At 71.3% G+C, this 55259-nt stretch carries 64 protein-coding genes and 1 riboswitch (1 of these 65 only partly in view); of the genes, 7 read left to right on the top strand and 57 right to left on the bottom strand.

Features of this window, described 5'->3' with window-relative positions; all coding sequences use genetic code 11:
* The 4 genes from ACIBR0_RS00785 to ACIBR0_RS00770 form a co-directional block, all read right to left on the bottom strand.
* Positions 1-549 carry the 5' portion of a GTP-binding protein gene (locus tag ACIBR0_RS00785; protein ID WP_396711870.1) on the bottom strand. It extends 75 nt beyond the left edge of the window, so the window shows 549 of its 624 coding nt (coding positions 1-549); the start codon lies at positions 547-549; the stop codon falls past the left edge of the window.
* Positions 530-895, bottom strand: coding sequence for a DUF742 domain-containing protein (locus ACIBR0_RS00780; RefSeq protein ID WP_396711868.1), 366 nt, complete (start codon positions 893-895; stop codon positions 530-532). The genes ACIBR0_RS00785 and ACIBR0_RS00780 overlap by 20 nt, the downstream gene beginning before the upstream one ends.
* Before the next feature lie 85 nt (positions 896-980).
* Positions 981-1388 (bottom strand): roadblock/LC7 domain-containing protein, encoded by a 408-nt coding sequence (locus ACIBR0_RS00775; RefSeq protein WP_396711866.1) that lies wholly within the window; start codon positions 1386-1388, stop codon positions 981-983.
* A complete protein-coding gene (locus ACIBR0_RS00770; RefSeq protein ID WP_396711865.1) occupies positions 1385-4552 on the bottom strand; it encodes a nitrate- and nitrite sensing domain-containing protein in 3168 nt (1055 codons plus the stop codon). The genes ACIBR0_RS00775 and ACIBR0_RS00770 overlap by 4 nt, the downstream gene beginning before the upstream one ends.
* A gap of 446 nt (positions 4553-4998) precedes the next feature.
* Here ACIBR0_RS00770 and ACIBR0_RS00765 point away from each other — a divergent pair, with 446 nt between their 5' ends.
* Positions 4999-6183, top strand: a complete 1185-nt coding sequence (locus ACIBR0_RS00765; RefSeq protein WP_396711863.1) for an ABC transporter substrate-binding protein — start codon at positions 4999-5001, stop codon at positions 6181-6183.
* 55 nt (positions 6184-6238) lie between these two features.
* Here ACIBR0_RS00765 and ACIBR0_RS00760 read toward each other — a convergent pair whose 3' ends face one another.
* Positions 6239-7099 carry an ABC transporter permease gene (locus tag ACIBR0_RS00760; RefSeq protein WP_396711862.1) on the bottom strand — a complete coding sequence of 287 codons (861 nt, stop codon included), beginning with the start codon at positions 7097-7099 and terminating at the stop codon, positions 6239-6241.
* Positions 7100-7203: 104 nt separating this feature from the next.
* On the bottom strand, positions 7204-8235 hold the full coding sequence (locus tag ACIBR0_RS00755; RefSeq protein ID WP_396711860.1) for an ABC transporter substrate-binding protein: 1032 nt from the start codon (positions 8233-8235) through the stop codon (positions 7204-7206).
* A gap of 267 nt (positions 8236-8502) precedes the next feature.
* On the opposite strand from ACIBR0_RS00755, the gene ACIBR0_RS00750 reads away from it, so the two are divergent.
* The 4 genes from ACIBR0_RS00750 to ACIBR0_RS00735 all read left to right on the top strand — a co-directional run bounded on the left by ACIBR0_RS00750 (position 8503) and on the right by ACIBR0_RS00735 (position 12963).
* Positions 8503-9288 carry an ABC transporter ATP-binding protein gene (locus ACIBR0_RS00750; protein ID WP_396711858.1) on the top strand — a complete coding sequence of 262 codons (786 nt, stop codon included), beginning with the start codon at positions 8503-8505 and terminating at the stop codon, positions 9286-9288.
* A gap of 2 nt (positions 9289-9290) precedes the next feature.
* Positions 9291-10241, top strand: coding sequence for an LLM class F420-dependent oxidoreductase (locus ACIBR0_RS00745; RefSeq protein WP_396712431.1), 951 nt, complete (start codon positions 9291-9293; stop codon positions 10239-10241).
* On the top strand, positions 10238-10540 hold the full coding sequence (locus ACIBR0_RS00740) for a cupin (RefSeq protein WP_357039629.1): 303 nt from the start codon (positions 10238-10240) through the stop codon (positions 10538-10540). Before ACIBR0_RS00745 ends, ACIBR0_RS00740 begins: the two co-directional genes overlap by 4 nt.
* A gap of 77 nt (positions 10541-10617) precedes the next feature.
* Positions 10618-12963: a hypothetical protein gene (locus ACIBR0_RS00735; protein ID WP_396711855.1), complete on the top strand. Its 2346-nt coding sequence runs from the start codon at positions 10618-10620 to the stop codon at positions 12961-12963.
* A 169-nt stretch (positions 12964-13132) separates the two neighbouring features.
* On the opposite strand, the gene thiC is transcribed toward ACIBR0_RS00735, so the two are convergent.
* From thiC to thiE, 7 genes are all read right to left on the bottom strand, one after another.
* Positions 13133-14725, bottom strand: coding sequence for a phosphomethylpyrimidine synthase ThiC (gene thiC, locus ACIBR0_RS00730; RefSeq protein ID WP_396711853.1), 1593 nt, complete (start codon positions 14723-14725; stop codon positions 13133-13135).
* A gap of 17 nt (positions 14726-14742) precedes the next feature.
* Positions 14743-15531 carry a bifunctional hydroxymethylpyrimidine kinase/phosphomethylpyrimidine kinase gene (thiD, locus tag ACIBR0_RS00725; RefSeq protein WP_396711851.1) on the bottom strand — a complete coding sequence of 263 codons (789 nt, stop codon included), beginning with the start codon at positions 15529-15531 and terminating at the stop codon, positions 14743-14745.
* A complete protein-coding gene (locus ACIBR0_RS00720) occupies positions 15528-16211 on the bottom strand; it encodes a thiamine phosphate synthase (RefSeq protein WP_396711849.1) in 684 nt (227 codons plus the stop codon). The genes thiD and ACIBR0_RS00720 overlap by 4 nt, the downstream gene beginning before the upstream one ends.
* Positions 16208-16987, bottom strand: coding sequence for a thiazole synthase (locus ACIBR0_RS00715; RefSeq protein WP_357038347.1), 780 nt, complete (start codon positions 16985-16987; stop codon positions 16208-16210). Before ACIBR0_RS00715 ends, ACIBR0_RS00720 begins: the two co-directional genes overlap by 4 nt.
* Positions 16984-17184, bottom strand: coding sequence for a sulfur carrier protein ThiS (gene thiS, locus ACIBR0_RS00710; RefSeq protein WP_357038343.1), 201 nt, complete (start codon positions 17182-17184; stop codon positions 16984-16986). The genes ACIBR0_RS00715 and thiS overlap by 4 nt, the downstream gene beginning before the upstream one ends.
* Positions 17175-18314 carry a glycine oxidase ThiO gene (gene thiO, locus ACIBR0_RS00705; protein ID WP_396711847.1) on the bottom strand — a complete coding sequence of 380 codons (1140 nt, stop codon included), beginning with the start codon at positions 18312-18314 and terminating at the stop codon, positions 17175-17177. The genes thiS and thiO overlap by 10 nt, the downstream gene beginning before the upstream one ends.
* Positions 18308-18934, bottom strand: coding sequence for a thiamine phosphate synthase (gene thiE, locus ACIBR0_RS00700; RefSeq protein WP_396711845.1), 627 nt, complete (start codon positions 18932-18934; stop codon positions 18308-18310). Before thiE ends, thiO begins: the two co-directional genes overlap by 7 nt.
* Positions 18929-19037, bottom strand: a riboswitch (TPP riboswitch). (Overlaps the previous gene by 6 nt.)
* A gap of 123 nt (positions 19038-19160) precedes the next feature.
* Between thiE and ACIBR0_RS00695 the strand changes: the two genes are divergently transcribed.
* Positions 19161-20069: a DUF559 domain-containing protein gene (locus tag ACIBR0_RS00695; protein WP_396711843.1), complete on the top strand. Its 909-nt coding sequence runs from the start codon at positions 19161-19163 to the stop codon at positions 20067-20069.
* A 398-nt stretch (positions 20070-20467) separates the two neighbouring features.
* Here the strand turns inward: ACIBR0_RS00695 and ACIBR0_RS00690 are convergent, their stop codons facing one another.
* Genes ACIBR0_RS00690 through ACIBR0_RS00675 form a run of 4 tightly spaced genes read right to left on the bottom strand, consistent with a single transcriptional unit; the run spans position 20468 to position 24589 of the window.
* Complete coding sequence (locus ACIBR0_RS00690) at positions 20468-21436, bottom strand: aldo/keto reductase (RefSeq protein ID WP_396711842.1); 969 nt, start codon at positions 21434-21436, stop codon at positions 20468-20470.
* Between the two features lie 29 nt (positions 21437-21465).
* Complete coding sequence (locus ACIBR0_RS00685; RefSeq protein ID WP_396711840.1) at positions 21466-22266, bottom strand: nucleotidyltransferase domain-containing protein; 801 nt, start codon at positions 22264-22266, stop codon at positions 21466-21468.
* Positions 22263-23942, bottom strand: coding sequence for an ABC-F family ATP-binding cassette domain-containing protein (locus tag ACIBR0_RS00680; protein ID WP_396711838.1), 1680 nt, complete (start codon positions 23940-23942; stop codon positions 22263-22265). Before ACIBR0_RS00680 ends, ACIBR0_RS00685 begins: the two co-directional genes overlap by 4 nt.
* 41 nt (positions 23943-23983) lie before the next feature.
* Positions 23984-24589 (bottom strand): class I SAM-dependent methyltransferase, encoded by a 606-nt coding sequence (locus ACIBR0_RS00675; protein WP_396711836.1) that lies wholly within the window; start codon positions 24587-24589, stop codon positions 23984-23986.
* A gap of 130 nt (positions 24590-24719) precedes the next feature.
* On the opposite strand from ACIBR0_RS00675, the gene ACIBR0_RS00670 reads away from it, so the two are divergent.
* Positions 24720-25751, top strand: coding sequence for a hypothetical protein (locus ACIBR0_RS00670; RefSeq protein ID WP_396711834.1), 1032 nt, complete (start codon positions 24720-24722; stop codon positions 25749-25751).
* Between the two features lie 57 nt (positions 25752-25808).
* Here ACIBR0_RS00670 and truA read toward each other — a convergent pair whose 3' ends face one another.
* The 40 genes from truA to ACIBR0_RS00470 form a co-directional block, all read right to left on the bottom strand.
* Positions 25809-26639, bottom strand: coding sequence for a tRNA pseudouridine(38-40) synthase TruA (gene truA, locus ACIBR0_RS00665; RefSeq protein ID WP_396711832.1), 831 nt, complete (start codon positions 26637-26639; stop codon positions 25809-25811).
* Positions 26640-26704: 65 nt separating this feature from the next.
* On the bottom strand, positions 26705-27268 hold the full coding sequence (gene rplQ / locus ACIBR0_RS00660; RefSeq protein WP_396711830.1) for a 50S ribosomal protein L17: 564 nt from the start codon (positions 27266-27268) through the stop codon (positions 26705-26707).
* Positions 27269-27300: 32 nt separating this feature from the next.
* Positions 27301-28323 (bottom strand): DNA-directed RNA polymerase subunit alpha, encoded by a 1023-nt coding sequence (locus ACIBR0_RS00655; protein ID WP_357030266.1) that lies wholly within the window; start codon positions 28321-28323, stop codon positions 27301-27303.
* A gap of 98 nt (positions 28324-28421) precedes the next feature.
* Positions 28422-29048 (bottom strand): 30S ribosomal protein S4, encoded by a 627-nt coding sequence (rpsD, locus tag ACIBR0_RS00650; protein ID WP_334569332.1) that lies wholly within the window; start codon positions 29046-29048, stop codon positions 28422-28424.
* 14 nt (positions 29049-29062) lie between these two features.
* Positions 29063-29470: a 30S ribosomal protein S11 gene (gene rpsK, locus ACIBR0_RS00645; protein WP_014440747.1), complete on the bottom strand. Its 408-nt coding sequence runs from the start codon at positions 29468-29470 to the stop codon at positions 29063-29065.
* 18 nt (positions 29471-29488) lie between these two features.
* Positions 29489-29869, bottom strand: coding sequence for a 30S ribosomal protein S13 (rpsM, locus tag ACIBR0_RS00640; RefSeq protein WP_396711826.1), 381 nt, complete (start codon positions 29867-29869; stop codon positions 29489-29491).
* A 262-nt stretch (positions 29870-30131) separates the two neighbouring features.
* Positions 30132-30245 (bottom strand): 50S ribosomal protein L36, encoded by a 114-nt coding sequence (rpmJ, locus tag ACIBR0_RS00635; RefSeq protein ID WP_012184307.1) that lies wholly within the window; start codon positions 30243-30245, stop codon positions 30132-30134.
* A 93-nt stretch (positions 30246-30338) separates the two neighbouring features.
* Positions 30339-30560 (bottom strand): translation initiation factor IF-1, encoded by a 222-nt coding sequence (infA, locus tag ACIBR0_RS00630; protein WP_007073013.1) that lies wholly within the window; start codon positions 30558-30560, stop codon positions 30339-30341.
* 261 nt (positions 30561-30821) lie between these two features.
* Entirely contained in the window at positions 30822-31412 is a 591-nt protein-coding gene (locus tag ACIBR0_RS00625) for a DUF1707 domain-containing protein (RefSeq protein ID WP_396711824.1), read from the bottom strand.
* A 99-nt stretch (positions 31413-31511) separates the two neighbouring features.
* The gene (gene map / locus ACIBR0_RS00620) at positions 31512-32363 is read right to left on the bottom strand and encodes a type I methionyl aminopeptidase (RefSeq protein ID WP_396711822.1); all 852 of its coding nucleotides are present in this window, start codon (positions 32361-32363) and stop codon (positions 31512-31514) included.
* A gap of 93 nt (positions 32364-32456) precedes the next feature.
* Positions 32457-33110, bottom strand: coding sequence for an adenylate kinase (locus ACIBR0_RS00615; RefSeq protein ID WP_396711821.1), 654 nt, complete (start codon positions 33108-33110; stop codon positions 32457-32459).
* A complete protein-coding gene (gene secY / locus ACIBR0_RS00610; protein ID WP_357030275.1) occupies positions 33111-34439 on the bottom strand; it encodes a preprotein translocase subunit SecY in 1329 nt (442 codons plus the stop codon).
* Between the two features lie 552 nt (positions 34440-34991).
* Positions 34992-35435 carry a 50S ribosomal protein L15 gene (gene rplO / locus ACIBR0_RS00605; protein WP_357030277.1) on the bottom strand — a complete coding sequence of 148 codons (444 nt, stop codon included), beginning with the start codon at positions 35433-35435 and terminating at the stop codon, positions 34992-34994.
* On the bottom strand, positions 35435-35617 hold the full coding sequence (gene rpmD / locus ACIBR0_RS00600; RefSeq protein ID WP_357030279.1) for a 50S ribosomal protein L30: 183 nt from the start codon (positions 35615-35617) through the stop codon (positions 35435-35437). Before rpmD ends, rplO begins: the two co-directional genes overlap by 1 nt.
* Positions 35617-36231, bottom strand: coding sequence for a 30S ribosomal protein S5 (rpsE, locus tag ACIBR0_RS00595; protein WP_222956323.1), 615 nt, complete (start codon positions 36229-36231; stop codon positions 35617-35619). The genes rpmD and rpsE overlap by 1 nt, the downstream gene beginning before the upstream one ends.
* Positions 36232-36264: 33 nt before the next feature.
* Entirely contained in the window at positions 36265-36642 is a 378-nt protein-coding gene (rplR, locus tag ACIBR0_RS00590; RefSeq protein WP_205801978.1) for a 50S ribosomal protein L18, read from the bottom strand.
* An 8-nt stretch (positions 36643-36650) separates the two neighbouring features.
* Positions 36651-37193 carry a 50S ribosomal protein L6 gene (gene rplF, locus ACIBR0_RS00585; protein WP_357030282.1) on the bottom strand — a complete coding sequence of 181 codons (543 nt, stop codon included), beginning with the start codon at positions 37191-37193 and terminating at the stop codon, positions 36651-36653.
* Positions 37194-37209: 16 nt separating this feature from the next.
* On the bottom strand, positions 37210-37617 hold the full coding sequence (gene rpsH / locus ACIBR0_RS00580; RefSeq protein WP_013288624.1) for a 30S ribosomal protein S8: 408 nt from the start codon (positions 37615-37617) through the stop codon (positions 37210-37212).
* A 118-nt stretch (positions 37618-37735) separates the two neighbouring features.
* The gene (locus tag ACIBR0_RS00575; protein WP_007073023.1) at positions 37736-37921 is read right to left on the bottom strand and encodes a type Z 30S ribosomal protein S14; all 186 of its coding nucleotides are present in this window, start codon (positions 37919-37921) and stop codon (positions 37736-37738) included.
* Position 37922: 1 nt separating this feature from the next.
* Positions 37923-38489, bottom strand: coding sequence for a 50S ribosomal protein L5 (gene rplE, locus ACIBR0_RS00570; protein ID WP_357030284.1), 567 nt, complete (start codon positions 38487-38489; stop codon positions 37923-37925).
* Entirely contained in the window at positions 38489-38809 is a 321-nt protein-coding gene (gene rplX / locus ACIBR0_RS00565) for a 50S ribosomal protein L24 (protein ID WP_357030286.1), read from the bottom strand. Before rplX ends, rplE begins: the two co-directional genes overlap by 1 nt.
* The gene (gene rplN / locus ACIBR0_RS00560; RefSeq protein WP_007073026.1) at positions 38806-39174 is read right to left on the bottom strand and encodes a 50S ribosomal protein L14; all 369 of its coding nucleotides are present in this window, start codon (positions 39172-39174) and stop codon (positions 38806-38808) included. The genes rplX and rplN overlap by 4 nt, the downstream gene beginning before the upstream one ends.
* A 97-nt stretch (positions 39175-39271) precedes the next feature.
* Positions 39272-39550 carry a 30S ribosomal protein S17 gene (gene rpsQ, locus ACIBR0_RS00555; protein WP_357030288.1) on the bottom strand — a complete coding sequence of 93 codons (279 nt, stop codon included), beginning with the start codon at positions 39548-39550 and terminating at the stop codon, positions 39272-39274.
* The gene (gene rpmC, locus ACIBR0_RS00550) at positions 39547-39783 is read right to left on the bottom strand and encodes a 50S ribosomal protein L29 (RefSeq protein ID WP_117665103.1); all 237 of its coding nucleotides are present in this window, start codon (positions 39781-39783) and stop codon (positions 39547-39549) included. Before rpmC ends, rpsQ begins: the two co-directional genes overlap by 4 nt.
* Positions 39783-40208 carry a 50S ribosomal protein L16 gene (rplP, locus tag ACIBR0_RS00545; RefSeq protein ID WP_007465292.1) on the bottom strand — a complete coding sequence of 142 codons (426 nt, stop codon included), beginning with the start codon at positions 40206-40208 and terminating at the stop codon, positions 39783-39785. The genes rpmC and rplP overlap by 1 nt, the downstream gene beginning before the upstream one ends.
* 3 nt (positions 40209-40211) lie before the next feature.
* Positions 40212-41078: a 30S ribosomal protein S3 gene (rpsC, locus tag ACIBR0_RS00540; protein ID WP_396711815.1), complete on the bottom strand. Its 867-nt coding sequence runs from the start codon at positions 41076-41078 to the stop codon at positions 40212-40214.
* A complete protein-coding gene (rplV, locus tag ACIBR0_RS00535; protein ID WP_120729748.1) occupies positions 41078-41536 on the bottom strand; it encodes a 50S ribosomal protein L22 in 459 nt (152 codons plus the stop codon). The genes rpsC and rplV overlap by 1 nt, the downstream gene beginning before the upstream one ends.
* Positions 41537-41576: 40 nt before the next feature.
* The gene (gene rpsS, locus ACIBR0_RS00530; protein WP_007073032.1) at positions 41577-41858 is read right to left on the bottom strand and encodes a 30S ribosomal protein S19; all 282 of its coding nucleotides are present in this window, start codon (positions 41856-41858) and stop codon (positions 41577-41579) included.
* Between the two features lie 12 nt (positions 41859-41870).
* Positions 41871-42710, bottom strand: a complete 840-nt coding sequence (gene rplB, locus ACIBR0_RS00525; protein WP_148793471.1) for a 50S ribosomal protein L2 — start codon at positions 42708-42710, stop codon at positions 41871-41873.
* A gap of 12 nt (positions 42711-42722) precedes the next feature.
* Complete coding sequence (rplW, locus tag ACIBR0_RS00520; protein WP_076466668.1) at positions 42723-43025, bottom strand: 50S ribosomal protein L23; 303 nt, start codon at positions 43023-43025, stop codon at positions 42723-42725.
* Entirely contained in the window at positions 43022-43687 is a 666-nt protein-coding gene (gene rplD, locus ACIBR0_RS00515) for a 50S ribosomal protein L4 (protein WP_357034653.1), read from the bottom strand. The genes rplW and rplD overlap by 4 nt, the downstream gene beginning before the upstream one ends.
* A complete protein-coding gene (gene rplC, locus ACIBR0_RS00510) occupies positions 43684-44349 on the bottom strand; it encodes a 50S ribosomal protein L3 (RefSeq protein ID WP_357034651.1) in 666 nt (221 codons plus the stop codon). The genes rplD and rplC overlap by 4 nt, the downstream gene beginning before the upstream one ends.
* An 11-nt stretch (positions 44350-44360) precedes the next feature.
* Complete coding sequence (gene rpsJ / locus ACIBR0_RS00505; RefSeq protein ID WP_007073037.1) at positions 44361-44669, bottom strand: 30S ribosomal protein S10; 309 nt, start codon at positions 44667-44669, stop codon at positions 44361-44363.
* 352 nt (positions 44670-45021) lie between these two features.
* Complete coding sequence (gene tuf, locus ACIBR0_RS00500) at positions 45022-46215, bottom strand: elongation factor Tu (RefSeq protein WP_396711812.1); 1194 nt, start codon at positions 46213-46215, stop codon at positions 45022-45024.
* A gap of 221 nt (positions 46216-46436) precedes the next feature.
* Positions 46437-48533 (bottom strand): elongation factor G, encoded by a 2097-nt coding sequence (gene fusA / locus ACIBR0_RS00495; RefSeq protein ID WP_396711810.1) that lies wholly within the window; start codon positions 48531-48533, stop codon positions 46437-46439.
* A gap of 74 nt (positions 48534-48607) precedes the next feature.
* Positions 48608-49078, bottom strand: coding sequence for a 30S ribosomal protein S7 (gene rpsG / locus ACIBR0_RS00490; protein WP_357034645.1), 471 nt, complete (start codon positions 49076-49078; stop codon positions 48608-48610).
* Between the two features lies 1 nt (position 49079).
* Positions 49080-49454, bottom strand: a complete 375-nt coding sequence (gene rpsL / locus ACIBR0_RS00485; protein ID WP_007465318.1) for a 30S ribosomal protein S12 — start codon at positions 49452-49454, stop codon at positions 49080-49082.
* Between the two features lie 514 nt (positions 49455-49968).
* The gene (locus ACIBR0_RS00480; protein WP_357034659.1) at positions 49969-50340 is read right to left on the bottom strand and encodes a hypothetical protein; all 372 of its coding nucleotides are present in this window, start codon (positions 50338-50340) and stop codon (positions 49969-49971) included.
* Between the two features lie 541 nt (positions 50341-50881).
* On the bottom strand, positions 50882-51253 hold the full coding sequence (locus ACIBR0_RS00475) for a hypothetical protein (RefSeq protein WP_357038516.1): 372 nt from the start codon (positions 51251-51253) through the stop codon (positions 50882-50884).
* Between the two features lie 108 nt (positions 51254-51361).
* A complete protein-coding gene (locus tag ACIBR0_RS00470) occupies positions 51362-55249 on the bottom strand; it encodes a DNA-directed RNA polymerase subunit beta' (protein WP_396711807.1) in 3888 nt (1295 codons plus the stop codon).
* Positions 55250-55259: the final 10 nt, after the last annotated feature.

Genomic DNA, 55259 nt, shown 5'->3' with positions numbered 1-55259 from the left:
CAGCACCTGCTTCACCGACTCCCGGTGCCGGGCGTCGGTCATCACCAGCGGCACGTCCGCCGGGATGGCCAGCGCCTCCCGGACCTCTTCCAGCGCGTACTCCGGCGCGCCGTCGAAGTGGTTCAGCGCCACCACGTACGGCAGGTTGCGGTTCTCGAAGTAGTCCAGCGGCGCGAACGCGTCGGTGATGCGGCGGGTGTCCACCAGGACCGCCGCGCCCACCGCACCCCGGATGATCTCGTCCCACATGAACCAGAAGCGGGTCTGGCCCGGTGTGCCGAAGAGATAGAGGATCAGGTCCTGCGCCATGGTGATACGGCCGAAGTCCATGGCGACCGTGGTGGTCTCCTTGCCCGGCACCTTGGACGGGTCGTCGATGCCGACGCCGGCCGCGGTCATCACCGCTTCGGTGGTCAGCGGGGTGATCTCCGAGATCGCGCCGACCAGGGTCGTCTTGCCCACGCCGAACCCGCCCGCGACCACGATCTTCGCGGAGACGATCCCCCGGCTCTGGCGCGCCCCGGCGGGGTCATAGCCTGCGAAGTCCACTTAGCACCCTTCCAAGGATTTCCATCCGCTCCTCGAACCCCTCGGCGGGAGCGGCAGTGTGTAGCGTCAGCAGGCCCTCGGCCACCATGTCGGCGACCAGCACCCGGGTCACGCCCAGGGGCATCCGGGTGTACGCGGCGATCTCGGCCAGCGACTGCGCCCGGCCCTCGCAGACCGTGGCGATGCGGTGCTTGTCGTGCCCGGCGAACCGCGACTCGGCAACCGCCGTCGCGCTCGCCGTCAACACCGCCTCCAGGGCGATGTCCTGCCGGGGTTCGGTACGACCGCGGGTGACCGCGTACGGCCGCACGAGCGCGCCGCGCGGATCCTCCCGGCGTCGGTCCACCCGCGATCACCTCCTCTCCCGGCCGGAACCTGTCGGCACCGGATCTGTTGTCACCGAACGACGCGGGGCCCGCGTCGCACCCCGGTTACGACCGCACCGCGTCCCGGGGCAGCGGCACCAGCGCCGCGCCGACCCGCTCGACGAGCAGGGCCATCTCGTAGCCCACCTGGCCGACGTCGCAGCTGCGCGCGGCGAGCACGGCCATCGACGAGCCGTCGCTGATCGACATGAGGAAGAGGTAGCCGCTGTCCATCTCGATGACGGTCTGGAGCACCCCACCGGCGCTGAACATCCGCGCGGCACCCTCGGTCAGGCTCACCACACCGGAGGTGATCGCCGCGAGCTGGTCCGCCCGGTCCCCGGGCAGGTCCCGGGAGGAGGCGAGCAGGAGCCCGTCGGCGGACACCGCGATCACGTGGGCGATACCCGCCACGCTGTCGGCGAAGTTGGTGAGCAGCCAACCCATGTCCTGCATGGCCGCTGGCCTGTTCATCGGCTCGTCTCCTTGGTGGTCGAGGTGCTGTTCTGGTCCGTGCCGGCCGCCCGACCGCGCTGGACGCCGCGATGGTAGGCCGACAGCAGGCCCCGTACGTCGTCCGGTGTGCGCCGGCTGCGGTCCGGGCCGCCGCGGGGTTCGATGCCGCCGGGCACGAGCTGCGCCTGCGGCACCCGCTTCGGCAGGCCGGACCGGGTCGTGCCGGCGGTGGAGGGCTCCGCCGCCTTGCTGGCACGGGTCCACCCCTCGTCGGCGGCGGTCCGCCAGGCTTCGTCGGGGTCGGTGGCGGCCGGCGCGGCCACGGGGGTGGCCGGCGGCGGCGCGGAGGCCGGGGTCGCCGGAGCCGGCGCGGCCGGCGTCGTGGTCCGGCTCACCGGTGGCGCGTACGACGGCGGTGGCGGCTGCGTGGGCGCCGGGGTGGCGGTCGTCCCCGGGGTACGGGTGGGCAGCTTCGGCCGCGTCGACGGGGCGGCCGTCGAGGGCCCGGCGGCGGGTGCGGCTGCCGGGGGCTGGTCGAAGTCCGGCCGGGCGAAGATCGCGGTGGCGTCGTTGCCGTGGGACCGGAACCACACCGCCTCCATCTCCCGGAAGATCGGTGCCTCGGCCGGCAGGCCGGAACGGGGCACGACCGGGGCGGGCGGCGCCAGTGGCGCGGTGGCGGCCAGGTTGGCGCCCAGACCGGCACCGCCAGCCCTCGGCACGCCGGCGTGGCTGCCGTTGGCACCCAGGGCGGCGGAGGAGGCGGTGGCGCCCACCGGCCCGGCGACCGGACCGACCGGCAGGACGGACGCGGCCGGCTCACCGGCCGCCCCCCGTGGCAGGGGATCGATCGTGGGATAGGCGACGGTCGGCGTACCGACGGAGATGCCGCCGCTGCCCGCGAAGGCCGGCTCGGCCGGTGCCGCCGGCACCCCGGCGGCGGCCGGCACGACGGGTTGCGCGCCGGTCAGGCCGCCGGCCTGCACGGGCGCCGTGGTGTCGCGGGCCTGCTCCGCCGCCGACCAGGGGGCCGGCGGGTCGACCCGCCAGGGGTCGCTGAGGGTCGCCGCGGCGGTACACACGCCCCCGGCGAACGGCTCGGCGTGGGACATCGGGGTCAGCGGGGTCTGCTCGACCGGCAGCGGCTGGCGCGGCCGGTTGATCGCCTGGTCGCGGCCCCGGCCGGCGGGGAGCACCACCGTGGCGGCCGGCAGGGTCACCTGCGCGACGGTGCCGCCCTCGACGTTGCGGCGCAGCTCGACGCGGATGCCGTACCGGTGGGCGAGCCGGCTGACCACGGCCAGACCCATCAGCCGGAACGCGGCGACGTCCACCGTGGGTGGCTCGGCCAGCCGCCGGTTGAGCGAGTCCATCTGCTCCTCGGTCAGGCCGAGACCACGGTCCTCGATCTGGATGAGGACGTAGTCGCGGATCCGCCGCGCGTCGGCGACCACCGTGGTGTTCGGGGGCGAGAAGCGGGTGGCGTTGTCGAGCAGTTCGGCGACGAGGCGTACCACGTCGTTGACCGCGTTCGCGCTCACCGAGATGTCGGTGTCGACGGTGCCGAACTCGATCCGGTTGTAGAGCTCCACCTCGGACTGCGCGGCCCGCAGCACGTCGACCAGCAGGGCGTCGTCACGGCGCGGCACGGCCGAGTCGGCGCCGGCGAGGACGAGGAGGTTCTCGTCGTTGCGGCGCATCCGGGTGGCCAGGTGGTCCAGCTCGAACAGCTGCGCGAGCCGCTTCGGGTCCTCCTCGCCGCGTTCGATCGCGTCCAGCTCGCCGATCATCCGGTCGACCAGGGTCTGACTGCGCCGGGCCAGGTTGAGGAACATCGCGGAGACGCTGGTCCGCAGCGCGGCCTGCTCGGCCGCGACCCGGACCGCCTCGCGGTGGACCACGTTGAACGCGCTGGCGACCTCGCCGACCTCGTCCCGGTTGTCGAGCTTGATCGGGTCCCGGACCTGCTGGACAATCGCGTCCACGCCGCCGTCGCCGACGGTGTCGATGTTCTGCAGACGGCGCACCGCGTCCGGCAGGTCGTGGTTGGCCACCGAGAGCGCGCCCTCGCGCAGCCGGTACAGCGACTCGTTGAGCGAGCGGGCCAGCACCACGGCGAGCGTGACCGCGATGAGCAGGGTGAGCAGCACCAGCAGCGACTCGACGACCGCTTGGCGGATGACGTCCGAGTAGGCCTGGTCGGCGTCGGCGAGCAGCTCGTCCTGGAGGCGGATCTCGGCCCACCGCATCAGGTCGTTGACGGCGCCGATCGCGGCGACGGCCTCCGGCGCGCTGACCGGCGCCCGCTGCCCGACGGAACGGGTGATGTCGCTGGCCACCCGGTCGGCGAGCGTGACCGCGTCACCGGAGACGGTGCTGTTGACCAGGGCCCGCTGGGCCGGGTCGGCGGCCAGGGAGAAGGCGGTCAGCGCCTCCTGCTGGCTGGTCAGGGTGGCCACGAAGGAGGAGAACTGCTCCTCGTCGAGCTGACCGGCGCTCAGGGCGGTGAAGACGACCGACTCCTCCTCGGCGACGGCCGCCTTGGCGCGGGCGAACGCGGCGACCGCCCGGCGGTCGTCCGCCAGGCCCTCCTGGCCCGGCAGCTGGGCCAGGCCGTCGCCGTACGCGACGAGGTCGGTGAGAATCACGCCGTAGCGCAGCGCCGCCTCGGCGACGGCCATCTGCCGGCGGTCCAGCACCTGCTGCCGGGTGGCGTCGAGCGTCCCCAGGTGGTCGTCGATGGTCTCGAGGCGGTCCCGCACCGCCGTCGGCGGCTCACCGATCCGGTCCCGCTCCGCCCGGTACGCCCGCACCCGCTCGTCGGTGGCGCGCACCCGCAGGTTGTACGTGTCGGCCTGCTGCCGCGGCGAGGCCAGAAACTCGGCGGCGGCCATTCGCTCGGAGTGCAGGTCCTGGGTGAGAGCCGAGACGTCGATGGAGAGTTCGGTCAGCGCCTGCGCCCGGGAGGCGTCGTACGCGCCCTCCCCGACCGACACCAGCCGGACCGTGGCCAGCGCTATCACCGCGGCCACCGGGACGACCAGGATCAGCGCCAGCTTCGAGCGGATCCGGGCGTCGCGGAGCCGGGGCAGTCGGCCTCGTCGGGGCTGGGCGGTCTGGCGGCCGTCCGGCGGGGGTGCGGTCTGGCCGCCGGCGGGCAGGGTCGTCGGTCCGGTGCTCACGACATCGCCTCCGTCGTATCTTCCACGCCTGGCCCGCCGACCCGTGCCTGGTGCAGCGGAGAGCGCCACGCGCGGCACGGCGGCGATTTCATCAGACGGGATGCCTTTTGGGAAGCCGCAGCGAGGCAGGAAACGGTCGCCGAGCGAGGAACGCGACTGGGTGTCACCTAATACCTGCAATTCGCACTGGCCGTGAACTGGGCATGTCACTCCAGAGTGGTCACACGTGTCTTTAGCGTGAGCAATTGCAAACTTTGCGTTACCCCACCATGTGGGATCGCTGTCCCGAAAAGGTCCCGGCACCCCCGCTTGACCGCAGCGCCCGCCATTGGCAAGGTTTTGCAGGCTTCGCGCACACCGTACGGCAGACCCCTTCCGTCGCTCCACTGAGGACGGACGAACCGGCGGTGACCGGGCAGCGCCGGCGCCGCACCTGGAGGACTGAGTTGAGCCCCATCCGCTCCGCGACCGCCACGGCGATCGCATCGGCCGTGCTGGCCACCATGCTCACCGGATGTCAGTTCGGCGCGGAGGAACAGGACACGAGCCCGATCGTCATCGCCGCCGACCTCGAACTCTCCGGTGCCGCGGCGCCGGTCGGCAAGGCTTACCAGAGGGCCCTCGAACTGAAGATCGACCAGCTGAACTCCTCCGGCGCACTGAACGGCCGTCGGATCGAACTGACCGTGAAGGACAACCGCTCGGACGCCAGCGAGTCGCTGCGCAACATCGGCGACTTCAGCGACGATTCCCGGGTCAGCGCCATCATCATGGGCGGCTGCAACGAATGCGCGGTCGGCGCGGTCCGCACCGTCAACGAGAAGCGGATTCCCACCATCGCGCTGGCCCCCGCCAGCGCCGTGACCACTCCCGTGGCCGACCGCCGCTACGTGTTCAAGCTCGCCCCGAACGCCGCCGACAACGCCGCGACCCTCACCCGCGAACTGCAGCGCAAGGGCGGGATACGCAAGGTCGCCGTCCTGCACAGCGACGACGACTACGGCCGCGAGGGGCTGGCCGTGCTCCGCGACGAGTTGACCAAGGCCGGGATCCGCTCGGTGCGGGCGCAGTCGGTACGCCCCACCGACACCGACGTCTCCCAGCAGGTCGCGTCGGTCACCGCGGACAAGCCCCAGGCCCTGGTGCTGTGGACCCCGCCGGAGCAGGCGATGCTCGCGGCCGCCGCCGCCGAGCAGCGGGAGTTCTCCGGCTCGCTCTTCCTCGACGCCGCCGCGGCCGGCGACCTCTTCCTCGGCGCCTCCGCCCGGGCCACCGAGCGGGCCACCCTGGTCTTCACCCAGACCATGGTGATCGACGACGTCATCGCGACCACGCCGGCCAAGGCCGCCCGACGCCAGTGGTTCCAGGACTACACCGCCAGCTACGGCGGCTACCACGGTTCGTCGTCCTTCGCCGCGGACGCCGTCCAGCTCATCGCCGACGCCGCGCTACGCGCTGGCGGCGACCCCGGCACCGTCAACCGCGACGGCATCCGGGACACGCTGGAGACGTCCCAGCTCGACGGCCTCTCCGGCCCGATCCGGATGACCCCGGACAACCATTCCGGCCTGATGCCGCAGGCACTGACCGTGCTGGTGGCCCGCAACGGCCGCTGGCGCCTCGCCGGCTGACCCACGACGCGGACGGCCCGCCGGGGTTCCACTCCGGCGGGCCGTACCCGGACGCTCACCGGCTGCTGGTGGTCTCCCGCTGCCAGGGCAGGGCCCGCCGTTCCACGACCAGCAGCGCCGCGTAGAGCAGGATGCTCACCAGGGCCACCAGCATGATCGCCGCCCACGCGGTCGCGGTGTCGCCGATGCCCGCGTACTGCTGGATGACGTAGCCGAGGCCGCCCTCGCCGGCCTGGAACTCGCCGATGACCGCGCCGATCGCGGCCAGCGGCATGGCCACCTTGAGCCCGACGAAGATCTGCGGCAGCGCCGCCGGGAACCGCACCTTGCGGAACGCCTGCCAGCGCGACGCGTTCAGCGAGCGCGCCAGCTCGGCGAGATCGGCCGGCGTGGTGGTCAGACCGGTCGCCGTGGACAGCACGATCGGGAAGAAGCACAGCAGGAACACCATGGTGAGAATGGGTTTCTGACCCCAGCCGAGCGCCACCACCAGCAGCGGCCCGAGCGTGATCTTCGGGACCGCGTTGACCGCCACCAGCAGCGGGGTGAACATCCGCTCCACCGTGCGGGAGGTCGCCAGGGCCAGGCCGAGCAGCACGCCGGCCACCGCCGAGAGGGCGAACCCGACCAGGATCTCCCGGGTGGTCAGCACGGTGTGCTCCAGCATCCGGGCCGGCTGGTCGGCGAACGCGGCCACCACGTCGCCCGGCGGCGGCAGGGCGGCCGGGTGGACCAGCTCCAGGCGGGCCACCACCCACCACGTGCCGAGCGCCACCAGCAGGCCGGCGGCGGGCAGCAGCGCGGCGGCCGCGCCACCACCCCACCGCCGGGCCCGGGCGCGACCGGCCGAGGGTCCGGCTTCCGGCGCCGACGGGGCGACCGTCACCGCCGGCTCCGGCGAGCGGACGTCGGTCATGAAGATCCTCCTGGCAACATGCGGCCCGTCGGCCGGTACGGGACGGGGGCGCGCCCCACCGGTGGGGACCGGTGGAACGCACCCCCGTGCACGGTCGGGCCTGCTCAGGCCTTCGGCGCGAGACCGAAGTCGATGATCTGGTCGGGGGTGATGTTCTGCTGGAGCGCACCCGCGCCCTGGAGGATCGCGATGCTCTTGGCCACCCGGCCGCTGTCCAGGGTGCCGAGCTGGGTGCCGGAGTTGCTGGACCGCACGTACGCGGCCATCAGCTGAAGCTCGGCGGCGGCCGCGGCCGGGACGGTGGCGTCGACGTTCTTCTTCAGGATGTCGGCCGCCTCCTGCGGGTTGGCCAGCGCGTACTCCAGGCCCTTCATCAGTGCGCCGGTGAACCGCTTGACCATTTCCGGGTTCTCCTTGGCGATCTTCGTGGAGGTGATGAGCACGTTGCCGTAGAGGTCCTGCATCACGTCGCTGTACGGCAGCAGGACGGCCTTCTTCTTGGTGACCGCCTCGATGGTGGGCTGGCCCACGACGAACTGGCCGATGCCGTCGACCGAGCCGGAGGCGAGCGTGCCCATCAGGGTCTGCGCCTCACCGTTGACCCAGGTCACCTTGGACGCGTCGATGCCGGCCATCCGGGCGTACGTCGGGAAGAGGTTGCGCACGACGGAACCGGGAGTGTCGGCGAGCTTCTTGCCCTCCAGGTCCTTCGGGGAGGCGATGTTCTTGCCCTCGACCGTGGCGATGGCGGCCATGGTGCGCTGCTGGATCGCGGCGACCGCGACGAAGTCCTTCGCCTTGCCGTTGCCGAGCTGGAGCAGACCACCGGTGAGGTCGATCGGGCCGAACTGGGCCTGACCGCCGACGACGGTCTGGATGACCGAGCCGGTGCCCTGGCCCGGCTTGATCTCGACGTCGAAGCCGGCCTCGGAGAAGTAGCCCTTCTCCTTGGCCACCCACGCGTACGAGTCACGGCCGAAGTTGCCGAACGAGGTGAGGTAGGTCACCTTCTCCAACGCCTTGCCGTCGCCGCCCTTGGGGGTGTCGGCGGAGTCCGAGCCGCTGCTGCAGCCGGCGACCAGGGCGAGGGCGGTGGCCAGGGTGGCCGCGGCGACCGTGCGGGTCAGCCTTCTCATCAGTGCACCTTGTCCTTTCCGACCGGGGGCGGCGGGCCTCCCGGCGGGGTTGTCTGGTGGCGGCGGCTCAGGGGGGAAAGCCGACACCACCGTCGTGAGGGGACTCTTCGCGGGCACAGCGTACGAGAAACCCACCTTTGCGACGCCAGGCGTACGGGGTTTCGGAACGGAAACAACTCGCGTCCACCCCGGACGGTGCGAAAGCCACACAGGACGGATACCCTTTCCCGCAGTCGCTGACCGACGACTCAGGGAGGCACGCCGGAGATGATCCGTCTGTCCGGGGTGTCCCGCACCTTCGACGGCCGCGGCGGCCGGGTGGAGGCGCTACGCGGCATCGACCTCGACGTCGCCGAGGGCGAGTTCGTCGCGGTCGTCGGCCGCTCGGGCTGCGGCAAGTCCACCCTGCTGCGCCTGGTCGCCGGGCTGCTCCCGACGACCGCCGGAGAGATCACCGTCGCCGGCACGCCGATCACCCGGCCCCGACCGGACATCGCGATGCTCTTCCAGCGACCGGCCCTGCTCCCCTGGCGCACCGTCCTCGACAACGTCCTGCTCCCGGTCGAGATCTTCGGTTGGAAGCGGAAGGCGCACCGGGACCGGGCCCGCGCCCTGCTCGACCTCGCCGGCCTGGCCGGCTTCGAGAAGCGCCTCCCGCACGAGCTGTCCGGCGGCATGCAGCAGCGGGTGTCGCTGTGCCGGTCGCTGATCGGCGAGCCCCGGGTGATGTTGATGGACGAGCCGTTCTCCGCACTCGACGCGCTCACCCGCGAGGAGCTGTCCGGGGAACTCCAGCGGGTGCACATGGAGACCTCCGCCACCGTCGTCTTCGTCACCCACTCCATCGACGAGGCGGTGCTGCTGGCCGACCGGGTGGTCGTGCTGAGCCCCCGGCCGGGACGGATCCGCAAGGTCGTCGACGTGACCATCCCCCGACCCCGCACCCTCGGCCGCAACGCGCACCTCGCCGACGTCGCCCGGGTCAGCGCCGACCTGCACGAACTGTTGATGGAACGGGACCAGCCGGTCGCCTCCGGCGCGGAGGGACGGTGACCATGCGGGTGTCGGTCTTCATCGAGCCGCACCGCGGCGCGAGCTACGACGACCAGTTGCGCTTCGCCCGCGCGGCCGAGGCGGCCGGGTACGAGGGCTTCTTCCGCGCCGACCACTACCGGGCCATGGGCGACGAGCCCGCGTTGCCCGGTCCCACCGACGCCTGGCTGACCCTTGCCGCGCTCGCCCGGGAGACCAGCCGGATCCGGCTCGGCACCCTGGTCAGCTCGGCCACCTTCCGGATGCCCGGACCGCTCGCGGTGATGGTCGCCCAGGTCGACCAGATGAGCGGCGGCCGGATCGAGTTGGGCATCGGAGCCGGCTGGTACGAGCGCGAGCACACGGCGTACGGCATCCCGTTCCCCGGTGTCGGTGAGCGCTTCGACCGGCTCGCCGAGCAACTGGAGATCGTCACCGGGCTGTGGGCCACCCCGTCGGGCGGGACGTTCAGCTACACCGGCGACCACTACCGGCTGGTGGACGCCCCCGCCCTGCCGAAGCCGGTGCAGGTGCCCGGCCCGTCGGTGATCGTCGGCGGGCGCGGCCCGAAGCGCACCCCCGAACTGGCGGCCCGGTACGCCGACGAGTTCAACATGCCGTTCAAGTCGGTCGAGGAGACCGCCGAGGCGTACGAGCGGGTACGCGAGGCGTGCGACCGGACCGGGCGGGACGCGAGCGGGCGGGCGCCGCTGGCGCTCTCCGCCGGGATCGTGGTGGCGATCGGCCGCACGGAAGCCGAGGCACGCGAGCGCGCCGCCCCGCTGCACGTCAAGAGCGCCCTGCCGCCGGAGGATCCGGTGGTCGGGTCGCCCGCGCAGCTCGTGGACCGGATCGGCGAGTTCGCCGCGATCGGCGCCTCCCGCGTCCACCTGCGCCTGATCGACCTCACCGACCTCGACCACCTGGAGCTCATCGCCGCCGAGGTGCTCCCCCACCTGGACGGAGTCCGATGACCGACGCCCAGCTCGATCTCGGCCCGGTGGGCCAGGAGATCGTGTACGAGAACGATCGGGTCCGGGTGTGGCACATCCGCCTGGCGCCGGGCGAGCGCCAGCCGCTGCACCGGCACGACCACCCCTACCTGGTGGTGGCGATCCAGGGCGCGAAGAACGTCGTGCAGACCGTCGACGGCACGCGGATCGACGCGGACGAGCCGACCGGCGGCGTGGTGTACCGGGACCCGGGCGCCGTGCACATGCTCACCAATGTCGGTGACACCACGTACCTGGCCCGGCTGGTCGAACTCAAGTAGACCCGCCGGAGGCAGGGCCGTCACGCCGCACGGCGCGCCGGTGGCGATCGGGCGCACCGGACCGTAACGTGCCGGACATGGCCTTTCGGACCTGGGGCAGACTGCTGCTCACCGCGCTCGGGGTGAGCCTGTTGGCCGGGGCCGGCCAGCTGGGCGTCGCATTCGGCTTCGGCATCGTCCGGCTCGACGGCAGCTTCACCGGCGGCAGCGTCAACCAGTGGCCGGCTCAGCTCGTCTGGGCCGGCTGGTTCGCGGCGAACGCCGCCGTCGCCGGCGCCGTGCTCACCGAGCGTCTGGCCCGCCGCGACGGGCTGCTGACCGGCACGGTGCGGCCGGTCGCGGTGGCCGCCGCCGCCGCACTCGGCGCCACCGTCGTCGCCCCGCTGTGCATGCAGCCCGCACGGGCCGCCGAGCTGATCTCGGTGGACCCGGTCTGGGCGGTCGCCATCAGCGCGATCGCCGGCGCGGTGGTGGGCGCGGGCGCCGCGACGGCCGTCCTGATGCGACCGCCGGTCGGCTGGAACATGGCGCTGGTGGCCGCCGTCGTGTGGCTGCTCGCGCTCGTCTCGGCCGCGCCGGCGCTGATCAGCACCGGCCGGCTGTCCACCGTACGACTCGGGGTCCTGGAGCCGTCCTGGCTCGACCCGGACGCGGCACAGCGGCTGTCGATGCTCGTCCTGCCGCTGGTGGCTCTGCTGGCCGGCGCGGCCACCGGCGGGCTGGCCCGCTGGCGGGGGCATCCGCCCCTGGTCAGCGGCGCGACGGGGGTGGCCGGCCCGGTGCTCCTCGCGTTCGCGTACCTGACCGCCGGTCCCGGCGACGTCGTCGACCGGTACCAGGCCACGCCGTACTACGGCGCCCTCATCGCCGTCGTGGTTGGCGCGCTCGGCTCGGCCGCCGCGGCCCTGCTGCGCTGGCCGCTCGTGCCGGCCCGGACCGCGAGCACGGCGATCGAGCCGACCGAGGTCCTCCGGGCGCTGCCCGTCGGCCCGGCCCTGCCCTCGACCGCCACGTCCACCGGCACCACGTCGGCCGACGTCCGGTCGACCGACATCACGCTCGCCGGCCGGCTGGGCGACGAGCCCGACCCGACCGGGAGCACCGCCGTCGGGGTCCGCGACGACGACTCCGGTACGCCCCTCGCGGCACCCGTCCACCCCGGCGGTTCCGGCCCGGCGACCCCGGTCCACTGGGACTGGCCGGCAGCGACGACCGCACCGCCACCGGCTACGCGCTCCGCCACCGCCCATCGGACCGCCACCAGGGGCGGGGGCGCGGGTGACCTGCCCGTCGAGGCGAGCGCCGGCGACGAAGCGGCCCCTCGACCGACGAGGCCGACCGAAGCCGTCCCGGCGGCTCCCCCGGATCGACCAACTGACGCCCCCGCCCCGACATCCGCCCCGACGCCCACCGCGACGGCCGACCACCACACGGCGGCAACAGCCGCGACGGCCGGCGACCACACGGCCGCAACAGCCGCGACCGCCGGCGACCACACGGCCGCCGGCGCGCCCCCGGTCGGCGTGCCCGACGAGGCCGCGACACCGGCCTCCCCTCCGGCCGCCGGGCCGACGGCCCGCCCACGCCGACCTCGCCGGCCCCGCCCCGCCCCGGAGTCGTCGTCGGACACCACCCCGGTTCCCGTCACCGGAGCGGTCGCCGCACCGACCGCCCCCGCCGCACCGGAGGCCCCCGCCGCACCGACCGCCGCCGCGGTGCCGGTGGACCCGCCGACACCGCTCGCACCGCCGGCACCGGCGACCCGAGCGACGCCGACGCCGATCGGCACGCCGGTCCGCACCGGTCCACCGGTCCTCACCGATCCACCGGCCCGCACCGATCCGCCGGCTCGGACGGCCGGGGACGGGACTCCGGAGCCGGCTCCCCGGCCACGGCACCGGGCCCCGCTGCCCGACCTCAACCGCGCCGCGACCTGGGACGCCTTCGCCCCGGCTCGCCGCGCCGGCCCGCAGACGACGACCGGCCCGCAGACGACCCCCGGCGCGCCGATGCCGCCCCTCGGAGCGGCGGTGCCGGCCACGGGGACGCCGGCCGCCCCCGGCACCACCACCGACAAGGCCGGCTCGCCGGGCAGCACGGCCGGACCGACCGACACCGCCGGTACCGTCCCGACCGGCACCGTCGGCGTCGGTGACGACGCCCTCGGCGGGTCCTCGCCGAGCGCCGGGACCGACCCGTCGGCCGGAAAGGGGCGCGGCCGGCGTGGGCTGTTCCGCCGCGGCAAGGCGCGGGCCGACCAGGACACGACCGCTACGGCGGAGCAGACCGAGCAGCTTCCCGCGCAGGACGAGGAGTTCGTGGACTGGGTCGCCGGGCTCAGCAAGCCCCTGCCGGACAACGAGCCGGAGCAGGAGAGCGGCCGCCGGTCCCTGCGGTCGAGCGGTCGCCACCACCGCGACTGAGTGCCGACAGGAGGCAGGCGATGCCGGGCACCGGCGCCTCCCCGCCCACGAGGAAGCACAAGCCTGGTCTGGCGTGATGTCTGTCAGACATAAAATGTCTGACAGACATCACGCGCGTGCACCCATACGCCCGCAAGTGCGTGCGACACCCGGGGTGGACCGGCACGGGTCAGGCCAGCGGCAGGTACACCCGGCCCCCACCGGCCACGAACTCGTCCGACTTGTCCTTCATTCCGCGCGCGGCGTACTCCTTCAACTCCTGGGTGATCTTCATCGAGCAGAACTTCGGCCCGCACATCGAGCAGAAGTGTGCCGTCTTCGCCGGCTCGGCCGGCAGCGTCGCGTCGTGGTACGACCGCGCGGTCTCCGGGTCGAGCGACAGGTTGAACTGGTCCTCCCAGCGGAACTCGAACCGCGCCTTGGAGAGCGCGTCGTCCCACGCCTGCGCCCCGGGGTGCCCCTTGGCCAGGTCGGCCGCGTGCGCGGCGATCTTGTACGCGATCACGCCCGCCTTCACGTCGTCACGGTCCGGCAGCCCGAGGTGCTCCTTCGGGGTGACGTAGCAGAGCATCGCGGTGCCGAACATCCCGATCATCGCGGCACCGATGGCCGAGGTGATGTGGTCGTACGCGGGAGCGATGTCCGTGGTCAGCGGGCCGAGCGTGTAGAAGGGCGCCTCGTGGCACCACTCCTGCTGGAGGTCCACGTTCTCCTTGATCTTGTGCATCGGCACGTGCCCGGGGCCCTCGATCATCACCTGGACGTCGTACTCCCAGGCGACCTTCGTGAGCTCCCCGAGCGTGCGAAGCTCGGCGAACTGCGCCTCGTCGTTGGCGTCGGCGATCGAGCCGGGCCGCAGCCCGTCCCCGAGGGAGAACGTCACGTCGTACGTCGCGAGCAGCGAACACAGCTCCCGGAAGTTCGTGTAGAGGAAGTTCTCCTCGTGGTGCGCGAGGCACCACGCCGCCATGATGGAGCCACCCCGGGAGACGATCCCCGTCACCCGGTCCACGGCCAACGGCACGTACGGCAGCAGCACCCCGGCGTGCACGGTCATGTAGTCGACGCCCTGCTCGGCCTGCTCGATCACCGTCTCCCGGAACACCTCCCAGCTCAGCTTCACCGGGTCGCCGCCGACCTTCTCCAGCGCCTGGTAGATCGGCACCGTGCCGATCGGCACCGGCGAGTTGCGCACGATCGCCTCGCGGGTCTCGTGGATCCGCTTGCCGGTGGACAGGTCCATCACCGTGTCCGCGCCCCAGCGGGTGGCCCACGTCAGCTTCTCCACCTCCTCGGCGACCGAGGAGGTGACGGCCGAGGTGCCGATGTTCGCGTTGACCTTCACGAGGAACGCCTTGCCGATAATCGCCGGCTCGCACTCCGGATGGTTGACGTTGAGCGGCAGCACGGCGCGGCCGGCCGCGATCTCGTCCCGCACGAACTCGGGCGCGACACCCTCCCGGATCGCCACGAACTCCATCTCCGGCGTGACGGTCCCGGCCCGCGCGTACGCGAGCTGGGTCGGTCGCCTCCCCTCCGCGCCCGCGAGCGGGGTGCCGGCACCACGGACGGGCGCCACGTCACCCCGCGCGGCGATCCACGGACCGCGCAGTGGCGGCAGCCCCACCTCCGGGTCGGAGCCCGGGCCGGAGGTGTCGTAGAGCCGGACCGGCGGGTTGCCCCCGGCCAGGTCCACCTCGGCGAACGGCACCCGGACGTCGGGCCGCGACCCCTCCACGTAAACCTTGCGACGTGCCTGCATGACAGCCTCCCTGTCGCTCAAGCGGACCAGCCGAAGTGGTCCAGAGGGCCGCGTCCCGCGCCCAACTCCCAGTCCCGGGCGCCGGTCAGCGCCCGGGTGACGTACTCCTTTGCGGTGGCGACGGCGGCCGGAACCGGATCGCCCAGCGCCAGCCGGACAGCGACCGCCGCCGAGAACGAGCACCCCGTGCCGTGGTTGTGCCGGGTCGGCACCCGGGGCGCGCGGAGCACCGTGGTCGTGCCGCCGCCGCGCAGCACGTCGACCGCCTCGCCGTCGGCATCCACGTCGCCGCCGGTGACCACCACGAACGCCGGCCCGCCCGCGGCGAGGGCCTCCGCGGCGGTCACCATCTCCTCGACCGTGGTCACCGGGCGTCCGGTGAGGGCCGCGGCCTCCGCACAGTTCGGCGTCGCCACCTCCGCGTACGGGAGGAGCCGCTCCACCGCCTCCACGACGCCCAGCGTGTGCCCGCTGGTGGCGACGAGCACCGGGTCGACGACGAGATGGGGCAGCCGCCCGTCCTTCGCCGCCTCGGCCACCGCGTCCGCGACGGCGGGGCTGCCCAGCATGCCGGTCTTGACCGCCCGGACGGTGAAGTCGACGAGCACGCTGTCGAGCTGGTCGGTCACCGTACGCGGAGGCAACGGCAGCACGGCGTCCACGCCCCGGGTGTTCTGCGCGGTCACGGCGGTGAGCACGCTGGTCCCGTACGCCCCGAGGGCGGCGAAGACCTTGAGGTCGGCCTGGATGCCGGCGCCCGCGCCGGAGTCCGAGCCGGCGATGGTGAGCACGGTCGTGGGTGTCACTGGTCCCCCTCGTTGGTCGCGGTGGCGGCCCGCACCGTGGCGGCGGCCGGCAACGTGGCGGCGGCCCGCAACGTGGCGGCCGCCTCGGCGGGGTCCCCGGCCCGCATGATCGCGCCGAGGACCGCCACGCCGACCGCCCCGGCCGCGACGCACTCCCGCACCTGATCGGGGGACTCGACGCCACCCAGGGCCAGGACCGGGACCGGGCTGACCCGGATCAGGTCGGCGAGTCCCGTCGGACGCAGGGGTGGGCCGTACCCGGGTTTGGTCGTCGTCGGGTAGACCGGCGAGAGGGTCGCGTAGTCCTCGGTGGTGAGCCGGGCCAGTTCCGCCTCGTCGTGGCAGGAACGGCCGACCAGGCCGAGGCGTGGCGGTGGGTACGGGCCGGCGGCGGGCAGGTGCACGGCGTCGGAGTCCAGCGGGTCCGGCCCGGCGACGACCAGCGTGCCGCCCGCCTCGGCGAGGATCGCCCGTAGGTCGGCGGCGAGGGCGGCCCGCTCGACCCGGGGCAGGTCCTTCTCGCGCAGCACCACCCACCGCACTCCCCCGGCGACAGCCGCCGCCACCACCTCGACGAGCGGCCGGCGCGCCACCCGCCGATCGGTCAACACGACGACCCCGGAGGGACGGCGGGAGGAGACGGAGCCGGGGCGCGGGTCGAGCCGGGACGACGCCGTCACAGCTCCGGCCTTCCCTGGTCCGGTGTGGACGCGAGGGCGTGGAAGCGGCGCTCGATCCGCCCGGCACCGTACGCGAGGCGGCCGGCCTCGACCGCGTACCGCATCGCGGTGGCCATCGCCACCGGGTCGGCGGCCCGGGTCACCGCACTGGCGAGCAGCACCGCGTCGCAGCCGAGTTCCATGGCGAGCGCCGCGTCGGAGGCGGTGCCGATGCCCGCGTCCAGGATCACCGGCACGTCGACGCTCTGCCGGATCAACCGGATGTGGTGCGGGTTGCTCACACCCAGCCCGGAGCCGATCGGCGCGCCGGCCGGCATGACCGCGGCGCAGCCGACGTCGGCCAGCCGGCGGGCCAGGATCGGGTCGTCGGACGTGTACGGCAGCACCGTGAAACCGTCCGCGACGAGGTCCTCGGCGGCGCGCAGCAACTCCACCCCGTCGGGCAGCAACGTCCGCTCGTCGCCGATCACCTCCAGCTTGACCCAGTCGGTGCCGAACGCCTCCCGCGCCAGGTGGGCGACCTTGACGGCCTCCCCCGCCGTGTAGCAGCCGGCCGTGTTCGGCAGCAGGCGTACGCCGCAGCGGTCCAGCAGGTCGAGCAGCCCGCCGGCGGTGCCGGGGGCGGTGTCGACGCGACGCAGGGCGAGGGTGACCAGTTCGGTGCCGGAGGCCCGGATCGCCTGCTCCAGGACGTGCAGGTTGGCGGCCCCACCGGTGCCGAGGATGAGGCGCGACGTGAACGGGACGCCGCCGAGGTCCAGGGTCACCGCGCTCACCCGCCCTGGGCGGCGCTGAGCACCTCGACGCGGTCGCCGTCGTGCAGCACGGTCGCCGGCCAGCCGGTCCGGGGCACCACCTCGCCGTTCACGGCGACCGCGAGGCCGCGCTGCTGGTCGGTGACGACACGGACCAGGTCCGCCACGGTAGAGCCGCCGGGCAGGGTCCGGCCGGCGCCGTTCACGGTCAGTTCCACGGGTGTCCCTCCTCGGTGGTGAACCGGTCCGGGGTGAACGGGGCCAGCAGCGGGTTGGCCACCCCGGTGGTGATCAGGTCGGCGATCAGGTCGGCGGTGACGGGGGTGAGCACGATGCCGTGGCGGTGGTGCCCGGTCGCGGCCACCACGTCGGGCCGCCCGGGCAGCGGGCCGATGATCGGGGCGTTGTCCGGTGTGCCGGGGCGCAGCCCGGCGACCGCCTCGACCAGGTCGTACTCGGCCAGCTCCGGTAACAGGTCCACGGCGGCGCGGAGCAGGCGCAGCACCGCCCCGACGGTGACCGTGGTGTCGGTGCGCTCCTCGACGGTCGCCCCGACCACCACCTCCCCGTCGACGCGCGGGACGAGGTAGACGTGCTCGCCGTCGGCGTACCCCCGGATGACGTGCCGGAAGCCCGGCGCGACGCCGCCGGGCGCGCGGAGCCGGAGCACCTGACCCTTCACCGGGCGGATCGGCAGCCCGGTGAGCGACGCGGCGCCGCAGCCGGCGGCGACCACGGTGACGCGAGCGTCCAGGTCGGACACCCGCTCGACGGCCGTGGCCGTGAGCGTCGCCCCGGCCCGCTCGGCGGCGGTACGCAGCGCCGGCACCAGACGGCGCGGGTCGACCTGATGGTCGGTGCCGGCGAGCGCGCCGCCGCGCACCCGGGGGGCGAGCGCCGGCTCGCGGTCCCGCAGCTCCGAGGGGCGCAGCGGCGTCACCGGCAGTCCGAGCCCCTGCTGGTACGCCCACAGCCGCCGCGCCTCCGCCAGGTCGTCGGCGGTGAGCCCGACCAGCAGGGTGCCCTCGGTGCGGTAGCCCAGGTCGGCGCCGGTCGCCTCGGTCAGCTCGGCGGCGAACGCCGGCCAGCGGGCGGCGGAGGCGGTGAGCAGGCCGGTCAGCTCGTGCTCACCGAAGTACGCCTCGGCCACCGGCGCGAGCATCCCGGCGGCCACGTGCGACGCCCCGGAGCCCGGCGCGGGATCGTGCACGACGACGCGCAGCCCTCGTGAGGCACACCGCCAGGCGATCGCCAGCCCGACCGGTCCCGCCCCCACCACCGCCACATCCGGTGCAAGGAAGGGCCCCTTCTTAACGCCTCCGGTAGAGGAAGGGCCCCCGCTTAACACGTCAGTGCACCCAGCAGCTCGGTGGTGGCGCGGGCGGGGTCGGCGGCTCCGGAGAGCGCGCCGACCACCGCCACCCCGTACGCGCCGGCGGCCCGCAGCGCGCGGACGTCCGCCGCCGTCACACCGCCGATGGCGACCACCGGCACGGTGACCGCCTCGGCGACGGCACGCACGCCGCCCACACCGATCGCCGGCGGCAGTCCGTCCTTGGTCCGGGTGGGCCGGAAAGGCCCCACCCCGAGGTAGCTCGCCCCGGCGGCGACCGCTTCGGCGGCGGCCCCCGGCTCGCGGGCGGTCGCGCCGAGCACGGCGGTCGAGCCGAGCACCCGCCGGGCCGCGCCGACCGGCAGGTCGTGGGCGCCGACGTGCCCACCGGCGGCGCCGACCGCCAGGGCCACGTGCAGGCGGTCGTTGACCAGGCAGGTCGCGTCGTGGCGGGCGCAGAGCGCCACCACCCGGCGGGCCAGGTCGTACGCCTCCCGGTCGGTGGCGTCGTCGCCGACCCGGACCTGGACGACCAGTTCGCCGCGGGCCACCGGCAGGGCGGCCCGCAGCACGGCGAGCGGGTCCCGTCCGGGTCGGGTGTCGGTGATCAGGTGCAGGCGTCCCAGGGACGACACGGCAACACTCCTCCCTGCGCCGGCATTACCCGGATCAGGTTCGACGGTCGGGGGCTCACAGCCCCCCTCTCAGCCCGGTACACCGGGCTCCCGTGGGTCACTTGCGGCTGTCACCGTACGACGGATCCTCCGATCCGCCAAGGGCGGGGGTACGGATTTCCCACCGACCGTCCGAAGCCGACGGTCGGGGCGGCGGGTGAGCGTCCCGTCACGCCATGCTGTCCGGATGCCCTCCGTCGCCCGGGTTCCGCGCCGCCTCGCGTTCCTGCCGTTCCGGGGCAGCGCCGCCGTCGCCGAGGGGCTGGTGACCTGGGCGATGCTGCGGGGATCGACGTGGCACAAGCTCTTACCCGACGTCTACGTGCACGCCGACGGCTACCGGGAGACCGACCACCGCATGTGGTGTGACGCGCTGGCGCTGGCGCTTCCCTTGGGCGGGACGATCGCCGGCCGCAGCGCCCTCTACCTGTGGGGCACCGACCTGTTGGGCCGGAACGCGCCGGTCAGTGTGCTGCTTCCAAGGTCGGTCCGGATGCGCCCACACCCGCGCCTGTCGGTCGTGCGCTCGCCCCTGCCGGAGGACGACCGTACCCGCTTCGGCGGCCTGCCGGTCACGACGCCCCTGCGGACCGCGTTCGACCTGGGCCGGCAGCCACCGTTGGTCGAGGCGGTGGTGGCCGTGGACGCGCTGTTGCGCCGGAGGGTGGTGAAGCTGCCGGCGCTGGCCGACTACGCGGTGCGGCGTGCGGGTTGGCCGGGGATGCCGCAGTTCCGGCGGGTGCTGGCGCTGGCCGAGCCGCTCAGCGAGTCCCCCATGGAGACCCGGCTGCGGCTGCTCCTGCTCGACGCCGGTCTCGGCCCGATGGTCGCCCAGCACGACGTGCTGGACACCCGGGGACGTTTCGTCGGCCGGGTCGACCTGGCCTGGCCCGCCCTGCGCGTCGCGGTCGAGTACGACGGCGACCACCACCGCGAGCGGGCCCACTTCCGCCAGGACGTCGCCCGGTTGAACGCCCTGCGGGCCGCCGGATGGCTCGTCCTCCGCTTCACCGCCGACGACGTCCTCCGACACCCCGCTCGTACCATCGCGCTCGTCACCGGCGCGCTCCGCGAGCGCCGGCTCGGCCGGCACTGACCACCACGCGCCACGTCTACGTGCTGCCCGCGCCGCCCGTCCGACGCCCGCGCGCGGCGCTGCCCGTCGGCCCGCCCCGCGCCGCCCGCGCCGCGCCGCCTGCGCCGCCCGCGCCGCGCCGCCCGCCGTGAGTGGAACACCATTGCTGTCTCCGTACCCCGATGAGGTACATGGCGTTCCACTCACCGATGCTCGACGCGCAGCGCGCGGGCCCTCAGCCCCGGCTGCGGCCGACCGGGGCGGCCGACCGGGGCGGCCGACCGGGGCGGCCGACCGGGGCGGCCGACCGGGGCGCGCCCCAACCGGGGCGGCCAACCGGGCACCGGCCACGGCAGCGCAGCCCCCAACCGCCAGCCGCCCAACGGCGGACGGCGGACGGCGGACGGCGGCACACACCCCTACCGGTCGAGCACGTCCCGGAGGGCCGTCAGGTCCTCGTCGGTGGGCTGCCAGGAACCGGCTGCCGCGTTGGCGCGTACCTGCTCGGGGTTGGTGGCGCCGGCGATCACCGACGTCACGGCCGGCTGGGCGGCCAGCCCGCCGATCGCCACCTGGAGCATCGACAGGCCCCGCTCCTTCGCGTACGCCTCGATCGCCTCGATGGTGTCCCAGTCGGCGGCGGCGAGACGGGCCGCGTACCGGCCGCCACCGGCGAGGCGGCTGCCGGCGGGCGGTGCCTGGTCCCGGCGGTACTTGCCGGTGAGCAGCCCGTTGGCCAGCGGGAAGAACGGCAGCATGCCGAGGCCGAAGCGCTCGCAGGCCGGGACGACCTCGGCCTCCACGCCCCGCTCCAGCAGCGAGTAGTGGTTCTGCGCGGAGATGAACCGGGTCCGGCCGTGGGACGACGCGGTCCAGTCGGCGTCGGCGATCTGCCAGCCGGCGAAGTTGGAGTTGCCCAGGTAGCGCACCTTGCCGGCGCGGACCAGGTCGTCCAGGGCGGCGAGGGTCTCGTCGATCGGGGTGTCCGGGTCGGGCTCGTGCATCTGGTACAGGTCGATGTGGTCGGTGCCGAGCCGGCGCAGCGACGCCTCCACCGCCCGGGCGATGTAGCGCCGGGCACCCCGGGCGCCGAAGTCCGGCCCGTTGAGGCCGTGCATGTCCATGCCGAACTTGGTGGCCACCACCACGTCGTCGCGGCGGCCCTTCAGCGCCTGACCGAGTAGCTCCTCGGAGCCGCCCTGCGGTTCGCCGTAGATGTCGGCGGTGTCGAAGAAGGTGATGCCGGCGTCGAGGGCGGCGTCGACCACCGCCCGGGTGCCGTCGAGGTCGAGCTTCCGGCCGAAGTTGTTGCAGCCGATGCCGACCACGGACACCACGAGCCCGGAGTCGCCCAGCCGGCGGTACGTCATCTCAGTCACGAGATCCACCCTATGCCCGCCGGCGGAAGCGGAACGGGTCAGCCGAGCACCTCGGCCGCGAGCGCCCGCCCGGCGGCCATCGTCGCGGCCAACTCCTGCGGGGTGCGGCCGACCGCGCCGAGCAGCGCCTGCGCGCGGTCCGCGAACTGCGGCGGTGCGCCCGGCAGCCGGCCCGCCGACGCGATCATCCTCTTCTCGTTGAGCAGCCACCGTCCGGCGCGGGCATGCAGCACCTGGACGAGCACTCCGACGACCCGGAACAGGCAACCCGCGACGTACCCGCTGTCGCCCGCCGGGACCGCCTTGGCGGCGCCCGCGAGCAGGAGGTCCACCTCCCACCCGCCGGCGGCGAGGGCGGCGGCCAACTCCGGCGGGTACGTCGACGTCTCGGCGCGCAGCGCCGTCAGCTCACCGGTCGGGTCGGCCAGGATCCGGCACCGGGCCACCTCTCCCGCGTACACGTGGGAGTAGAACCCGAGCGGGTGTCCCGGCTGCACGCCCACCTCGTACCGGCCGGCCCGGCAGTCGGCCCAGACCTGGTGCACCCGGTCGAGGTCGCGGTAGATCCAGTCGACGGCGACTCCGCCGATCCGGAGCCAGCCGCCTCCGTCCACCCACGGGCCCCAGCCGCCGGGCTCGCCGACCGTGGCGTCGGGGTCGTCGGCGACCGACGCCGCGAGCGTCCGCAGCGCCGGCAGGTCGAGCGGGCCGCGGTAGTAGAGGCCGAGGTCCCAGTCGGAGTCGGGCCGGTGCTCGCCCCGGCCACGGCTGCCACCGAGCGCCACCGCGACCACGCCGCCGACCGCGCACAGGCGCTCGGGCAGGTCGGCGGGGATCACCGCACGTCCCAGACCGGCTCGGGGGTCTCCACCACCTCACCGTCCCCGCCGAACAGGATGAAACGGTCGAAGGAGCGGGTGAACCAGCGGTCGTGGGTCACCGCGACGACCGTCCCGGCGAAGGCCGCGAGGCCCGTCTCCAGGGCCTCCGCGCTGGCCAGGTCGAGGTTGTCGGTGGGTTCGTCGAGCAACAGCAGCGTCGCCCCTGACAGCTCCAGCAGGAGTACGAGGAACCGCGCCTGCTGCCCGCCGGAGAGGGTCCCGAAGCGCTGGTCGCCCTGCCCGGCCAGCTCGTACCGGGACAGCGCCGCCATCGCCGCGTGCCGGTCCATGCCGGCGCGGTGTTCGTCGCCCCGCCAGAGGATCTCGACCAGCGTCCGGTCCATCAGCTCCGGCCGGTCGTGGGTCTGGGAGAAGTGACCGGGGCGGACGCGGGCACCGAGCCGGGCCACCCCGTCGTGCTTGACCGGGGCGAGCTTCTCGGCGCCGTCGACCGGCCCGTTGGCGGGGTCCGGGTCGGTGCCGCCCCGGGCCAACAGGCGCAGGAAGTGGGACTTTCCCGTCCCGTTGGCGCCGAGCACCGCGACCCGGTCGCCGTACCAGATCTCCAGGTTGAAGGGGTAGGTGAGGTTGTCGAGTTCGAGTTGCTCGCACATCACGGCGCGCTTGCCGGTGCGCCCGCCCGCGAGCTGCATCCGGATGTCCTGGTCCTTCGGGGGCTCGGGCGGGGGCCCGGCCTCCTCGAACTTGCGCAGCCGCGTCTGCGCGGCCTGGTAGCGCGAGGCCATCCCGGAGTTGTACGCGGCCTTCTGCTTGTACATCAGCATCAGCTCGCGCAGCTTCTGGTGCTCCTCGTCCCACCGTTTGCGCAGCTCGTCGAGGCGGTCGTGGCGAGCGACCCGGGCCGCGTGCCAACTGGCGAAGCCGCCGGGGTGCACCCAGGCGCTGCCGCCCTCGACGGCGACGACCCGGTCGGCGGTGTGCGACAGCAGTTCCCGGTCGTGCGAGACGTAGAGCACCGACTTGCCGGACTCCCGCAGCCGCGCCTCCAGCCAGCGCTTGCCGGGGACGTCGAGGAAGTTGTCCGGCTCGTCGAGGAGCAGCACCTCGTCGGGGCCGCGCAGCAGCAGTTCCAGGGCGAAGCGCTTCTGCTGGCCGCCGGAGAGGGTGCGCACGGGCCGTTCCCGCGCGGCGTCCCAGGGCAGCCCGAGCACGATCGTGGAGACGGTGTCGAAGAGCACCTCCGCGTCGTACCCGCCGGTCTCGCCCCAGGCGGCCAGCGCGTCCGCGTACGCCAGCTGGGCCTTGCCGGCGGCGGTGCTGTACTTGCCGCGCACCTCGGCCGCCCGCATGGCCGCCTCGGTCTCGGCGAGCCGACGCCCGGCGGCGCGCAGCGCCGGTGGGGCGAGCGAGAGCGCGAGGTCGGCGAGGGTGGACTCGTCGCCGATCATGCCGATGAACTGGCGCATGACGCCGAGCCCACCGGTACGCGCGATCGTGCCGGTCTTCACCGCCAGGTCACCGGCCACCATGCGCAGCAGCGTCGTCTTGCCGGCGCCGTTCGGCCCGACCAGCGCGACCTTGGCCCCCTCGCCGACCCGGAACGACACGTCGGTGAAGAGTTCCCGGCCGTCGGGCAGGATGTGCCCGACCCCTGCCACGTCCACGTATCCCACGCCGGCATCCTGCCCGAGCCGCCGCCGGGCGGCCCAGCCATTTACCGGGTGACGCGCAGCACCCGGAAGCCCTTCTGGCTGGAGTGGCGCTCGACCTGCCAGCCGGAGTCGACCAGCCAGCGGTGCAGGGAGTCGCCGCCGAGGTGCCGGGCGACGACCAGCCAGGCGACCCCGTCCGGGGCGAGTCGGGGCAGCCAGCGCGACAGCAGCTGGTGCAGCTCCTCCTTGCCGATCCGGATCGGCGGGTTGGACCAGATCTGGGCGAAGGTGACGTCCGCCGGCAGATCGTCCGGCGCGGCCACGCGCACCCGCTCGGCCGCGTCGATCCGGGCCGCGTTGGCGGCGGTCAGCTGGCGGGCCCGTTCGTTGACGTCGACCGCCCAGACCGTCGCGGACGGCGCGCACGTCGCGAGCACGCAGGTGATGGGTCCGAAGCCGCAGCCGATGTCGAGCAGGTCGCCGGTGGTGCCGGCGGACGGCAGCTCTGCCTTGCGGAGCAGGACGGCGGTGCCCGGGTCGAGCCGCGTGGCGGAGAACACCCCGCCGGAGGAGGTGAGCGTGTAGTCGCGGCCGGCGACGGTGAACTCGACCTCGCGAGGGTGGGCGGTGGTCGCGGGTTCAGCGGTGAAGTAGTGGTCGCCGGTCACCCGGCGATTCTCGCAGGCACCACGGGGGCGGCCGGCACGGGTGGTGGCGGTCAGCACGAACCGTCACCACCGTCACCACAATTTCCCCTTTTTACCAACTAAAGGGACATTGCCCCCTACTCTGGGCGGCATGGTGTATCGGTACGAGTCCGATGAGGACGCATTCCTGGAGTACCCGGACGACGCGTCCGGGCCGTCGGTGCCCAGCGCCGGTCCCCAGCCTCCGGCCGGCCCGTCGCCGTCCCGCTTCCCCACGCCGTCGCTCCCCCGGACCACGCGGACGGCGCTGCCGCCCGCCGAGCCGGCGCCGGTGTCCAGCCCGCCCCCGGAGCAGCCGCCCCGCACCCCCGTGTACGCCTCGGCCGTACCGATGGAGCCCCCCGCGCGCAGCGGCGGCGGCCGGATGTGGCAGGTGGTCGTCGGTGGTGCGGCGGTGCTGGTCCTGCTCGCCCTCTGCGGCCTCGGGGCCGCCGCACTGGTCAACGAGCGGGACACCGACCCGCGGACCACGCCGACCGAGCAGCCCGCCGCGGCGGGCTCGACCGAACCCGACCGGCAGGACCTCGACTCCCGGGACACCGACCAGGCCCCGCTGACCGCCAAGGAGGTCTTCCCCGGCCAGCAGCTCGTACCCGGCGACGGCGAGGCCCCGTACCGGGTGCTCAAGACGCACTCCGGCGGCAGCTGCGCGGTTGCCGCCACCGGGGAGGTCGCCGAGCTGCTCGTCCGGCTGGGCTGCAACCAGGTGGTCCGGGCGACCCTGCGCTCCCCGGACGGCGAGCACCTGGTCACCACGGGCCTGTTCAACCTGACGGACCGGGCCAGCGCCGAGCGCGCCCGCGACCGGATCCGCCAGATCCTCGACGATCGGCAGGGCCGTTTCCGCGGCATGGTGGCCGACGAGGAGACCGAGGCGATCGGCACGGCACCGGCCCGCGTCGGCTGGCAGGTACGCGGCCACTACCTCGCGTACGCCCTGGTGGCCCGCGTCGACGGCGAGACCATCCGGTCCGGCGACACCGCCGTCCGGGAGGTCCTCTTCGACATGATCGAGCTGCACCTCAACCAGGGCGTACTGGAGCGTCGCGCGGCAGGCGGGACGACCGTCCAGCCGACCGAGGAGGCCACCGGTTCCCAGGAGGGCGAGTCCGCCGGCGACTGAGGAGGACACATCGGGGGTGCGGGTGCGGGCCGGACGGCCCGCACCCGCGGTGTCGTCTCAGCCCTCGACGGGTACGCGCAGCCGGCGGGTCAGCTCGGCGCGGCGGGCGTACCCGGCCGGGTCGTCCGGGTAGCCGACCGCCACCAGGGTCAGCCCGTGCGCCGGCGCGACGGTCACCTCGCTGGACCGCTCCCGACGCGTGAGCAGGCTGCCCGGCCAGTCGACCGGGCGCCGGCCGTCGCCGGCCACCAGCATCGCGCCGACGAGGCTGCGCACCATCGCCTGGCAGAAGGCGTCGGCCTGCACGGTGGCGACGAGGATGCCGTCGGGGTCGCGCCGCCAGTCCAGCCGGGTCACCTCGCGCAGGGTGGTGGCGTTCTCCTTGCGCCGGCAGTACGCGGCGAAGTCGCGCTCCCCCACCAGGCCCGCCGCGGCGGCGTTGAGCGCGTCCAGGTCGAGCGCCTTCGACCAGGCGAGGGTGTCGCGCCGGCGCAGCGGCTCGGCGCCCCAGGGGGCGTCGGTCACCCGGTACTCGTAGCGGCGGAAGGTGGCCGAGAACCGGGCGTCGAAGTCGGCGGGCACGTCGGCCATCGCCCGGATCCGCACGTCGGTCGGGAGCAGCCGGGCCAGCCGGCGCAGCAGCCGCCCCTCGTGCTCCCGCCACACGGCGGCCGGCAGGTCCACATGGCACACCTGCCCGCTGGCGTGCACCCCCGCGTCGGTACGCCCGGCCACGGTCAGGCCGGTCGCGGTCCCCGCCCCGAGCACCAGGTCGAGGGTCTGGACGATCACCCCGGCGACCGTACGACGGGTGGGCTGGGCGGCCCAGCCGGAGAAGTCCGTGCCGTCGTAGGAGACGTCCAGCCGGAGCCGGGTGCGCTCGTCCACTCGTACCTCCTGACGGGTCGGGCCCGGCACCCCTGAAGGGGTGCCGGGCCCGATCGTGGCCTGGCTCAGGCCTTGTCGTTCTCGCTGGCCTCGTCGCTGTCCTCGCGGGCGGCGGCGGTGTCGCCGGAGGCCGAGACGGGCGCCTCGGCGTCCTGGTCGTCCGCCGGCTTCGACTGCGGGGCCTCGTCCTCGGGGGCGAGCGCCTCGACCTTGTCCTGCTGCGCGGCCTTGCGGGCCGCGGTCTTCTTGTTCGCCTTCGGCGCCGCGACCTGCAGCTCCTCGACCAGCTCGATGATCGCCATCGGGGCGGCGTCACCCTTGCGCGGGCCGGTCTTCACGATCCGCGTGTAGCCGCCGTTGCGGTTGGAGTACCGCGGGGCGATCTGGTCGAACAGGGCGTAGACCACGTCCTTGTCCTTGACGACGCCCAGCACCCGCCGACGTGCGGCGAGGTCGCCGCGCTTGGCCTTGGTGATGAGCTGCTCCGCGAGCGGACGCAGCCGCCGGGCCTTGGTCTCGGTGGTCTGGATCTTGCCGTGCTGGAACAGCGCGGTGGCAAGGTTGGCCAGCATCAGCCGCTCGTGCGCCGGGCTGCCGCCGAGGCGGGGACCCTTGGTGGGCGTGGGCATTCTCGGTGCTCCTCGTTAATCCTCAGCCGCGCTTACAGCTGCTCGGTCTCGCGGTAGTCGTCGCTGTCGTAGTCGGCCTCACCGAAGGCGTCCACGACGTGCGCCGGGTCGAAGTTCGGGGCCGAGTCCTTCAGCCCCAGACCCATCCCGGCGAGCTTCATCTTGACCTCGTCGATCGACTTCTGACCGAAGTTGCGGATGTCGAGGAGGTCGGCCTCGGTGCGCCCGATGAGCTCACCAACGGAGTTGATGCCCTCGCGCTTGAGGCAGTTGTAGGAGCGGACGGTCAGGTCCAGCTCCTCGATCGGCAGCGCCAGGTCGGCGGCCAGCTGGGCGTCCTGCGGGGACGGCCCGATGTCGATGCCCTCGGCGGTCTCGTCCAGCTCCCGGGCCAGCCCGAACAGCTCGACCAGCGTCGAACCGGCCGAGGCCAGCGCCGTACGCGGGCCCATCGACGCCTTGGTCTCGACGTCGATGATCAGCCGGTCGAAGTCGGTCCGCTGCTCGACACGGGTCGCCTCGACGCGGTAGGTCACCTTGAGCACCGGCGAGTAGATCGAGTCGACCGGGATCCGGCCGATCTCGGCGCCGGCCTGCTTGTTCTGCGCCGCCGTCACGTAGCCGCGACCCCGCTCGACGGTCAGCTCCATGTCGAGCCGGCCCTTGCCGTTGAGGGTGGCGAGCTTGAGGTCCGGGTTGTGCACCGAGACGCCGGCCGGCGGCTGGATGTCGCCCGCCGTCACGTCGCCCGGACCCTGCTTGCGCAGGTACATGCTGACCGGCTCGTCGTGCTCGGAGCTGACGCAGAGCTCCTTGATGTTCATGACGAGTTCGACCACGTCCTCCTTGACACCGGGGATCGTGGTGAACTCGTGCAGGACACCGTCGATCTTGATCGAGGTGACCGCCGCACCCGGGATCGACGACAGCAGCGTACGCCGCAGCGAGTTGCCCAGGGTGTAGCCGAAGCCCGGCTCCAGCGGCTCGATGGTGAACCGGGAGCGGGTCTCGTTGATCGACTCTTCGGAGAGAGACGGTCGCTGGCTGATGAGCATTTCTTCTCTTCTCTTCCGGGACGCCCGCTATATGACGCCCACGACACAAACTGTTCCGGTGGCCCGCCCCGCGAGGGGCGAGCCACCGCAACGAGCCCTTACTTGGAGTAGAGCTCGACGATCAGCTGCTCCTGGACCTGGGTGTCGATCACCTGGCGGGCCGGGAGCGAGTGCACGAGGATCTTCATCTGGCTGGGGATCGCCTCGAGCCAGGCCGGCACCGAACGCGAACCGGCCTGAGCCTGCGCCACCACGAACGGGGTGAGCTCCTTGCTCTTGCCCCGGACCTCGATGATGTCGTGCTCCTTGACGCGGTACGACGGGATGTCGACCTTCTTGCCGTTCACCGTGAAGTGACCGTGCTTGACCAGCTGGCGGGCCTGGTCGCGCGAGCTGGCGTAGCCGGCCCGGTAGACCACGTTGTCCAGCCGCGACTCGAGGATCTGCAGGAGAACCTCGCCGGTCTTGGCCTTCTTGCCCACGGCCTCTTCGTAGTAGCCGCGGAACTGCTTCTCCAGCACGCCGTAGACACGACGGGCCTTCTGCTTCTCACGGAGCTGGAGCAGGTACTCCGTCTCCTTCGTGCGGCCGCGGCCGTGCTGCCCGGGCGGGAACGGCCGGGACTCGAACGGGCACTTCGGACCATCGCACTTGCTGCCCTTGAGGAACAGCTTCATCTTCTCCCGCCGGCAACGGCGGCAGTCAGCACCGGTGTAACGAGCCATCTCTCTCTAACCTCTCAGACCCGGCGACGCTTCGGCGGACGGCACCCGTTGTGCGGCTGCGGGGTGACGTCGGAGATCTGCCCGACCTCGAGGCCCGCGGCCTGCAGCGAACGGATGGCGGTCTCCCGGCCGGAGCCGGGGCCCTTGACGAACACGTCGACCTTGCGCATGCCGTGCTCCATCGCGCGACGCGCGGCGGCCTCGGCGGCGAGCTGCGCGGCGAACGGGGTCGACTTGCGGGAGCCCTTGAAGCCAACCTGGCCGGAAGACGCCCAGGAGATGACCGCACCGGTCGGGTCCGTGATGGACACGATGGTGTTGTTGAAGGTGCTCTTGATGTGCGCCTGCCCGTGGGCGACGTTCTTGCGTTCCTTGCGCCGGACCTTCTTGACGGCGGCTCCGGCACGAGCCTTCGGTGGCATAAGTCTGTGCGCTCCTAGTTACTTCTTGCCGGGCTTCTTCTTGCCGGCGACGGTCCGCTTCGGGCCCTTGCGGGTCCGCGCGTTGGTCTTGGTCCGCTGGCCACGCACGGGCAGGCCCCGGCGGTGCCGGATGCCGGCGTAGCAGCCGATCTCGACCTTGCGGCGGATGTCAGCGGCGACCTCGCGGCGCAGGTCGCCTTCAACCTTGTAGTTGCCCTCGATGTGGGTGCGGAGCTGGACCAGCTCCTCATCCGTGAGGTCCCGAACGCGCTTGTCCGGCGAGATGCCGGTAGCGGTGAGCGTCTCCAGGGCGCGGGTGCGACCCACGCCGAAGATGTAGGTGAGCGCGATCTCCATCCGCTTTTCGCGGGGGAGGTCGACGCCAGCTAGACGTGCCATGTGCGGGCGTACTCCTCGTGATGTGTGGCGGAGGTGTGGACCCGTTCCACCCCGCTACCGACCGTCCCTGTCCTTCCGACGCCGTTGGCGCCGGCGACCGGGAGTGGTCGTTGCCCGAGCGGGCCCCGGCCTCCGACCGGGGGTCAACCACGATGGGGTACGCGCTGCGTACCGCTCGCGGCTGGAACGAGCATGTGCTGTGTTGTGTGGATCTGCGGCCCGGACCTGCCCGACCGACCGTTCGCACGGTCGGTCGCGACGTTCAGCCCTGGCGCTGCTTGTGGCGCGGGTCGGTGCAGATGACCATGACCCGGCCGTGCCGGCGAATCACCCGGCACTTGTTGCAGATCCGCTTGACGCTCGGCTTGACCTTCACGGTTGCCTTACTTCCCATCTGGCCCGGTGACGCGACGACCGCGACGACCGGACGACGAAGACGGACACGGGACTCACCCGGCCGTCGTCAGGCTTACTTGTAGCGGTAGACGATGCGCCCTCGGGTCAGGTCGTACGGCGAAAGTTCGACGACGACCCGGTCCTCCGGCAGGATACGGATGTAGTGCTGCCGCATCTTGCCGCTGATGTGAGCCAGCACCTTGTGACCGTTCGCGAGCTCCACCCGGAACATGGCGTTCGGCAGGGGCTCGATGACCCGGCCCTCGATCTCGATGGCTCCGTCTTTTTTCGGCATGTCCTCCGCTGTCCTGACGTCGGTTCCTCCGGACGGCTCACAACGTCTTACACGGATCGACTGATCAAGATCAGGTAATCCGCGCCAGCCGCGGCTCCGGCTCCCACCGAAGCGCGGGGTGGGCATGCCGGAGTGGACGCTGTGCGCCGATCTGAAAGTGTACGCCCGCCTGCGCGCCGTCGCCAAACCGACCGCCGATCCCGTCGGCGCGGGTCGGAAATCGGGCACCGGCGGACCGGCTCCCCCGGCGCTGAGCCGCCCTCAGGCCTCGCCCGCCGCCCGCTTCGCGGCCTTCCGGTCCCGTTTGCGCGCCCGCTTGGCACGCCGCCGCCGCCGGCGTCGCTCCTCCTCCACGGCCCACCGCCGCGGCTTTCCCGACGTGATACCGGCCACGCTGCGGGCCAGGAGCACCGCGCCCCACGGCCCGGCCACCCAGGCCGGCCAGAACCAGAGCGGCTCACCGGCCAGTACCGACGTCACCGCCCACACGGCCAGGACGATCCCGACAGCCTTCAGGTACGGCTCCCACACGTCACGGAGCCACCGCGCCGTGACCGCCCCGCCGGTCCCGTCCACCACCCGGCCCGGCACCGCGCCGGCGGGCACGGCGAGCGCCGAGGCGTCCGCACCGGCGGGCACCACCTCTCCCGCACGACCGCCGGGCGGCGACGGCGTCGGCAGGTCGGCCACCAGGCCGTCGAGATCGGCGTACGTCCGAGCCGCGTACGCCCGTTGGAGGCGCTCGTCGTACTCGTGCAGGGTCAGCCGGCCCTCGTCGACGGCCGTCCGGAGCCGGTCCGCAACCACCTGGCGGTCCCCGTCGGCGGCCCGCATCCCGTCCCGCGCGTCCATACGTCCAGGGTGCCATCCCCACACCACCCGCCTCAGGAGCGCGCATCCGTCCCGCCCTCCCGGATCGAGGAGGTGGGACGGGAGGCGGTAGCCGGGGCGCTAGTGGGCCGGTGAGTCGGCGGGCTGGCGGGCGGTGACCAGGTCGCCGAGGCGGGCCCGGCCACCGTCCGGGGCGGTCAGCACCCACACGCCGTCCGGCAGCAGCGCCATCGTGTGCTCCACGTGCACCGCCATCGAGCGGTCCCGGGTCACCACCGTCCAACCGTCGGCCAGCTCCGCGGTCCGTGGCGAGCCCATCGTGATCATCGGCTCGATGGCGAGCGCCATGCCCGGCACCAGCCGGGGCCCCTTGCCCGGACGGCCGTGGTTGAGCACGTGCGGGTCCTGGTGCATCTCGGTGCCGATGCCGTGGCCGCCGTAGCCGTCGACGATGCCGTAGCGCCCGCCCGCACGGATCGCCTTCTCGACCGCGTGCGAGATGTCGGTGAGGCGGCCCTTGCCGCTGGCCGCGCCCCGGGCGGCGGCGGCGATGCCGGCCCACATGCTGTCCTCGGCGACCTCGGTCATCTTCACCAGCGCCGGGTCCACGTCACCGACGCCGACGGTGATAGCGGCGTCCCCGTGCCAACCGTCGAGGATCGCGCCGCAGTCGATGGAGATGATGTCGCCGTCACGCAGCACCTGGTCGGGCGAGGGGATGGCGTGCACGATCTGCTCGTTGACCGAGGAGCAGATTGACGCGGGGAAGCCGTGGTAACCCTTGAACGACGGAACGGCCCCCGCCTCGCGGATCGTCGACTCGGCGATCGCGTCCAGGTCGGCGGTGCTGACCCCGGGTGCGACCGCCTCCCGCATCCGACGCAGCGCCTCGGCGACCACGAGACCGGCGGCGCGCATCTTCTCGATCTGGTCAGGGGTCTTCAGCTGGATGTCCAGCTGGGGACGGCGCATGGAGGGATTACCTTTCGTTCCCGAAACCGAGGAGCGGGGCACGTCGCGCGTACCCCGCTCCTCGCACTCTATCCGCCGCCGCCCGGCGGGGCGTCAGCCGCCGTACGACCGCAGGGCGTCGATGGCCCGGACCGTGACGTCCTCCACCGGCCCCGTCGCGTCGATGCCGACCAGCTTGCCCTGGGCGCCGTAGTAGTCCACCAGCGGCGCGGTCTTGTCCGCGTACTCGCGCAGGCGGGTGGCGATGGTCTCCGGCTTGTCGTCGTCGCGCTGGAAGAGCTCGGCTCCGCAGCGGTCGCAGACGCCCTCGCGGGTGGTCGCGTCGAACTCGACGTGCCAGATCTTCCCGCAGCCCCGGCAGGTGCGCCGGCCGGACAGCCGCCGGATCACCTCGTCGTCGTCGACGACCAGCTCCAGCACCAGGTCCAGGGCGGTGCCCAGGTCGGCAAGGAGCTTGTCCAGCGCGGCGGCCTGCGGCGTGGTGCGCGGGAACCCGTCGAGGAGGAAGCCGTCGCCGGCGTCCGGCTCGGCGAGCCGGTCCCGGACCATATTGATGGTGACCTCGTCGGGCACCAGCTCGCCGGCGTCCATGTAGCGCTTCGCCTCGACGCCCAGCGGGGTGCCCTGCGAGACGTTCGACCGGAAGATGTCACCGGTCGAGATCTTCGGCACCGCGAGGTGCGCGGCGATGAACTCCGCCTGTGTGCCCTTACCCGCGCCCGGCGGGCCAACCAGAACGAGTCTCATCTACCGCAGGAACCCTTCGTAGTTCCGCTGCATGAGTTGGCTCTCGATCTGCTTGGTGGTCTCCAGGCCGACGCCAACCATGATCAGCACAGCGGTGCCGCCGAACGGGAAGTTCAGGTACTGCTGCCTGTCCAGCCAGATGAAGAAGAAGTTCGGCAGGATCGAGATGAGGCCCAGGTAGAGAGCGCCCGGCAGGGTGATCCGGCTGAGGATGAAGTCGAGGTAGTCGGCGGTCGGCTTGCCGGGGCGGATGCCCGGCACGAAGCCGCCGTACTTCTTCATGTTGTCCGCGACCTCGGTCGGGTTGAACGTGATCGAGACGTAGAAGTACGTGAAGAAGATGATCAGCAGGAAGTAGACCACGATGTAGATCGGGCTGGTCGGGTCCACCAGGTTGTTCTGGATCCACGCCTGGGTCTTGCCCGGGTTGTTCTGGTCGAAGAACTGGAGCGCCAGCTGCGGCAGGTAGAGCAGCGACGAACCGAAGATGACCGGGATGACACCCGCCTGGTTGACCTTCAGCGGGATGTAGGTCGAGGTGCCGCCGTACATCCGCCGGCCGATCATCCGCTTGGCGTACTGCACCGGGATCCGGCGCTGCGCCTGCTCGATGAAGGTGACCGCGGTGATGACGACCAGGACCAGCGCGATGACGAGGAGGAACTTGCCCCAGCCGCCGGTCTGCTTGATCTGCCAGCCCTCGGCAGGGAGCCGGGCGGAGATCGAGGCGAAGATCAGGACGGACATGCCGTTGCCCACGCCGCGGTCGGTGATGAGCTCGCCGAGCCACATGACCACGCCGGTGCCGGCGGTCATCGTCATGACCAGGATCGTCAGCGTCAGCCAGTCCGGGATGCCGGTCCCCGTGGGGATGATCGGGAACTGGTCGCACTGGTTCTGGAAGAGCTGCCCGGAGCGGGCCAGCGCCACGAACGCCGACGCCTGGAGGACACCGAGCCCGAGGGTCAGGTAGCGGGTGTACTGCGTGATCTTCGCCTGGCCGGCCTGGCCCTCCTTGCGGAGCTGCTCCAACCGGGGAATGACCACGGTGAGCAGCTGCAGGATGATCGACGCGGTGATGTAGGGCATGATGCCCAGCGCGAAGACCGAGAGCTGCAGCAGGGCGCCGCCGGAGAACAGGTTCAGCAGGTTGAGGACACCCGTGGAACCGTTCTCCAGGGTGTCCAGGCACTTCTGCACGTTGCCGTAGGAGACACCCGGGCTGGGCAGCGTGGCACCGAGCCGGTAGACGGCGATGATGCCTACCGTAAACAGCAACTTCTTGCGCAGGTCAGGCGTACGGAACGCACTGATGAAGGCGGACAACAACTGGATCCTCCTGCGCGGAAGGCCCGCCCGGCTCTGCTACCAGGAACCGAGGGGCGCCATCAGACTGGCGACAGGACCAAGCCGCCGAGGTGACACCTTAACAGTCTCGTCGGCTGGCACGCCACGGGTTGCCCGCACCCCCGTCTGCCAGCGTGATTGGGGTGCGGCACGTCGACGTCCACCGTAGCCCCCGCCCACTTGCACGGCCCGACCGCACACCGCCTCCGGAGGGCCGATGTGCCAGGTGAACGCGGTCAGCGACCGGGAAGTCGCGTCCCGTCGACCAACGGCCCGCCGAGCCCGATACCACTACCCCGGCCCGCCACGCACGGAGGCGATCGCGGTCAGTGGGCGATGTCACAGCAGGGCGCCGGTCCGGTCACGCGCCGTCGTCCGAGCCACCCCGTCCACTTCGGGCGTACGCGGTCGCGGCGGCCGGCACCGTACGTCCACCGGCGCCACCCGTGCCGCCGCTCGTACGACCGCGGAGGTCGCCGAAGACGCCGACGCCCGCCCGGTGGAACCGGGCGGGCGTCGAGCGGACGTACGGCCTTACAGCTCGGTGACCGAGCCACCGGCGGCGGTGATCTTCTCCTTGGCCGACGCGCTGAAACCGTGCGCCGACACCTGGAGTGCCACCCCTCCGAGGTCGCCGGTGCCGAGCACCTTGATCGGCTGGCCCTTGCGGACCGCGCCGGCCTCGACCATCTCCAGCGGGCCGACCTGGCCGCCGTTCGGGAAGAGCTCGGCGAGCCGGTCCAGGTTGACCACCTGGAAGACGACCTTGAACTTGTTCTTGAAGCCCTTCATCTTCGGCAGGCGCATGTGGATGGGCATCTGCCCACCCTCGAACGCCGCCGAGATGTTCTTACGGGCCTTCGAGCCCTTGGTACCGCGACCGGCGGTCTTGCCCTTGGAGCCCTCACCACGACCCACGCGGGTCTTGGCGGTCTTGGCCCCCGGCGCCGGGCGCAGGTGGTGGACCTTGATCGTCATTACTCGACCTCCTCGACCTTCACGAGGTGGTTGACCGCGAAGATCATGCCGCGGATCTCCGGACGGTCCTCCTTGACCACCACGTCGTTGATCCGCTTGAGACCGAGCGAACGCAGCGAGTCACGCTGGTTCTTCTTGGTCCCGATCTCGGACCGGAGCTGGGTGACCTTCAGGCGAGCCATCAGGAAGCCACCCCCGCCCGCGACGCCAGCATGGCGGCCGGCGCGACGTCCTCCACCGGCAGGCCACGACGGGCGGCGACGGCCTCGGGGGACTCGAGCCCCTTCAGCGCCGCCACGGTGGCGTGCACGATGTTGATCGGGTTCGACGACCCGAGGCTCTTGGAGAGCACGTCGTGGATACCCGCGCACTCCAGCACGGCACGCACCGGACCACCGGCGATGACACCCGTACCGGCCGAGGCCGGCTTGAGCAGCACCACACCGGCCGCGTCCTCACCCGTCACCGGGTGCGGGATCGACTGGCCGATCCGCGGAACCTTGAAGAAGTGCTTCTTGGCCTCCTCGACACCCTTGGCGATGGCCGCGGGCACCTCCTTGGCCTTTCCGTAGCCCACGCCGACGGTGCCGTCGCCGTCGCCCACGATCACCAGGGCGGTGAAGCTGAAGCGACGACCACCCTTCACGACCTTGGCGACGCGGTTGATCGCGACGACCCGCTCGAGGTGCGGGGTCTTCTCGACGGGCGCGTTTCCGCGGCCGCCCTCACGGCGGTTGTCGCGGCGACCACCCTCGTTGCCACCGGACCCGCCGCCACGGCGCTGTTGACCTGGCATCAGCAGCCTTCCTTATCTCTCGTGACGGGGTTTCTAGAACTCGAGCCCGGCTTCGCGGGCGGCGTCGGCCAGCGCGGCGACTCGCCCCGCGTACCGGTTGCCACCGCGGTCGAAGACGACCTTGGAGACGCCGGCGGCCTTGGCCCGCTCGGCGAGCAGCGCACCGACCTTGCCGGCCAGGGCGCTCTTGTCGCCCTCGGCACCGCGCAGCGAAGCGTCCAGGGTCGACGCCGACGCCAGGGTGTGACCCTTGGTGTCGTCGACGATCTGGGCGACGATGTGCCGCAGGGAGCGGGTGACGACCAGGCGGGGACGCTCGGCGGTGCCGCTGATGTTCTTGCGGACCCGGAAGTGCCGACGCGCACGCCCGACGGCGCGCTTGGCGGCAACGCCGCGGCGGCGCTTGAGCAGCGTGGCGCTCACTTCTTACCTGCCTTTCCAGCCTTACGGCGGATGACCTCGCCCTGGTACTTCACACCCTTGCCCTTGTAGGGCTCCGGCGGGCGGATCTTCCGGATGTTGGCGGCTACCTCACCGACGAGCTGCTTGTCGATGCCGGCCACGTGGAACAGGGTCGGCTTCTCCACCGTGAAGGTGATGCCCTCCGGCGCCGGCACGAGCACCGGGTGCGAGAACCCGAGCGCGAACTCCAGGTCCTTGCCCTTGGCCGTGACGCGGTAACCGGTACCGGCGATCTCCAGGCTCTTGCGGTAGCCCTCGGTGACGCCGACGATCATGTTGGCGACCAGGGTACGGCTCAGGCCGTGCAGTTCCTTGGCCTTGCGCTCGTCGTTCGGGCGGTTGACGTTCAGCTGCCCGTCCTCGGCCCGCTCGACCTTGATCGGCTCGGCAAGGGTGTGCGACAGCTCGCCCTTGGGACCCTTGACCTTGACGGTCTGGCCCTCGATCGTGATGTCGACGCCGGCAGGCACCGGGATCGACTTACGTCCAATACGCGACATTTCTACCTGTCTCCCGTTACCAGACGAAGGCGAGGACTTCCCCGCCAACGCTCCGCTTGCGGGCCTGCCGGTCGGTGAGCAGCCCCTGGGACGTCGAAATGATCGCCACGCCCAGCCCACCGAGCACCCGCGGGAGCCCGTCCGACTTGGCGTACACCCGGAGACCGGGCTTGGACACGCGCTTGATGCCGGCCAGGCTCCGCTCGCGGTTCTGGCCGTACTTCAGCTCGACGACCAGTCGCTTGCCGACGGCGCCCTCCTCGGGCTCCTCGACCGACCAGGTGGCGATGTAACCCTCGGCCTTGAGGACCTCGGCGATGTTCGCCTTGATCTTCGAGTAGGGCATCGTCACCCGGTCGTGGTACGCCTGGTTGGCGTTACGCAGACGCGTGAGCATGTCTGCGATCGGGTCGGTCATCGTCATGAAACTCGTCAGCCTTTCTCGCCGGGGTTCCCGGGGCCTGTCGCCCCGGGCCTACGGCGAAGAGCAATACGTGATCGGTGCAAGGGGTCCCGGCCGTGCGGCCGGGACTCGGTCGCCCTTACCAGGAAGCCTTGGACACGCCCGGCAGCTCACCGCGGTGGGCCATCTCCCGGATGCACACCCGGCAGAGACCGAACTTGCGGTAGACCGCCTTGGGACGCCCGCACCGCTGGCAGCGGGTGTACGCGCGAACCGAGAACTTCGGCTTCGCGGCCGCCTTGAGGATCAGCGCCTTCTTGGCCATCTCAGTTCTCCTTGAACGGGAAGCCCAGGAGCTTGAGCAGCGCCCGGCCCTCGTCGTCGGTCGTGGCGGTCGTGACCACCGTGATGTCCATGCCCCGCTGGCGATCGATCTTGTCCTGGTCGATCTCGTGGAACACCGACTGCTCGGTCAGACCGAACGTGTAGTTGCCGTGCCCGTCGAGCTTGCGCCCGTCCAGACCGCGGAAGTCGCGGATACGCGGCAGGGCGATGGACAGCAGCCGGTCCAGGAACTCCCACATCCGGTCGCCGCGAAGGGTGACCTTCGCGCCGATCGGCATGCCCTCGCGGAGCTTGAACTGCGCGATGGACTTGGTCGCCCGTCGCACCTGCGGCTTCTGGCCGGTGATGGTGGCAAGGTCCCGGACGGCGCCGTCGATCAGCTTGGCGTCCCGGGCGGCCTCGCCGACACCCATGTTGACGACGATCTTGACCAGCCGCGGCACCTGCATGGCGTTGCCGTACTGGTACTGCTCGCGCAGCTGGTTCACGATCTCGTTGCGGTACCGCTCCTTGAGGCGCGGCATGGTCTTTTCGGTAGCCGTGGTCATCACAGGTCCTTACCGGTGCTACGCGCGATGCGGACCTTCTGGCCGTTCTCGTCGATCCGGTAACCGACGCGGGTCGGCTTCCCGTCGGAGTCCAGGACCGCCACGTTCGAGACGTGGATCGGAGCCTCCTGGGTGACGATGCCACCGGTCTTGGCGCCACGCTGGGTGGTGCTGATGCGGGTGTGCTTCTTGACCCGGTTCACGCCCTCGACCAGGACCTTGTCCTGCCGCGGGTAGGCCGCGATGACCTTGCCCTTGGCACCCTTGTCCTTGCCGGCGATGACGACGACCGTGTCGCCCTTCTTGACCTTCACGGTCACAACACCTCCGGCGCGAGGGAAATGATCTTCATGAACCGCTTGTCCCGCAGCTCCCGACCCACCGGGCCGAAGATACGGGTACCGCGCGGGTCCCCGCCGTCCTTGATGATGACGGCGGCGTTCTCGTCGAAGCGGATGTACGACCCGTCCGGGCGCCGCTTCTCCTTGGCGGTGCGAACGACGACAGCCTTGACGACGTCGCCCTTCTTCACACCGGCACCCGGGATCGCGTCCTTGACGGTGGCCACGATGACGTCGCCGATGCTCGCGTAGCGCCGACCGGAGCCACCGAGAACCCGGATGCACAGGATCTCCCGGGCACCCGTGTTGTCGGCGACGCGCAGTCGCGACTCCTGCTGAATCACGTCTATCTCCTATGTCTGCCGGTTCTCCGGCCGCACGAGGCGGCCGGAGCCTGGCGGAACCTGCGCCCGACCGTCGCCGGGCGAGCTCGAGCCTTCGCTACTTGGCCTTTTCCTGGATCTCCACGATCCGCCAACGCTTCGTGGCGGACAGCGGCCGGGTCTCCATGATCAGGACCCGGTCGCCGATGCCGGCGGCGTTCTGCTCGTCGTGCACCTTCAGCTTGCGCGTACGGCGCATGATCTTGCCGTACAGCGCGTGCTTGACCCGGTCCTCGACCTCGACCACGACGGTCTTGTCCATCTTGTCGCTCACCACCAGGCCCTCACGGACCTTGCGGCGAGCCCGCACGGTGGCGGTGGTGTTCTCGTCGGTCATGATGCAGTCACCTCAGTCGGCGCGGCCGAGAGCCCCAGCTCGCGCTCACGCATGATCGTGTAGATCCGGGCGATCTCCCGACGGATGACCTGCAGCCGCCGGTTGTTGTCGAGCTGCCCGGTCGCGCCCTGCACGCGGAGGTTGAACAGCTCCGCCTTGGCCTCGCGCAGCTTCGTGACCAGCTCCTCCTCGGAGAGCTCACGCAGCTCGGAGGCCTTAACGCCCGCTGCCATCAGGATTCACCCACTTCGCGCGTAACAATGCGGCACTTCATCGGGAGCTTGTGGATCGCGCGACGCATCGCCTCTCGCGCGATCTGCTCGTTGGGGAAGGACATCTCGAAGAGAACCCGCCCCGGCTTCACGTTGGCGACCCACCACTCGGGCGAACCCTTACCGGAACCCATCCGGGTCTCGGCCGGCTTCTTGGTCAGCGCCTGGTCCGGGAAGATCGTGATCCAGACCTTGCCACCACGCTTGATGTGGCGGGTCATCGCGATACGCGCCGACTCGATCTGGCGGTTGGTCACGTACGCCGGCTCGAGAGCCTGGATCCCGAACTCGCCGAACACCACCCGGTTACCACCCTTGGACGCGCCACTGCGGTCCGGGTGGTGCGGCTTGCGGAAGCCCTTCGGGGGCTTGCGCGGCATCAGCATCTGTCAGCCCTCCTGCTGCTTTTCTGCCGGAGCGGCCGCGGCCGACGCGACAGCAGCACTGTCGATCGGCTCGCCACTCGGCGTCTCGGCCTGCTGCGCGATGGTGGTCGCGGCGGCCCGGCCGGCCTCGGTGCCGCCGGCGGTCGTGCCGGACGAGCCGGACCGACCACGGCGCGGCCGCTCGGGGCGGTCGCCGCGCTCACGGCGCGGGCGCGACGGAGCCTCGGCCGGGGTCTCCCGACCCGGCACCGCGTCGCCCTTGTAGATCCAGACCTTCACGCCGATCCGGCCGAAGGTGGTACGGGCCTCGAAGAAGCCGTACTCGATGTTGGCCCGCAGCGTGTGCAGCGGAACCCGGCCCTCGCGGTAGAACTCGGTCCGGCTCATCTCGGCGCCGCCGAGACGGCCCGAGACCTGGACCCGGATGCCCTTGCAGACCGGGTTCTTCATCGCGGACTGCATCGCCTTGCGCATGGCCCGGCGGAAGCTGACCCGGCTGGACAGCTGCTCGGCCACGCCCTGCGCGACGAGCTGGGCGTCCGACTCGGGGTTCTTGACCTCGATGATGTTCAGCTGGACCTGCTTGCCGGTGAGCTTCTCGAGCTCGCCCCGGATCCGGTCGGCCTCCGCACCCTTACGGCCGATGACGATGCCCGGCCGGGCGGTGTGGATGTCCACGCGGACCCGGTCGCGGGTGCGCTCGATGTCGACCTTGGAGATCCCGGCGCGCTCGAGGCCCTTGGACATCATCCGGCGGATCTTGACATCCTCGCCGATGTAGTCCTTGTAGAGCTTGTCCGCGAACCAGCGGGACTTCCAGTCGGTCGAGATGCCGAGCCGGAACCCGTGCGGGTGAACCTTCTGACCCATTACTCGGCACCCTCCGTCTTGCTCTGCGTCTCAGCCGGCTCGGCCTGCTTCGCCGGGGCCGCCTTCTTCGCCGCCGCCTTCTTCGGCGCGGCCGGAGCCACCGCCTCGACCGCGACGGTGATGTGGCACGTGCGCTTGCGGATCCGGAAAGCCCGGCCCTGCGCCCGCGGCTGGAACCGCTTCATGGTCGGGCCCTCGTCCACGAACGCCTCGCTGACGAGCAGCGCGTCAGGGTCCAGCCGCTCGTTGTTCTCCGCGTTGGCGATCGCGCTCGCGAGCACCTTGTACACCTGCTCGCTCGCAGCCTGCGGCGCGAACTGCAGCACCGTGAGCGCCTCCTTCGCGGGCAGGCCGCGGACGAGGTTGACCACCCGGCGCGCCTTCATCGGCGAGATGCGCACGTGCCGCGCAACCGCCCGCGCGCCCGGAAGCACCGGAGCGTCGCCCTTTCCTGGCATCGCTGTAACCCCTTGTTCCTCTATCCGTATGCCCGCGGCGTCAGCGCCGACGGCTCTTCCGGTCGTCCTTCTCGTGACCCTTGAACGTGCGGGTCAGCGCGAACTCGCCGAGCTTGTGCCCGACCATCGCCTCGGTCACGAACACCGGGACGTGCTTGCGTCCGTCGTGCACGGCGATCGTGTGACCCAGCATCTCCGGGATGATCGTCGAGCGCCGCGACCAGGTCTTGATGACGTTCTTCGAGCCCTTGTCGTTCTGCGTCTCCACCTTCTTGAGCAGGTGGTCGTCGACGAACGGGCCCTTCTTCAGGCTGCGAGGCATGTCTTATCTCCCTCAGCCGCGCTTACGCGTGGCGTAGCGGCGGCGGACGATCAGCCGGTCACTCGGCTGGCCCTTACGACGGGTGCGGCCCTCGGGCTTACCCTGCGGGTTGACCGGGTGGCGACCGCCGGAGGTCTTACCCTCACCACCACCGTGCGGGTGGTCGACCGGGTTCATGGCGACACCACGGACCGTCGGGCGCTTGCCCTTCCAGCGCATGCGGCCGGCCTTGCCCCAGTTGATGTTCGACTGGTCGGCGTTGCCGATCTCGCCGATGCTCGCGCGGCAGCGGACGTCGACCCGCCGGATCTCGCCGGACGGCATACGGAGGGTCGCGTACGCGCCCTCACGGCCGAGCAGCTGGATGCCGACGCCGGCCGAGCGGGCCAGCTTGGCGCCGCCGCCCGGACGCAGCTCCACGTTGTGGATCGTGGTACCGACCGGGATGTTGCGCAGCGGCAGGTTGTTACCCGGCTTGATGTCGGCGCTCGGACCCGACTCGACGGCGTCGCCCTGCTTCAGGTCCTTCGGCGCGATGATGTACCGCTTCTCGCCGTCGGCGTAGTGCAGCAGCGCGATACGCGCGGTGCGGTTCGGGTCGTACTCGATGTGGGCGACCTTCGCCGGCACGCCGTCCTTGTCGACCCGCTTGAAGTCGATCAGACGGTACTGGCGCTTGTGACCGCCACCGTGGTGCCGCGTGGTGATCCGGCCGTGGGCGTTACGCCCGCCCTTCTTCGGCAGCGGAGCCAGCAGCGACTTCTCCGGCGTGGACCGGGTGATCTCGGCGAAGTCGGCGACGCTCGAGCCACGACGGCCCGGCGTCGTCGGCTTGTACTTACGGATAGCCATTGTCTACACCCCTCAGCTGACCGGGCCGCCGAAGGCCTCGATACGGTCACCGTCAGCCAGCTTCACCATCGCCCGCTTGGTGTCCTTGCGCTTCCCGAACCCGGTACGGGTCCGCTTGCGCTTGCCCTCGCGGTTGAGCGTGTTGACCGTCAGGACGCGGACGTTGAAGATCTGCTGGATAGCGATCTTGATCTCGGTCTTGTTCGCGTCCGGGTGCACCAGGAAGGTGTACCAGTTGCGGTTCAGCTCGCTGTAGCTCTTCTCCGAGACGACCGGCGCGACGATGATGTCGCGCGGATCGGCGATCGTGCTCACTTGCCACCCTCCTCGGTGGTCTCGGCGGGAACGCCCAGGAACTCGTCCAGGGCCTCCTTGGTGAAGACCACGTCGTCGGCCACCAGCACGTCGTACGTGTTGAGCTGGCCGGCCTCGATCAGGTGCACGCGGTTGTCCCGCGCGCTGCGCAGGTTGCGCAGCGACACCCAGTTCAGCTCGTCGGTGCTGCTCAGCACGACCAGGACCCGACGGGCCCCGGTCAGCTTGGTCAGCGTCGCCAGCGCGGCCTTGGTCGACGGCTTCTCGCCCGAGACGAACGCCTCGACGACGTGCACGCGCCCGGCGCGGGCCCGGTCGGACAGGGCGCCACGGAGCGCGGCGGCCTTCATCTTCTTCGGGGTGCGCTGGCTGTAGTCGCGCGGGACCGGGCCGTGCACCACGCCACCGCCGGCGAACTGCGGCGCGCGGATCGAGCCCTGGCGGGCACGACCGGTGCCCTTCTGCTTGTACGGCTTCTTGCCGCCACCGGCGACCTCGCCGCGGGTCTTGACCTTGTGCGTGCCCTGCCGGGCCGCCGCGAGCTGGGCCACCACGACCTGGTGCATCAGCGCGACGTTGGCCTGGACGTCGAAGATGTCGCCGGGCAGCTCGACCGAGCCGCTCTTGGAGCCTTCGACGTTGAGGACGTCAACGGTGGTCACTTGGCCACACCGCCCTTCTTCACCTTGGACTTGGCCGCGGTGCGGACCAGGACCAGCGCGCCCTTCGGGCCGGGAATGGCACCGCGGACGAGCAGGAGGTTGTTCTCGGTGTCGACCGCCTGGACGGTCAGGTTCTGGACGGTGTAGCGCACGCCACCCATCCGGCCGGCCATCCGGGTGCCCTTGAAGACACGACCCGGGGTGGCGCAGGCGCCGATGGAGCCCGGCGAGCGGTGCTTGCGCTCGACACCGTGGCTGGCGCGCAGACCGTGGAAGCCGTGCCGCTTCATCGGGCCGGCGTAGCCCTTGCCCTTGGTCTTGCCCGTCACGTCGATCGAGACACCGGCCGGGAACTCCTCGACCGTGACCTCCTGGCCGAGCGAGTACTCGGCGGCGTCCGCGGTGCGCAGCTCGACGATGTGCCGGCGCGGCGCGACGTCCGCCTTCGCGTAGTGCCCGCTGATCGGCTTCTTGACCTTGCGCGGGTCGATCGTGCCGTACGCCAGCTGGACCGCGGAGTAACCGTCCTTCTCGGCGCTACGAACCTGGCTGATGACGCAGGGGCCGGCCTGAACCACGGTCACGGGAACAACCTTGTTGTTGTCCCAGACCTGGGTCATGCCGAGCTTCGCGCCCAGGATCCCCTTGACTTGCCTGTCCATTTGTCCGGTCCCTACAGCTTGATCTCGATGTCGACGCCAGCCGGCAGGTCGAGGCGCATGAGCGAGTCGACCGTCTTCGGGGTCGGGTCGATGATGTCGATCAGCCGCTTGTGCGTGCGCATCTCGAAGTGCTCGCGCGAGTCCTTGTACTTGTGCGGCGAGCGGATAACGCAGAAACGGTTGATCTCCGTGGGCAGCGGCACCGGGCCAGCGACCTGCGCCCCGGTACGCGTCACCGTCTCGACGATCTTCCGAGCCGAGGAGTCGACGACCTCGTGGTCATAGGCCTTGAGCCGGATGCGGATCTTCTGTCCCGCCATGGTGGCTTCTGTTCCTTCTCTCGATGCCGCTGTGTTGCGGGTGCCTGTACCGGCTGGCACAGGCCCTCTTCGCCGACCCCCGCGGTCGGGCGTGTCGCGCCCTGGGACCAGGCTCCGCCCCGGGACTCCGGAGCGGATCTGACCGCGCGGTGGGTCAAGGCGCCGATCGCATTACCGCGACCTGAACGCCGTGCGAGGGTGGTTGGCGGACGAGCCGCCAACCACCCCACGCCCGACTGCTCTGCCGCTCCGGAGGTTCAGCGTAAGCCGAACACGGCGCAGCGAACTGTCGTTACGCAACCTGACTAGTATGCCGCACGTCCGGCGGCGAGCCTAATCGGGGTTACCTAGCTCACTTTATGATCTTGGTGACGAACCCGGCGCCGACGGTGCGGCCACCCTCGCGGATCGCGAACTTGAGGTTCTCCTCCATGGCGATGGGCTGGATCAGCTTCACCGTCATGGTGGTGTTGTCACCCGGCATGACCATCTCGGTGCCCTCGGGGAGCGTGACAACACCGGTGACGTCCGTGGTCCGGAAGTAGAACTGCGGACGGTAGTTCTGGAAGAACGGGGTGTGCCGGCCGCCCTCCTCCTTGGAGAGGATGTAGACCGTCGCCTCGAACTCCGTGTGCGGGGTCGTGGTGCCCGGCTTGACGACCACCATGCCGCGCTCGACGTCCTCGCGCTTGATGCCACGCAGCAGCAGACCGACGTTCTCGCCCGCGCGGGCCTCGTCAAGCAGCTTGCGGAACATCTCGATACCGGTGCAGACCGTCTTGGTGGACTTCTCGCGGATACCGACGAGCTCCACCTCCTCGTTCGGCTTGAGGATGCCGCGCTCCGCGCGACCGGTGACGACCGTGCCACGACCGGTGATCGTGAAGACGTCCTCGATCGGCATCAGGAACGGCTTCTCGGTCTCGCGCTCCGGCTGCGGGATCGCGGTGTCGACCGCGGTCATCAGGTCCAGGAGCTTGCCGGTCCACTCGGGGTCACCCTCGAGGGCCTTCAGCGCCGAGACCCGCACGACCGGCAGGTCGTCACCCGGGTACTCCTGCGCCGAGAGCAGCTCGCGGACCTCGAGCTCGACGAGCTCCAGGAGCTCCTCGTCGTCGACCATGTCGCTCTTGTTGAGCGCCACGACGATGTACGGCACACCGACCTGACGGGCCAGCAGCACGTGCTCGCGGGTCTGCGGCATCGGGCCGTCGGTCGCCGCCACCACCAGGATCGCGCCGTCCATCTGCGCGGCACCGGTGATCATGTTCTTGATGTAGTCGGCGTGACCGGGGCAGTCGACGTGCGCGTAGTGCCGCGCCTCGGTCTGGTACTCGACGTGCGCGATCGAGATCGTGATGCCGCGGGCCTTCTCCTCCGGCGCCTTGTCGATCTCGTCGAACGGCGTGTACGGGTTCAGGTCCGGGAACTGGTCGTGCAGGACCTTGGTGATGGCCGCCGTCAGCGTCGTCTTACCGTGGTCGATGTGACCAATGGTGCCGATGTTGACGTGCGGCTTAGTCCGCTCGAACTTCGCCTTCGCCACTGGTGTCCTCCTGTGGACTTCTTGGTTCGTTCGCCCCGGCGCGCCGATTGGCGCTTAGGACTCTGTCGACAGCCTTTCCGGCCTGACGGCCGGAGAGCTTTGGTGGGTTCTGCGGCGATGAAGCCTACAGGCCCGGTCTCACGCAACCCGACCGTGGTGGCCGCGGGCGGGAGTTCCCTCCCGCGACCACCGACGGATCATCGGATCAGTTCAGGTGAGCGTCACTCACCGGTCGCCTTGGCGATGATCTCCTTCGCCACGCTCTGCGGAACCTCGGCGTAGGAGTCGAACTGCATGCTGTAGCTAGCCCGGCCCTGGGTCTTCGACCGCAGGTCGCCGACGTAGCCGAACATCTCCGACAACGGCACCAGAGCCTTCACGATGCGGGCGCCACTGCGCTCCTCCATCGCCTGGATGATCCCGCGGCGGGAGTTGAGGTCGCCGATGACGTCACCCATGTTCTCCTCAGGAGTGGTGACCTCAACGGCCATCATCGGCTCGAGCAGCGCGGGGTCGGCCTTGCGGGCCGCCTCCTTCATCACCATCGAGCCGGCGATCTTGAATGCCATTTCGGACGAGTCGACCTCGTGGTACTGGCCGTCCAGCAGGGTCAGCTTGACACCCACCAGCGGGAAGCCGGCGAGAATGCCGTACTGCATGGCGTCCTGCGCGCCCGCGTCCACCGACGGGATGAATTCCCGGGGGATGCGGCCACCGGTGACGGCGTTCGCGAACTCGTACGTCGGCGAGTCGTTGTCGAGCGGCAGCGGCTCCACGCTGACGATCACCCGGGCGTACTGGCCGGAACCACCGGTCTGCTTCTTGTGGGTGTACTCGATCTTCTCCACCTTGCGGCGGATCGTCTCGCGGTACGCCACCTGCGGCTTACCGATGTTCGCCTCGACGTTGAACTCGCGGCGCATCCGGTCGACCAGGATGTCCAGGTGCAGCTCGCCCATGCCGGAGATGACCGTCTGACCGGTCTCCTCGTCCAGCTTGACGCGGAAGGTCGGGTCCTCCTCGGCCAGCCGCTGGATGGCGGTGCTGAGCTTCTCCTGGTCGGCCTTGGTCTTCGGCTCGATGGCGACCTCGATGACCGGCTCCGGGAAGGTCATCGACTCCAGGATGACCGGGTTGGCCGGGTCGCACAGCGTGTCACCGGTGGTGGTCTGCTTGAGACCCTGCACCGCGATGATGTCGCCAGCCTGGGCCGAGCCGCGCTCTTCCCGCTTGTTGGCGTGCATCTGGTAGATCTTGCCGATGCGCTCCTTGCGGTCCTTGGTGGAGTTGACCACCTGGGTGCCGGTCTCGACCACGCCGGAGTAGACCCGGACGTAGGTGAGCTTGCCGAGGTGCTTGTCGGTCTGGATCTTGAAGGCCAGGCCGGAGAAGGGCTCCGACTTCGCCGGCTTCCGCTGCAGCGGCGTCTCGCCGTCGGTCGCGGTGCCCTCGATCGCCGGAACGTCCAGCGGCGACGGCAGGAAGTCGACGACGGCGTCGAGCATGGGCTGCACGCCCTTGTTCTTGAACGCCGAGCCGCAGAGCACCGGGTTAGCCTTGCTGGCGATGGTGGCCCGCCGGATGGCGGCCTTGATCTCCTCGGCGGAGATCTCCTCGCCCTCCAGGTACTTCTCCATCACCGAGTCGTCGACGTCGGCGAGGGTCTCCATCAGCTTCTCGCGCCACTCGGCGGCGGAGTCGGCCAGGTCGGCCGGGATCTCCTCGATGGCGTAGTCCTCACCCTTCTGGGTCTCCCCACGCCAGGTGAGCGCGCGCATGCCGATGAGGTCGACGACACCGATGTGGTCACCCTCGAGCCCGATCGGGATCTGGAGAACCAGCGGCGTGGCGTTGAGCCGGTCGATCATCATCTGCACGCAGCGGAAGAAGTCCGCGCCGGTGCGGTCGAGCTTGTTGACGAAGCACATGCGGGGGACGTGGTACTTGTCGGCCTGCCGCCAGACGTTCTCCGTCTGCGGCTCCACGCCGGCCACACCGTCGTAGACCGCGACCGCACCATCCAGCACCCGCAGCGACCGCTCGACCTCGACCGTGAAGTCGACGTGACCGGGCGTGTCGATGATCTGGATCGTGTGGCCCTTCCACTCACACTTGGTGGCAGCGGAGGTGATGGTGATACCACGCTCCTGCTCCTGCTCCATCCAGTCCATGACGGCAGCGCCCTCGTGGACCTCACCGATCTTGTACGTGATACCGGTGTAGAACAGGATCCGCTCGGTGGTCGTGGTCTTACCGGCATCGATGTGCGCCATGATGCCGATGTTGCGTACGTTGGCGAGCGCGTCTGCGGCGGCCACTTCAATCCCTACTTATCGTCGTCTCGACACAACTGGTGGCGGTTCCGGCGCCCGTGGGCGCCGGAACCAGGGTGTTACCAGCGGTAGTGCGCGAAGGCCTTGTTGGACTCGGCCATCTTGTGCGTGTCCTCGCGCCGCTTGACGGCGGCACCCAGACCGTTGCTCGCGTCCAGCAGCTCGTTCATCAGGCGCTCGACCATGGTCTTCTCACGACGCGCCTTGGAGTACGTCACCAGCCAGCGCAGACCGAGGGTGGTCGCCCGGGCCGGACGGACCTCGACCGGCACCTGGTAGGTCGCGCCACCGACACGGCGGCTGCGGACCTCGAGGGTCGGCTTGACGTTGTCCATCGCCCGCTTCAGGGTGACGACCGGGTCGGTGCCGGACTTCTCGCGGCAGCCCTCCAGGGCGGCGTACACGATGCGCTCGGCGAGCTGACGCTTGCCGCGCAGCAGGATCTTGTTCACCAGCTGGGTGACCAGCGGCGAGTTGTACACCGGGTCAGCGACCAGCGGCCGCCGCGGAGCGGGTCCCTTACGCGGCATGTCAGCTCTTCTCCTTCTTCGCGCCGTAACGGCTGCGCGCCTGCTTGCGGTTACGGACACCCTGGGTGTCCAGCGAGCCGCGAACGATCTTGTAACGCACGCCGGGGAGGTCCTTCACCCGGCCGCCGCGGACGAGCACGATCGAGTGCTCCTGCAGGTTGTGACCGACGCCCGGGATGTAGGCGGTCACCTCGATCTGGCTGCTGAGCTTGACACGCGCGACCTTGCGGAGCGCCGAGTTCGGCTTCTTGGGGGTGGTGGTGTACACACGGGTGCACACGCCGCGCCGCTGAGGGGAACCCTTCAGCGCCGGGGTCTTGGTCTTGGTCGTCTTGGCCTGGCGGCCCTTTCGGACCAGCTGCTGGATCGTGGGCACCGGGTTTCTCCGCTCCCTTCGGCCGCATGGCGGCCGCGCCGTCTGACGTAACCGGCCTGCTGACCGGCTCTCCTACATTCCGACCAGGGCCGCCCCTCGGAGGCCCCGGCACCCGCGGTCGGGCGTGTCGCCCAGCTCACGGTCCCGTTGTCGGCGCTCGCACGCGACCCCGGGTCTGTCACCGGCACACGGCAGGCCGCGAACCGGGTCTTGTGGCTGTGTCGTGCCGCAGCCGGACCGTCGACATCATCGGATCCAGCGCACGCACGAGTTGCCCGGGCAGGCCCGGGCACAAGGGGAAAGAGTACCTACCACAACCGCGCTGGTCAAAACGGAGTGGCCGGTGGGGTGTCCCACCGTCCGTCCATCGGCTCCGCCGCGCCAACCCGCCCGTGATGGGCACCTACGAACACAAGTGTACCGGCTGTTCTCCGAGCGCGGCCCGTCGGCCCCGGTGCCCGGGCCACCGGAGCACGCCCGCCGTCCACCCACCCGGCCAGGACGGTCACGACGGTCACGCGAACGACACCAGCAACGCCAGTCCCAGCCCGACCAGGCTCAGCAGCACCCCGGCCGCCCCGCAACTCACCCCGGCCAGCGCCAGACCGCGACCGCTGAAGCGCACCGCGGGCGGTGCCGCCGGGCGACGGATCTGCCGCAACCCGAGCAGGCCGGCGACGGCCGCGCCGGCACCGGTCAGCGCACCCAGCAGGGTGATCGCGCCGGCGGCCCAGACCCCGCCCTGGTCCCGGGCGACCAGGCCGATGCAGATCACCAGCAGCGACACCAGGATCGAGACGACGCCGCCCACCAGCGCGCCGACCGCCAGGCCGGACGTGACCGGCGGCACGTCGAGGTGCACGACCCCGAACGGCGTGCCGGCCAGCGCGTCGACCCGCCGCGGGCGGGGCGTCTGCCCGGGCGGCGGGGGCGCCGGCGCCGGTCCGGAGGCCGGCGGGCTTCCCCACCCCGGGCCCGGGACGGGGGACGTCCCGGGAGCACTCGATCCCCACCCCGGAGCGGCACCCGACGACGGAGGCGGGCCGCCGGACGGCGTACCCCATCCCGGTCCGGAGGACGGCGGGCCGCCCCACCCGGGTCCGGAGGACGGCGGGCCACCCCACCCGGGTCCGGACGACGGCGGGGTCCAGGGACGGACGGGCGGAGCCGACGCGGTCGGCGGCTGATACCCCACTGCACCGGCTTCCGGCGGCGCGCTCGGCCGTGCCCACCCACCGTGGTCGGACGGGGTGGGGTGGGGGCCGTCGGTGTGCGGCGCCGTCGGGTCGGTGCCCGGGGGGCGCGCCGGTTCCGTCACGGATCCTCCTGTCGGCAGCGGGCGTCCACCGCCATGCGACGGACACCGGCCAGGCTACCGCCGGCGGCCGGACCGCCGACGCCCGGCGGGACCGTTCCCCGGCGGGCGGTCAATCCACGTTCGGCGCGAAGTCCTGCCCGAAGGGCGCCTCGGCCAGCCGCACGACGGCGATCACCACCATCGTCACCACGCTCACCGCGGCGAGCGTCAGGCCCGTCCAGGCCAGCCGCTCCCCCCGCCGCAGCCAGGCCGCGCCGGTGAGGAAACCCCCCGAGGCGTACGCCTCCCGGCGCGCCTGGCGCGCCAACTGCAGCGCCACCGTCGCCGGCACCACCCCACCGATGAACAGGCCGGTCAGCGCGCCGATGAGGCCCAGCGCGAAGACCGCGCGCGCCTTGGTGGAGCGGGTCGGGTCCGGATCGAGCGGGTGGCGCGGCGGACCCGGCGGGGCGAGGGGCACCGGCCCGGGCAGGGTCGTCATGTCCTCCATCATGCCGCGTCCGGCGGCCGGGGGTGCCGGCACGCCGGTCCGGACCACGAACACGACGAGGCCCCCGGCGGGTGCCGGGGGCCTCGTCGTCGCAACTGCTTAGCGGTACGACCCGAAGTCGAAGTCGTCCAGCGGCACTGCCTGCCCGCTGGCCGGCCCGAACCCGTAGTCGGTCTCCGGGTAGCCGGTCATCGAGTAGACCTTGGCCTTGGCCTCCTCGGTCGGCTCGACCCGGACGTTGCGGTACTTGCTGATGCCGGTACCGGCCGGGATTAGCTTACCGATGATCACGTTCTCCTTGAGGCCGACGAGCGAGTCGCTGCGCGAGTTGATCGCCGCGTCGGTCAGCACCCGGGTGGTCTCCTGGAAGGAGGCCGCCGAGAGCCAGGAGTCGGTGGCCAGCGAGGCCTTGGTGATACCCATCAGCACCGGGCGACCGGCGGCGGGCTCGCCACCCTCGCCGACGAGCCGGCGGTTCTCCGACTCGAAGAGCGCCCGGTCGACCAGCACGCCCGGCAGGAACTCGGTCGAGCCGGAGTCGATGACCGTCACCCGCTTGAGCATCTGGCGGATGATGATCTCGATGTGCTTGTCGTGGATGAGCACACCCTGCGAGCGGTAGACCTCCTGGACCTCCTGGGTCAGGTGGACCTGGACCGCACGCGGGCCGAGGATGCGGAGCAGCTCGTGCGGGTCGACCGTACCGACCGTGAGCTTCTCGCCGACCTCGACGTGGTCGCCGTCGGCGGTCAGCAGACGGACCCGCTTGGAGATCTTGTCGTAGACGATCTCGTCGCTGCCGTCGTCCGGCACCACGATGATCTTCCGCGACCGCTCGCCGTCCTCGATCCGGATCCGGCCGGGGGTGTCGGCGATCGGCGCCTTGCCCTTCGGGATCCGCGCCTCGAAGATCTCCTGCACACGCGGCAGACCCTGGGTGATGTCCTCACCCGCGACACCACCGGTGTGGAAGGTACGCATCGTCAGCTGGGTACCCGGCTCACCGATCGACTGGGCGGCGATGATGCCGACCGCCTCGCCGACGTCCACCGTCTTGCCGGTCGGCAGCGAGCGGCCGTAGCACGCACCGCAGACGCCCAGCTTCGACTCACAGGTCAGCACGCTGCGCACCCGGATGGTCTCCACCCCGGCGGCGACGATCCGGTCGACCAGGATCGAGTTGACGTCCTGACCCCGCTCGGCGACGACGGTGCCGTCCGGCCCCTTGATGTCGTCGGCCAGCGTACGGGCGTGCACGCTGGTCTCGGCGTGCTCGTGCACGACCAGCCCGCCGTCACGTCGCTGCCCGATCTGCATCGGGATGGCGCGGTCGGTGCCGCAGTCCTCCTCGCGGATGATGACGTCCTGCGAGACGTCCACCAGACGACGGGTCAGGTAACCCGAGTCAGCGGTACGCAGGGCGGTGTCCGCGAGGCCCTTACGGGCACCGTGCGTGGAGATGAAGTACTCCAGCACGGACAGACCCTCCCGGTAGCTGGCCTTGATCGGCCGCGGGATGATCTCGCCCTTCGGGTTGGCCACCAGACCACGGATCGCCGCGATCTGCCGGAGCTGGAGCAGGTTACCGCGGGCACCCGAGTGGATCATCTTCCACAGCGGGTTCTCCTGCGGCAGCGCGGTGTCCATCTCCTTGGCGACCTCGTTGGTCGCCTTGGTCCAGATCTCGATGAGCTCGCCGCGACGCTCCTCGGCGGTCATCAGACCACGCTGGTACTGCTTGTCGATCCGGTCGGCCTCGGCCTCGTACCGCTCCAGGATCTCCCGCTTGCGCGGCGGAGCGATGACGTCCTCCATGCCGATCGTCACGCCGGACCAGGTGGCCCAGTGGAAACCGGCCTCCTTGAGCCCGTCCAGGGTGGCCGCGAGGGCCACCTTCGGGAAGCGCTCGGCGAGGTCGTTCACGATCGCGGAGAGCTGACCCTTGCGGATCTCGTAGTTCACGAACCGGTAGCCCTGCGGCAGGGTCTCGTTGAAGAGGACCCGGCCCAGCGTGGTCTCCACCGTCAGCGCGTCACCCTCGACCCAGCCCTCCGGCGCGGTCCACGGCTCGGCGCCGGCGCCGTTGTCGACACCGACGACGCCGCGCAGCCGGATCTTGACCGGAGCCTGCAGGTGCAGTTCGCCGTTGTCGAACGCCATCCGCGCCTCGGCGTCCGAGCTGAATGCCCGGCCCTCGCCCCGCTCACCCGTGGTGAGGTGGGTGAGGTGGTAGAGACCGATGATCATGTCCTGGGTGGGCATGGTCACCGGCTTGCCGTCGGCCGGCTTGAGGATGTTGTTCGACGAGAGCATCAGGATCCGCGCCTCGGCCTGGGCCTCGGCGGACAGCGGCACGTGCACCGCCATCTGGTCACCGTCGAAGTCGGCGTTGAACGCGGTGCAGACCAGCGGGTGGATCTGGATCGCCTTGCCCTCGACCAGCTGCGGCTCGAAGGCCTGGATGCCGAGGCGGTGCAGGGTCGGCGCCCGGTTGAGCAGCACCGGGTGCTCGCCGATGACCTCTTCCAGCACGTCCCACACGACCGGCCGCTGCCGCTCGACCATCCGCTTGGCGGACTTGATGTTCTGCGCGTGGTTGAGGTCGACCAGCCGCTTCATGACGAAGGGCTTGAACAGCTCCAGCGCCATCTGCTTCGGCAGGCCGCACTGGTGCAGCTTCAGCTTCGGGCCGACCACGATGACCGAACGGCCCGAGTAGTCGACGCGCTTGCCCAGCAGGTTCTGCCGGAACCGGCCCTGCTTGCCCTTGAGCATGTCGGACAGCGACTTGAGCGGACGGTTACCCGGACCGGTGACCGGCCGGCCACGACGACCGTTGTCGAACAACGCGTCGACGGCCTCCTGGAGCATCCGCTTCTCGTTGTTGACGATGATCTCGGGCGCGCCGAGGTCGATCAGCCGCTTGAGGCGGTTGTTCCGGTTGATCACGCGGCGGTACAGGTCGTTCAGGTCGGAGGTCGCGAAGCGGCCACCGTCCAGCTGCACCATCGGACGCAGGTCCGGCGGGATGACCGGCACGCAGTCGAGCACCATGCCGAGCGGCGAGTTGCGGGTGTTCAGGAACGCCGCGACGACCTTGAGCCGCTTGAGCGCCCGGATCTTCCGCTGGCCCTTACCGGTGCGGATGGTCTCCCGCAGGCTCTCGGCCTCGGCGTCGAGATCCATGTTCTGGACCAGCGCCTTGATGGCCTCGGCGCCCATGCCGCCGGTGAAGTACTCGCCGAACCGGTCCCGCAGCTCGCGGTAGAGCAGCTCGTCGGTGACCAGCTGCTTCGGCTCCAGCTTGCGGAAGGTGTCCAGCACCTCGTCCAGGCGGTCGATCTCGCGCTGGGCCCGGTCGCGGATCTGGCGCATCTCGCGCTCTCCGCCCTCCTTGACCTTGCGCCGGACGTCCGCCTTCGCGCCCTCGGCCTCCAGCTCGGCCAGGTCGGCCTCGAGCTTGGCGGCCCGCTTCTCGATCTCCGAGTCGCGGCTGTTCTCCGACTGCCGCTTCTCGGCCAGGATCTCGTTCTCGATCGTCGAGAGGTCACGGTGACGCGACTCGGCGTCCACGCTCGTCACGACGTACGAGGCGAAGTAGATGATCTTCTCGAGGTCCTTGGGGGCGAGGTCCAGCAGGTAGCCCAGCCGGCTCGGCACGCCCTTGAAGTACCAGATGTGGGTCACCGGAGCAGCGAGCTCGATGTGCCCCATCCGCTCACGACGGACCTTCGACCGGGTCACCTCGACGCCGCAGCGCTCGCAGATGATGCCCTTGAAGCGGACCCGCTTGTACTTACCGCAGTAGCACTCCCAGTCCCGCTGCGGACCGAAGATCTTCTCGCAGAAGAGTCCGTCCTTTTCCGGCTTGAGCGTGCGGTAGTTGATCGTCTCGGGCTTCTTGACCTCACCGTGCGACCACTGACGGATGTCGTCGGCGGTGGCGAGGCCGATGCGCAGCTCGTCGAAGAAGTTGACGTCGAGCACTATGTCCCCT

Origin of the sequence: Micromonospora sp. NPDC049497 (assembly GCF_044465805.1) — a bacterium.
GTDB lineage: Bacteria > Actinomycetota > Actinomycetes > Mycobacteriales > Micromonosporaceae > Micromonospora.
This window is presented reverse-complemented; position numbering and strand designations above follow the sequence as displayed.

Coding starts and splice junctions, on each gene's coding strand:
- ACIBR0_RS00775 (WP_396711866.1), bottom strand. CDS start 1,388: ATGAACAGGCCAGCGGCCATGCAGGACATGGGTTGGCTGCTCACCAAC.
- ACIBR0_RS00760 (WP_396711862.1), bottom strand. CDS start 7,099: ATGACCGACGTCCGCTCGCCGGAGCCGGCGGTGACGGTCGCCCCGTCG.
- ACIBR0_RS00755 (WP_396711860.1), bottom strand. CDS start 8,235: ATGAGAAGGCTGACCCGCACGGTCGCCGCGGCCACCCTGGCCACCGCC.
- ACIBR0_RS00750 (WP_396711858.1), top strand. CDS start 8,503: ATGATCCGTCTGTCCGGGGTGTCCCGCACCTTCGACGGCCGCGGCGGC.
- ACIBR0_RS00745 (WP_396712431.1), top strand. CDS start 9,291: ATGCGGGTGTCGGTCTTCATCGAGCCGCACCGCGGCGCGAGCTACGAC.
- ACIBR0_RS00740 (WP_357039629.1), top strand. CDS start 10,238: ATGACCGACGCCCAGCTCGATCTCGGCCCGGTGGGCCAGGAGATCGTG.
- ACIBR0_RS00735 (WP_396711855.1), top strand. CDS start 10,618: ATGGCCTTTCGGACCTGGGGCAGACTGCTGCTCACCGCGCTCGGGGTG.
- thiC (WP_396711853.1), bottom strand. CDS start 14,725: ATGCAGGCACGTCGCAAGGTTTACGTGGAGGGGTCGCGGCCCGACGTC.
- ACIBR0_RS00695 (WP_396711843.1), top strand. CDS start 19,161: ATGCCCTCCGTCGCCCGGGTTCCGCGCCGCCTCGCGTTCCTGCCGTTC.
- ACIBR0_RS00670 (WP_396711834.1), top strand. CDS start 24,720: ATGGTGTATCGGTACGAGTCCGATGAGGACGCATTCCTGGAGTACCCG.
- rplQ (WP_396711830.1), bottom strand. CDS start 27,268: ATGCCCACGCCCACCAAGGGTCCCCGCCTCGGCGGCAGCCCGGCGCAC.
- ACIBR0_RS00655 (WP_357030266.1), bottom strand. CDS start 28,323: ATGCTCATCAGCCAGCGACCGTCTCTCTCCGAAGAGTCGATCAACGAG.
- rpsD (WP_334569332.1), bottom strand. CDS start 29,048: ATGGCTCGTTACACCGGTGCTGACTGCCGCCGTTGCCGGCGGGAGAAG.
- rpsK (WP_014440747.1), bottom strand. CDS start 29,470: ATGCCACCGAAGGCTCGTGCCGGAGCCGCCGTCAAGAAGGTCCGGCGC.
- rpsM (WP_396711826.1), bottom strand. CDS start 29,869: ATGGCACGTCTAGCTGGCGTCGACCTCCCCCGCGAAAAGCGGATGGAG.
- infA (WP_007073013.1), bottom strand. CDS start 30,560: ATGCCGAAAAAAGACGGAGCCATCGAGATCGAGGGCCGGGTCATCGAG.
- ACIBR0_RS00625 (WP_396711824.1), bottom strand. CDS start 31,412: ATGGACGCGCGGGACGGGATGCGGGCCGCCGACGGGGACCGCCAGGTG.
- map (WP_396711822.1), bottom strand. CDS start 32,363: ATGCGCCGTCCCCAGCTGGACATCCAGCTGAAGACCCCTGACCAGATC.
- ACIBR0_RS00615 (WP_396711821.1), bottom strand. CDS start 33,110: ATGAGACTCGTTCTGGTTGGCCCGCCGGGCGCGGGTAAGGGCACACAG.
- rplO (WP_357030277.1), bottom strand. CDS start 35,435: ATGACGATCAAGGTCCACCACCTGCGCCCGGCGCCGGGGGCCAAGACC.
- rpmD (WP_357030279.1), bottom strand. CDS start 35,617: ATGGCTCGCCTGAAGGTCACCCAGCTCCGGTCCGAGATCGGGACCAAG.
- rpsE (WP_222956323.1), bottom strand. CDS start 36,231: ATGCCAGGTCAACAGCGCCGTGGCGGCGGGTCCGGTGGCAACGAGGGT.
- rplF (WP_357030282.1), bottom strand. CDS start 37,193: ATGTCGCGTATTGGACGTAAGTCGATCCCGGTGCCTGCCGGCGTCGAC.
- rpsH (WP_013288624.1), bottom strand. CDS start 37,617: ATGACGATGACCGACCCGATCGCAGACATGCTCACGCGTCTGCGTAAC.
- ACIBR0_RS00575 (WP_007073023.1), bottom strand. CDS start 37,921: ATGGCCAAGAAGGCGCTGATCCTCAAGGCGGCCGCGAAGCCGAAGTTC.
- rplE (WP_357030284.1), bottom strand. CDS start 38,489: ATGACCACGGCTACCGAAAAGACCATGCCGCGCCTCAAGGAGCGGTAC.
- rpsQ (WP_357030288.1), bottom strand. CDS start 39,550: ATGACCGACGAGAACACCACCGCCACCGTGCGGGCTCGCCGCAAGGTC.
- rpmC (WP_117665103.1), bottom strand. CDS start 39,783: ATGGCAGCGGGCGTTAAGGCCTCCGAGCTGCGTGAGCTCTCCGAGGAG.
- rplP (WP_007465292.1), bottom strand. CDS start 40,208: ATGCTGATGCCGCGCAAGCCCCCGAAGGGCTTCCGCAAGCCGCACCAC.
- rpsC (WP_396711815.1), bottom strand. CDS start 41,078: ATGGGTCAGAAGGTTCACCCGCACGGGTTCCGGCTCGGCATCTCGACC.
- rplV (WP_120729748.1), bottom strand. CDS start 41,536: ATGCCAGGAAAGGGCGACGCTCCGGTGCTTCCGGGCGCGCGGGCGGTT.
- rpsS (WP_007073032.1), bottom strand. CDS start 41,858: ATGCCTCGCAGCCTGAAGAAGGGCCCGTTCGTCGACGACCACCTGCTC.
- rplB (WP_148793471.1), bottom strand. CDS start 42,710: ATGGCTATCCGTAAGTACAAGCCGACGACGCCGGGCCGTCGTGGCTCG.
- rplC (WP_357034651.1), bottom strand. CDS start 44,349: ATGGACAGGCAAGTCAAGGGGATCCTGGGCGCGAAGCTCGGCATGACC.
- rpsJ (WP_007073037.1), bottom strand. CDS start 44,669: ATGGCGGGACAGAAGATCCGCATCCGGCTCAAGGCCTATGACCACGAG.
- rpsG (WP_357034645.1), bottom strand. CDS start 49,078: ATGCCGCGTAAGGGACCCGCTCCGCGGCGGCCGCTGGTCGCTGACCCG.
- ACIBR0_RS00475 (WP_357038516.1), bottom strand. CDS start 51,253: ATGACGACCCTGCCCGGGCCGGTGCCCCTCGCCCCGCCGGGTCCGCCG.